Genomic DNA, 57,671 nt, shown 5'->3' with positions numbered 1-57,671 from the left:
CACCAGTTCCTTCACACGTCCCGTATGCGGGGGATTCTTACTAAGGAACTGTGTGCCGTGCGTATTCCAAAGGGAAATTTTTATCAGCTTGAGGAACGTCTCTTCAAAGACTTTCAGCTCCTCTGCCGTGATGTCGTCGAACAGCAGGTATTTGTCGGCATACTCCTGCTGGTATTTCGGAAGGAACCAAAAATTATAATAAGTATAGGGCATCATGTTCGTCAAGGCGAACTCCTCCTCCTGCGGGAGGTCCACCGCCAGTTCCATGTTGTCCGTAGGGCGCTTGTCGGGCATCAGCCAGCTCATGTTCTTCTTGAAGAAGGGCTGTCCCCACATCATCAGGTGCGGGAATACCGTCTGATAGGTGGTGTTGTATCCGAAATGCTTGTCACAAGAGAAGACATTGTGCACAAACGTCGTCCCGCTGCGCCAGTGCCCTAAGATGAACACCGGGTCATGCTCCAAAGGCTTGTTCGCCAAGAGTTTCTCATAACGTCTCTCCTGCAGGGGAGCCAGCGTGGAGAGCAACCGGCAGACAGCCTTTGTCAGGCGGTACTTGCCTTTGTAGGCAGCCTCTATCTCCCGCCCCTTCGTAACTTCTTTGAATGTTTTCCAATCAGCACCTACCAATGTGTTTATCGGAAGTTTATTAAATTCTAATAGTCCCATCTTTCTTAAATTGAGAATTGAGAGTTGAAAATTGAGAGATTCCTATTATTCAACTCTTATTCTTTACTTTTTAATTTTTATTTTTCAAGTACGAATACTTATCCTCGCTACATCTTAGAAGTGTATCAAAACAAGGTTTCGATTTTTCAGGCACGGATTACACGGATTTACATGGTTTTTTCTTTATAAGTAATCTGTGAAATCCGTGTCATCCGTGCCTAATTTATATCATCAACCTATTCTTTCTCCACAACCACCGCAATCCCTTGCCGTTCCAGTTCCTTCACCGCCACTTCTATCGCCTCGTAATGTTCGGGGGCGATGCCCAGCTTCGGCAGGTTCAGCACGGGCAGGTCTTCGGACACGTGCAGTTCCTTGCCCTCTACCCGGTCTATAATCATGCCGACGGCACTGGTGTTGTTAGTGATGGGGTCTATCAGGATAAACGAGCCGGTCGCCTTATTCTTCTGATAGGGGTCGAAGAAGAGTTCCTTTGCTGTGGTCAGCACCACACGGGCTATCTGGTTGAGCTGCATCGGCAACGACTCTTTATCCAATTTTCCGTTGTCGATGGAAAGGTGCTCCATCGTGTTCACATCCACTTTGTACTTGATGTTGTCGATGCGTGTACGGCTGAGGTTCGTGGTCTGCTTGATGAAGAACGACTTGTTGGCATCCATCGGCTCCTCGTCCATCCACACCAGCATCGCTTCAAAATTGCGGTCCATCATCGGCAGGTTGCCGGGATGCACCAACATCTCTCCGCGCGACACGTCAATCTCGTCTTCCAAAGTAAGCGTCACCGACTGGGGCGGGAAAGCGTAATCCAACTCGCCATCATAGGTCACAATGCTCTTGATGTGCGACTTCTTGCCGGAGGGCAACGCCATCACCTCGTCCCCTTTGCGCACGATGCCGGACGCCACCTTGCCGCAGAATCCGCGGAAGTCAAGGTTGGGACGCAGCACATACTGCACCGGGAAACGGAAATCGGCAAGGTTATGGTCATTGTCTATGTACACCGTCTCCAGAAAATCCAGCAGGGAGATGCCCTTATACCAAGGCGTGCGTTCCGACTTCTCCACCACATTGTCGCCATCCAATGCCGAAAGCGGGATGCAGTTCACATCGGGAATGCCCAGCGGAGCAACAAACTTCCGGTACTCTTCCACAATCTCGTTGAAGCGTTCTTCCGAAAAGTCCACCAAGTCCATCTTGTTGACGGCCAGCACCACGTGCTTGATGCCCAGCAACGAAACCAGGAAGGTGTGGCGGCGTGTCTGCGTAATGACACCCATCCGCGCATCCACCAAGATGATGGCAAGGTTGGCGGTGGAGCCACCGGTAATCATGTTGCGCGTGTATTGCTCGTGCCCCGGCGTATCGGCAATGATAAACTTACGGTTGTTGGTCGAGAAATAGCGATAGGCCACATCGATAGTGATACCTTGCTCGCGTTCCGCCTTCAAGCCGTCCAGCAGCAGTGCGTAGTCTATGTGGTCGCCCGCATTTCCCATCCGCTTGCTGTCGCGCTCCAATGCATCCAACTGGTCTTCATACAGTTTCTTGCTGTCGAACAGCAAACGGCCTATCAAGGTGGATTTACCGTCATCCACCGAACCCGCAGTCAACAATCTCAGCAAGTCCTTCTGTTCATCCTTATCCAGAAAAGCCTTTATATCAAGTGTAGAATCATTCATTTTTCAATTCTCAATTTTTAATTCTCAATTTAAAAGTATCCTTCGCGCTTCTTCTGCTCCATGCTCGCCTCCTGGTCGAAGTCGATGACGCGGGTAGTACGTTCGCTCTTGGTGGTGGTCATCATCTCTTCGACAATCTTCTCGATGGTGTCCGCCTCGCTCTCCACGGCACCGGTCAGCGGCCAGCAGCCCAAAGTGCGGAAGCGTACCATGCGCATCTCTATCCGGTCGCGATACTGCTCCGGCAGGCGTTCGTCGTCTGCCATAATCAGGTTCCCGTCTATCTCCACACAGGGACGCTCTTTGGCGAAGTACAGCGGCACGATGGGGATGTTCTCCAGACGAATGTATTGCCAGATGTCCAGTTCGGTCCAGTTGCTGAGGGGGAACACACGGATGCTCTCGCCTTTATGCACGCGGGCATTGTAGATATCCCACAATTCGGGACGCTGGTTCTTGGGATCCCACTGGTGGAACTTGTCGCGGAAAGAGAAGATACGCTCCTTGGCACGCGACTTCTCTTCGTCGCGGCGGGCACCGCCGAACGCGGCATCAAACTTGTGCTTATCCAGTGCATGAAGCAATGCTTGCGTCTTCATCAGGTCGGTATGCACCTTGCTGCCATGCGTGAAAGGCCCCACCCCGGCGTTGAAAGCCTCCATGTTGCTTTCCACAATCAGGTTCCAGCCATACTTCTTGGCATATTCGTCGCGGAACTGAATCATCTCCTTGAATTTCCACTTAGAATCGATGTGCATCAATGGGAAAGGCACCTTGCCCGGATAAAACGCCTTCTCTGCAAGGCGCACCATCACCGACGAATCCTTTCCGATGCTATAGAGCATCACCGGATTCTCAAACTCCGCCGCCACTTCGCGGATGATATGAATGGACTCCGCTTCGAGTTCCTTCAAATGGCTCAATCTATATTCTTCTTTCATAAGTAGCTTATTTTTTAAAGTTTCGCATCTCTTTGATATGCTCTCAGGATACGAGTTAACAAGGCTACAAGGAGAAACGGACCGGAATTCTACCGGCATCCCCCGCACAAGGCAGGCAGCCTGAAGAGCCTTGTACACTTGTTTACTTGTCCACCGGAAGCAAGTTCAAGAACTTGCGAAACTTAAAGTTATTTCTTCTGTATTTTTGGTAAAACAAGCTCCAGCAACTTGCCTACCGACTCTTCTACGCTGAGCACGGCGGTATCCAGCGTCAACGCCGGGCGGGCAGGTGCCTCAAAAGGCGCGGAGATGCCGGTGAAGTTCTTGATTTCTCCCTTGCGTGCCTTGGCATAGAGCCCCTTCACGTCGCGGCGTTCACACTCTTCCAGCGAAGTGCTGACATAAATTTCCAGGAAATCGTCGTGCCCGATGATGCCTGCCGCCATCTCGCGGATGTCGTTGTTGGGACTGATGAAGGCTGCAATGGTGACGATGCCGGTATCTACAAAGAGCTTGGAGACCTCGGCGATGCGACGGATGTTCTCCACACGGTCGGCTTCCGCAAAGCCAAGATTGTTGTTGATACCGCTACGGATGTTGTCGCCATCCAGAATGCGGCAGAGCACTCCCCGTTTATGGAGCTCGCGCTCCAACGCGATGGCTATCGTGCTCTTGCCCGAACCGCTCAGACCGGTGAACCAGACCATGACACCACGCTGCTTCAGCAACTCTTCCTTATCGCGGCGTGCCAGCATCCGGTCGAATATCGGGTAGATGTGATTGTTCTCGTCCATATAACAATTGTTTAATTCATTTCTATTCTGATTTTCAGGCACGGATTTCACGGATTACTTAAAGAAAAAACCGTGTAAATCCGTGTAATCTGTGCCTAATTTATTCAAATTGCCATCATTTCTTTTCCTCTTTCAGAACGGCCAGATTAACGGTATCAGGAACACGGAAATCAGGAAGGAGATGATGTTCAGCGGCAAACCGATGCGGACGAAGTCCGTAAACTTGTAGTTACCAATACCCTGCACTATCAGGTTGGTCTGATAGCCGATGGGCGTGGAAAAACTTGCCGACGCCCCCATGCAAATCACCACGAAGAAAGGCATCGGACTTACCCCCATCTGCGCCGAAATGGAAAGCGCCAGTGGAAAGGCAAGCGCCGCCGCCGCATTGTTGGTTATCAGCTCCGTGAAGAGGTTGGTAATGATGAACATCGCCGCCAGCAACACGTGGGGACCGTAGTGGTCGCTCATGCCGATGATGAACCGCGCCACCACATCCGCCACTCCCGAATTGCCCATCGCCTTGCTGATGGCAAAGGCACAGGCTATGGTTATCAGAATGTCCCAGGAGATGTATTTGGTGTATTTACGTGCCGGAAACATCTTCGTCCACGCCATGATGATGGTGGTGATGGAAACAAAGAAGAACATATCCAGCTTGATGCCGGGGAACGCCTCTTTCACCACCGGCAGTTCGCCCACAGTAGCACCGGTAATCATCAGCACCAGCAGCGTCAGCGCAAACCAACGCTTTCCTCTTCCCGCCACCGGTTCCGTATCCTTGCCGTTGGCAAGCAACACGAACACAGACGACTCTCCCCATGTCTTCACAAAGGAGTCGTCCGCCAGCACCACCAGCGTGTCGCCTTCGCGGAAGTATTCGCCTTCCAGCGCCTCGCCCACAATGCGCTGTCCGTTGCGTTTAATCTCCTTCACCTCGGCACCGTAGTGACGCTTGAAGTCGAAGTCGCCTGTTTTCTTATTGATGCCGGGAAAACGAGCACCCAGCACGGCTTCCACGGGATGCAGAAGATCGTTATCCTCCGCCTCGTCGCTTTCTTCCTTCACACCATCCGTGCGGACATCGGGCAGCAATCGCGAAGAGAAGGCAAACAGGTAGAGGATGCCCGCAATGGCAATGAAGATGCCCACCTTGCCCAGCTCAAACATGGTAAAGCCCTCGTACCCTGCCTCCAGAATCATGCCATGCACCACCAGATTGGTGGAAGTGCCTATCAGCGTACAGATGCCTCCCAGCACCGTCACGTAGGAAAGGGGAATCAGGAACTTGGTAGCCGGCAGCCGGACCGACTTCGCCCAACGCTTGATGATGGGAGCAAAAATAACCACCACCGGCGTATTGTTCAGAAACGCAGAAATGAAGGCAATGGTGGGCAACATGCGAAACTGCGCCTTGAAAACCGTAGTTTTGCCCTGTGGAAGCAACTTCTTGATGATTTGCCCCAAAGCACCCGACTGCCGGATGCCCTCGCTCACTAGAAACAGCATGGCAACCGTTATCATCCCCTTGTTACTGAACCCCTCCAGCATCTCCTTCGGGGTCAGGATACCGGCACAAAGAAACAGCACCACTACCGTGAACAGCACCATGCCCGGGCGCATTTTGTCCATCACCAGAGCAACCACCATGCCCAACAAGGCAAGCAATACAAATACTATCTCGAACGTCATAAGGAAAAGGATGTTTTAGCTGTGACTGCATGCTTGGCTTCCACGATGAACCAAGGATTCAGCAAATCTTCTTTATTATAGCGCAAAGGTTCTTCCTTGCCGGCCTGATAGATCTCCATACCGGCCGCCCGCGCGATGGCGTGCCCCGCCGCCGTGTCCCACTCCATCGTAGGTGCGAAACGGGGATAGACATCGGCCTTGCCTTCAGCAACCTGGCAAATCTTGATGGAGCTTCCGCTTGAAATCAGCTCCACGTCCGCATGCGTACGCTTCACCTCGTCGATGTAGGCCTCCGTTTCCGGTGTCAGATGCGAACGGGAAGCGACCACGACAAACCGGTCGCGTACGGTCGTTTCAGGCAACCGGAACGCCTTTGCCACCAGTTCTTCCCAAGACATTCCGTCACGGGCCGTGATGCCCGAAAGCTTGTAAGCTCCCCCGTCATCCGATCCGAAATACAACTCCTTCTTCACCGGCACGTAGATAACCCCCATGACCGGTACCGCACGGTGCACCAAAGCGATGTTCACCGTAAATTCGCCGTTCCGTTTGATGAACTCCTTCGTGCCGTCCAGCGGGTCCACAATCCACAAGGTCTCCCATGCCCGACGCTCCGAATAAGGCAGACGCTTCCCCTCTTCGCTCAGCAAAGGAAAAGGCGTATCACTCAAAAAGCGGCTGATCGTTTCATGCGCCTTACGGTCGGCGATGGTCAGCGGAGAGTTATCCGCCTTCTTTTCTATCTGAAAATCCGATGCAGGGTCATTGTAAATGGAAAGTATCTGTTCGCCAGCCTGCAAGGCGGCATCTATCGCATTCAATATATATTGTTGTTCCATACTTATCATTTCAAGTTTCGCAAGTTCTTGCACTTGCTTTCAGTGAACAAGTAAACAAGTGGGCAAGGCTCTTCCGACTGCCTGTTTTGTACAGGGGATGCCGGTAGAACTCCGGCCCGTTTCTCCTTGCAGTCTTGTCAACTTGCATCTTTGTTAACCTCTTCTCAAAGAGAGGATGCAAAATTAAAACTTTTTCAAGCCAAAAAGTTTTCAAGCAATCTTTTATAACTCCTTTTAACTCACTATAACTCCTGAAATTGACCATCCAATACTGTTCACCTCTAATAATTTAGGCACGGATTGCACGGATTTACACGTTTTTTTTCTTTAAGAATTCCGTGAAATCCGTATAATCCGTGCCTAAAATCATACCATTACGTAAGCGATGACAAGACTTTCGGGCAATCCGTCCGACTCTATCATTCGGCGCTATACAGCAGCCAAGCCTTCTGATAGTCGGCATTCGAGGGGTGTTGCGCCTTGAACGAGTCACGCAAGCTTTCTGCCGACGCGCGGTCATCAAAGGTGCCGATAACCACCCGATACAGGTTGCGTTCCGCATTGTAAACCACCATTGCCGCATAATTCTCATTCACCAATGTTCCTTTTACGCCTTCGGCATTGGCTTTCACGCTGTATGCTCCGCAAACCACGCTGAACTTCTTCAATACTCCGCCGGATACAACGGTCACCTTCTCCTGACGTACACCCACCGGCGCGCTTTCTACCACCTTTACTTCTACAGGGGCGGCCACTTCCTGTACAACAGGTTCCGTCTGCTGCGGCTCAGCCAACTCCTGCTGTTTAGCCTTTTCGTATGCTTTCTTATAAGCACTTTCACTTGATTTGCAAGAAGAGAATGCCAAAGCGATACATACGCCCATTCCCAATACAGCTAATTTTTTCATTTTCAGATTATTTTTATTGATTATACTATTTCTATCCGCTATCAAATTTTCACGCAAGTGCCCTGATTTTTCAGCCACCGCACTTTCAGACGGCAAATTAATAGAAATTTCGCCACCTGTCAAAGAATAATCTGCAAAAACTTTATTCTTTCACCACCACGGATCTTTCATTTAGGACTTACACTTATTTTTCAGACGCGGATTGAGCGGATAAAGCGGATTTTATTTTTATCAACTGAATAAATAATCCGTCCAATCCGTTAAATCCGCATCTGAAAAATGAAAACGACTTTCAATGAAAGAGCCGTGATTCTTTCACCCGGCTTCATTGAAAGGAATTAGAAGGAGTTATAGTCAAACCGAAATATCCTGCGAATGGATTGACCAATTGCCAACGGATGCGAGAGGGGCATTGAGCCGGACGCTTCACGCGCCCCGAAAGGAATGTAAAACATTTTCATGACTCATTTTCGCAGCCGGCCGATTCCGGTGAAAAAATGGCCTTCCCCCCTTTTCTACGCGGTTCTCCCTATCCGCTTCCTGTCCCACCCCTACCAGGGCCTATTCGGCTTCGGACGTTCTTCGGACAAACTCCACTCCCTAGGACCGAAGAATGTCCGAAGAACGTCCGAAGAAACACCGAAGAAACTATGGAGCAGAAAAGAGCCGGATGAGACGCGGAAAGAAAAAACAGGGAGAAAGGTATTTTGGAGGAATGAGATATATCGTGTAAACAATTATGATTTTTCGTTGAGAATGCGCCGAAGCAATGATAAGCTTGCATAAGCACATTTTCCAGACGCGGATTGAGCGGATAAAGCGGATTTTATTTTTATCAGCTACATAAATAATCCGCCCAATCCGCTCAATCCGCGTCTGAAAAATGAAAACAAACTTTAAAGAGCCGTGTAGCGACAATGATTTCAAGGCAAAAAACGGCCTTAAAAGTTTGCCAGTAGCAAACTTTTGACTATATTTGCATAGTCATGACAAACGCGGGTGACGTCCGCATAAGTTCTTTACATTATGGAACATTTAATTTCGGCTATTCTCGAGATAGCCAAGGAGAATCCTTTGGGATTCACGGTTGACCTGACAACCTTAAAAAAGGTCACAAAAGGTATTTCGGTCGCCTACTTCGACACACAAGACAGTTTCGGAGAAGAAGGGCTGAAAAGAGTTCTTAACCATGCTTTAAGCCACGAAAAGAAGGTCGGCGGATGGCTGAACGAAGAGAATGAGCAATTCTACTTTGACAGCATCCGAATTTTCACCAACCTTGAAGAAGCCAAGCAATTCGGGCGTAAAAACAAGCAGATTGCTATTTTCGACTTAAGAGAGCTAAGACTTATCAAATTGTGATTTGGTGGGAGTATATCCCCTACTTAAAAAAAAGCAAACAACAACCCGATTGTCAAATCGTAAATAGATGACATTATGAAAAATTTAGAATCACTTCCTCTTACTGCCGAGGTTAAAAAGCGACTTGAAGAATTCGCTAAGCAGTATCGCCGTATGGCACACATCGTCGTTGAAATAGTTTCATACGAAGAAGGCCGTCTGATAGTACGCGCCGAACAAAAAGATTTAGTCAACGGCAAGTTCCTCTCCAAAAAGGAACTGGCCGATCGTGTACGCGAAATGTTCAAGGGTGAGATTCCCGAAGATTGGAAGCTGACGGTTTCGGCTGTCAACTTCGACCGAAAAGACATCGACAACATCACTGTCACTTGGCTCAAAAACCGTATGGAGAAACTAAGTATCAAAGCCAAACACCTGAGCAACTATACAGGCATTGACAAATGCACCCTCTCCTCTATTTTGTCGGGTGACAAAGATCTTACGAAATGGCATAAAGTGGCATTTTACTACTTCTTCAAATACTACGAAGTAGCAAACTTTTAAGAAAAGGCGGCACGATATTTTCAAAAAAAAGAAAGGTGGCATGAACAATTCCTTGAAAATAATTGTTAGCTTTGCTGTATGAACCTCTAAAAAAAGAAAGGAAACATTATGAAAGGATTAAATGTATTGGCAGCTTTTTTGGGCGGCGCGGCAGTAGGCGCGGCTTTTGGTATTTTATTCGCTCCTGAAAAGGGAGAAGATACCCGTAGTAAAATCGCAGACATTCTGCGCAAGAAAGGCATCCGCCTGAATCACAACGAGATGAAAGACCTGGTGGATGAAATCGCATCCGAAATCAAAGGTGAAGTAGCCGAGTAAGAACTTAAAAACAGAGCCACTATGTTCGCAACTGATAAAAGCATCGAAAACATACAGCAATTGTTCCTGGAATTCAAGAAGTATCTGGAACTGCAAAAAGAATATACCAAACTGGAAGTTGCCGAAAAGCTCTCCAAACTGCTTTCCACGCTTCTGCTGGTACTACTGGTCATCGTGCTTGGCGTAGTGGTTCTGTTTCACCTGTCGTTCACGCTGGTCTATGTGCTGGCACCGCTGGTAGGCGGGCTGATGATGAGTTTTGCCGTCATTGCGCTTTTCCACATCCTGCTCATCGTATTGCTCGTCATGTTCCGCAAAAAGCTGATTATCGACCCGACCGTGAAACTGATTGCAGGCCTGTTTTTAGATGACACAACCAACTAAATCGAAACTCCGATGGATAATACCCTCAACCACATTCCCGCTACATTGGAAAGCATTGCCGCACAAAAAGCCGAACTGCGCAAACAGCTCAACCGGCAAAAAGAGGTAATGACCACACTCGCGCATGAGATTTTCGCTCCACTGGAGCCCGCAAAAGACAAGACCAATGCCGTAATGAGAACATTCAATACCGGCATGGCGATTTTTGACGGTGTGATGGTGGGGGTGAAACTGATGCGAAGTTTCAGAAGGATGTTCAGGAAGAAGAAATAGGAAAGCAGGCCTTTACTATGATACATCGTATTTAGGCTTACATTTCAAACAATGCAGGCGTGTCAAAACATGCCTCTCGCTTTCTTTTAGGCACGGATTGCACGGATTTACACGGTTTTCTTCTTAATGAACCCGTGAAATCCATGTAATCCGTGCCTAAAATCTATCATCTCATTATTATCCTGCACACCTACATATTATTTTCCGTGATACAAACAATGCAATATCATATCATTGAATGCATTTCATAAAGAAGCAGATAACACAGATAAATCAAGGAAAAAATCCGCATTATCTGCGCCATCTGCTTCTGAAGAATGTAACTACATAGGCTTTTTAGAGAAAATCAGACGTAAGTTTCAAGCAACTTCACACTGCCGTCCGGCACGATGGTCACTTCTTGCGTAGTAGCCGGAAGCAGAATCGTTTCGCCCGCCTGCACGGTAATCTCATTCTTTTCGTTGTCCGTGATGCGACAGGCACCTTCCACACAGATGAGGATAACGAACGAGTCCAATTCCGAATAGTCGCAGGTAATCTCTTCCGTCATATCATAAATGGAGGTGGTGAAATAGGGACTTGCCACCATTTCCACAGGCTCGTTCTGCACACGTTCGTAGTTTGTGCGGAAATCATCCTGCACATCCGCGAAGTTGATGGCATCAATCGCCTGGCTGGTATGCAATTCACGCGTCTTGCCATCCTTGTCCTTGCGGTTGTAGTCGAAGATGCGATACGTAATGTCCGAAGTCTGCTGTATCTCGGCCACAAAAGCCCCCGCACCGATTCCGTGCACACGTCCGGCAGGAACATAAAACACATCACCCGCCGCCACATCGCTGGTCTGCAACACTTCGGCAAATGTGCCATTATATACCCTCTCCTTATACTCTTTCGGAGTAATCTGTTCTGCAAAGCCGGAAATCAGCTTGGCTCCCTTGTCGGCAGAAACAACATACCACATTTCATTTTTGCCGAAACTGTTGTGGCGCTTCTTAGCCAACTCATCCCCGGGATGCACCTGGATGGACAAATCCTGCTTCGCGTCAATGAACTTTATCAGCAAAGGAAACTTCGTGCCGAAGCGGGCATAGTTGGCCTCTCCCACCAGCTCTTCCTTATACCTCCGGACCATTTCCGGCAGAGTCAATCCCTTGTCGGCACCATTGGCCACTACAGACTCGCTGCCTTCTACAGCCGACACTTCCCAGCTCTCGCCCACATTGGCAAGGGTTTCATTCAAATGTTTGAATGGAATGATCTTGTCGCCTCCCCAAAGCGTTTGCTTCAAAACAGGCTCAAATTTTAAAGGATACATTCGTTTTTCTAATTAAAACTTTCTATTAAAAATGTGTGTTTTTAAGATTATGGGGACAAACATACAAAAAATATCAATTTGCCTTCCATTTGTTAAACGCTAAACTTTCCTAAAATGTTCGCCACATTCTTTTCTTTTTACTTGGGGAAACGAAAGAATTTCTTTTTATTTGCAAGAAATTTAATTGATACCCCAAATTATGATAAACACTACAACCGCAGAAAATAACTTGTCCGGTTTGAGACAAGAAGATTTCCAAAGGGAAATAGACAATAAAAAGACGGATTTGTATATCCTGAAAAACGCCCAAGGGATGGAAGTGGCAGTAACAAACTATGGATGCGCCATCCTTTCCATCATGGTACCCGACAAAAACGGCAACTACGCCAACGTGATATTAGGACATGACAGCATCGACCACGTCATCAACAGTCCGGAACCTTTCTTGAACACCACCATCGGCCGCTACGGCAACCGAATAGCCAAAGGAAAATTCACCCTGTACGGCGAGGAGCACGAGCTGACCATCAATAACGGCCCCAACTCGCTGCACGGTGGTCCGACCGGCTTCCATGCCCGTGTATGGGACGCCACCCAGCCGGACCCGTCAACCGTCATCTTCAACTACACCTCCGCCGATGGCGAAGAGGGTTTTCCCGGAAAACTGGAAGTGGAAATGACCTACCGGCTGGAAGATGACACCAACGCCCTGGTCATGGAATACCGCGCCACTACCGACAAAGCCACCATTGTCAATCTGACCAACCACGGCTTCTTCAACCTGGCCGGTATCGGCACCCCCACTCCTACCGTACTGAACAACATACTTACCATCAATGCCGATTTCTATGTCCCCATTGATGAAGTATCCATACCTACCGGCGAGATTCTGAAAGTGGAAGGCACCCCCATGGACTTCCGCACGCCCCACACCATCGGCGAACGCATTGACGAAAAGCATCCCCAGCTGGTAAACGGCACAGGCTACGATCACTGCTATGTGCTGAACAAAACAGAAATGGGCGAATTGAGCCTGGCCGCCACTTGCGTGGAACCGAACAGCGGACGCACCATGGAGGTCTATACCACCGAAAACGGCGTACAGCTCTATACCGGCAACTGGCTCGGCGGCTTTGAAGGCGCACACGGAGCCACCTTCCCGGCAAGAAGCGCCGTCTGCTTTGAAGCACAATGCTTCCCCGACACGCCCAACAAGACGCACTTCCCGTCGGCCGTACTGCTACCGGGCGACGAGTACCAGCAAATAACGGTTTACAAATTCGGCGTACAAGAATAATCATAAATTTATTAATAAAAATTCAACATTTCAATTATCATGAGTCAACAAAAAAAACAATGGGGAGCCATCATTATCATGATTGCACTCTTTGCAATGATTGCTTTCGTGACGAACCTGTGTACACCGATGGCAACTATTATCAAAAACCAAGGCGAAATTTCTAACGTACTCGCTCAAATCGGCAACTACGGAAACTTTGTGGCCTACCTGATTATGGGTATCCCGGCAGGTATGCTCATCGCCAAGTACGGCTACAAGAAAACAGCACTTATCGGACTTATTGTCGGCATGGTCGGCATTCTGATTCAGTGGTACAGCGGCCAATTGGATGCGCAGGCCAATCTCGGCCTCGTATTCGGCGTTTACCTCGTGGGTGCTTTCATCTCAGGTCTCTGCATGTGTATCCTCAACTGCGTTGTAAACCCCATGCTCAACCTTCTTGGTGGTGGCGGTAACAAAGGTAACCAGCTGATTCAAATCGGTGGTGTATTCAACTCTACCGCTGCCGTGGCTTGCTACATCCTGATGGGTGCTTTGATTGCAGATGCTACCAAAGCTAAAATCGCGGACGCTACTCCCGCCCTGATGATTGCCCTTGCCATCTTTGTGATTGCATTCATCGTTATCCTCTTCACCAAGATCGAAGAACCCGAACAGGCTCCTGTTGAAGTTTCTCTTATCAAGGGAGCCATGAGCTACCGTCACTTCGCTCTCGGTACGCTGGGTATTTTCCTTTATATGGGTATCGAAGTGGGTGTTCCCAACTTTGTGAACCTCTATCTGATTTCAGATTGTGGAATCGCTGCCGGCACAGCAGGTATGATTGTAGCAGTATATTGGTTCATGATGCTCATCGGCCGTTTCGTAGGTGCAAGCATCGGTAACAAGGTAAGCGCACGCACCATGATCACTACCGTTTCTACCATCACCATCCTTTTGGTACTCTTCGGTATGTTTGCACCCGACACACAAGTCAGCTTCCCCGGTGTGGATTGGGGTAAACTTGAAGTTATTTGGGCACCTATTCCTATGGGTATCTTCTCATTCCTGCTGGTTGGCCTTTGCACATCCGTTATGTGGGGTGCTATCTTCAATATGGCTGTTGAAGGTCTTGGCAAATATACGGCTATCGCCAGCGGTATTTTTATGACAATGGTATTCGGTTGCGCCGTAATGATGGCAATCCAGGCTTCCGTAGCAGACGCATTCGGCTACATCAACAGCTTCTGGGTAGTGGTATTCTGTGCTGTTTACCTTTTGTTCTACGCATTGGTTGGTTCAAGAATCAACACTAAAAAATAATCAAGAATCCTAGTTATTCACCTTATAAAATTTTAATATCATGGATATAGAATACGTAAGAAGTCGTTTCATCAAGCACTTTGACGGAACTACAGGAGCAGTTTACGCTTCTCCGGGTCGCATCAACCTCATTGGCGAACACACTGATTATAATGGCGGTTTTGTATTCCCCGGAGCAATCGACAAAGGAATGGTGGCCGAAATCAAACCGAACGGCACTGATATAGTAAAAGCCTACTCCATCGACCTGAAGGACTATGTAGAGTTTGGCCTGAACGAAGAAGACGCTCCCCGCGCCAGCTGGGCTAGATACATCTTCGGAGTATGCCGGGAAATGATGAAACGCGGTGTGGACGTAAAAGGATTCAATACCGCTTTCGCAGGCGATGTGCCTCTGGGTGCCGGTATGTCCTCTTCCGCCGCTTTGGAAAGCACTTACGCTTACGCCATAAACGACCTGTTTGGTGACAACAAAATCGACAAGTTTGAATTGGCTAAGGTGGGACAAGCTACCGAACACAACTATTGCGGTGTGAACTGCGGTATCATGGACCAGTTTGCTTCCGTATTCGGCAAGGCAGGAAGCCTCATCCGTCTGGATTGCCGTTCATTGGAATACCAATACTTCCCGTTTGATCCGAAGGGCTACCGTCTGGTACTCGTAGATTCTGTAGTGAAGCACGAGCTTGCCTCTTCTGCCTACAACAAGCGCCGCCAAAGCTGCGAAGCCGCTGTTGCCGCCGTTCAGAAGAAGCATCCGCATGTAGAGTTCCTGCGTGACGTCAACATGGAAATGCTGAACGAAGCAAAAGCCGACATCAGCGAAGAAGACTTCATGCGTGCGGAATATGTCATCGAAGAGATTCAACGCGTACTTGATGTATGCGACGCGCTGGAAAGAGGTGACTATGAAACCGTCGGCCAAAAGATGTATGAGACACACCATGGCATGAGCAAGCTGTACGAAGTAAGCTGCGAAGAATTGGACTTCTTGAACGACCTCGCTTTCGATTGCGGCGTAACCGGTTCACGCGTAATGGGTGGCGGTTTCGGCGGCTGTACCATCAACCTGGTAAAAGAAGAGCTGTATAACACGTTCATCGAAAACGCAAAAGACAAATTCAAAGAGAAATTCGGCAGAAGCCCGAAAATCTACGATGTTGTCATCAGCGACGGTGCCCGCAGATTGGAATAATCGATTCCAGTATAATTAAGAATTCAGACAGGAGGTGTGTGTTGCACCTCCTGTTTTTTTTTAAACACGTTTTTTCATTTGAAGGAGTTTTATTGGGGGAGGCATCGGGATAAAGGCCGATATTCCTCCTTGTGTAAGCAGAACTATCGGCTTCTAACTCCCGATAACTCCTCCAACACGATAACTCCTTCAACACGATAACTCCCTCTAATTCTAAACTCCTTACAGGCCAAAGCCATAATCCTATAATAAAAAAGAGGCCCATACAATGTTGCTAATCAAACATAAAGAGTTATCTTTGCAAAAGAAAGAACGAGACGCTCTTTTTAATAAATTCAAAATTAAATAAAAACGATATGAACGACAACAAACTTATGAACCGTGCAGCGGATAACATCCGTATCCTGGCTGTATCCATGGTAGAAAAAGCCAACTCCGGACACCCCGGTGGCGCCATGGGAGGAGCAGACTTTATAAACGTACTTTTCTCCGAGTTCTTGGTATATGATCCCGAAAACCCGGCATGGGAAGGTCGTGACCGCTTCTTTCTTGACCCGGGACACATGTCACCGATGCTTTATTCCACACTGGCACTGACCGGCAAATTCACCATCGATGAGTTGAAAGCGTTCCGCCAATGGGGAAGCCCCACTCCGGGACACCCCGAACGCAACATCATGCGTGGCATTGAGAATACTTCCGGTCCGTTGGGACAGGGTCATACGTTTGCCGTTGGTGCAGCCATCGCGGCCAAATTCATGAAGGCACGCTTTGAAGAGGTTATGCCACAGACCATCTATGCTTATATCTCGGACGGTGGCATACAAGAAGAGATCTCACAAGGTGCCGGCCGTATCGCAGGCGCATTGGGCTTGGACAACCTTATCATGTTCTATGATGCCAACGACATCCAACTTTCTACAGAGACAAAAGATGTAACCATCGAAGATACCGCCAAGAAATACGAGGCATGGGGCTGGAAAGTAATCACGATAAACGGCAATGACCCCGATGCCATCCGCAGCGCACTGAATGAGGCTAAAGCTGAAAACGATCGTCCGACTCTTATCATCGGCCATACCGTGATGGGAAAAGGTGCCCGCAAGGCAGACGGCAGCAGCTACGAAGCCAACTGCGCTACCCACGGTGCCCCTTTGGGCGGTGACGCATATACTAACACTGTCAAGAATCTGGGTGGTGACCCGGCCAATCCGTTCGTCATCTTCCCCGAAGTGGCGGAACTATACGCCAAACGTGCTGCCGAGCTGAAAGAAATCATGGCCGAGAAGTATGCCATCAAAGCCGCATGGGCAAAGGCCAATCCGGAAAAAGCGGCCAAACTGGAACAGTTCTTCTCCGGCAAACTTCCTGAAATAGACTGGACTTCCATCGAACAAAAAGCAGGTGCCGCTACCCGTGCCGCATCGGCTACCGTGCTCGGCTTACTCGCCACAAAGGTGGAAAACATGATTGTGGCTTCCGCCGACCTCTCCAATTCGGACAAGACCGACGGCTTCCTGAAGAAAACACACGCCTTCGCGAAAGGCGACTTCACCGGTGCCTTCTTCCAAGCCGGTGTTGCCGAGCTGACAATGGCATGCTGCTGCATCGGTATGGCACTGCATGGAGGTATTATCCCGGCTTGCGGAACCTTCTTTGTATTCTCCGACTACATGAAACCTGCCATACGTATGGCTGCCCTGATGGAAATACCCATCAAGTTTATCTGGACACACGATGCTTTTCGCGTAGGTGAAGATGGTCCTACCCATGAGCCTGTGGAGCAAGAAATCCAAATCCGCCTGATGGAAAAACTGAAAAATCACAAGGGACACAACTCCATGTTGGTACTCCGCCCGGCAGACGTGGAAGAGACCACCATCGCCTGGAAACTCGCCATGGAGAACATGTCAACCCCTACCGGCTTGATTTTCTCCCGCCAGACCGTCGCCAACCTGCCCGCTGGCAACGATTACGAACAGGCCTCCAAAGGAGCTTACATCGTGACTGGTTCTGACGAAAATCCGGATGTGATTCTGGTAGCTTCCGGCTCAGAAGTCTCTACTCTGGTTGCCGGCACGGAATTGCTGCGCAAGGATGGCGTAAAGGTACGTATCGTATCTGTCCCCTCCGAAGGCTTGTTCCGTAACCAGAGTCCGGAATACCAAGAGAGCGTTATTCCAAACGGTGCGAAAGTATTCGGTCTGACAGCCGGATTGCCTGTCACATTGCAAGGACTGGTCGGAGCCAACGGCAAAATTTGGGGATTGGAGTCCTTCGGTTTCTCCGCACCTTATAAAGTATTGGACGAGAAGTTGGGCTTTACGGCCGAAAACGTATATAAACAAGTAAAAGCAATGCTATAATAATCACATTAGCACATTACCATCATGAAAACAATAGGAATCTGTTCCGACCACGCAGGATTTGAATTAAAGGAACATATTCGCGGGTGGTTGGAAGCAAAAGGTTGGGCTTACAAAGATTTCGGTACATACTCTACCGACAGTTGCGACTATCCCGACTTTGCCCATGCACTGGCCCAAGCAGTGGAAGCCGGCGAATGCTATCCGGGAATCGCCATCTGCGGAAGCGGTGAAGGCATCAGCATGACGTTGAACAAACATCAAGGCATCCGTGCAGCACTCTGCTGGACACCTGAAATCGCCCATTTGGCACGCCAGCACAATGATGCCAACGTACTTTCGATGCCGGGACGCTTCATCAGTACCGAAGAAGCCGACAAGATAATGGAGGAATTCTTCAATACGGATTTTGAAGGCGGACGCCATCAGAGACGGATTGAAAAGATACCGGTACACATTGCCTGACAAAAAAGGGACAAAGACATTACTCACAAAAGCCACCTTATGAGCGAAAGCTTGTAAAGTAGCGCAGGCACATCTATTTAAAGACAAGCCCGAAGCCATGACATTCTGTAAGAATACTTTATGGCTTCGGGCTTTTCCTTTCAGTCATTTTCTTATTTTTTACACCGAAAGATGCGCATAGTCTCCAAATAAAAACTATCTTTGTGAATTGATAATCCGAACTCAGTATGATATGGAGCAACTGAATACCATCAAAGAGCTTATCAACCAAGGAAGAGTGGAAGAGGCTATACGGCAGCTTGACCAAATGCTGCAAACCGAATTTCCCCGTAAAGACGAGGCATACTACCTGCGAGGAAACGCCTATCGGAAGCAAGGCAACTGGCAGCAGGCACTGAACAACTATCGGTATGCCATCGACCTGAACCCGGAAAGTCCTGCCCGACACGCCCATCAGATGATGATGGACATCCTGAACTTCTACAACAAAGACATGTATAATCAATAAATAGAGAATTATGGCAAAAATCAAAGGAGCAATCGTAGTGGACACCGAACGTTGCAAAGGCTGCAACTTGTGTGTGGTTGCCTGTCCGCTCAACGTGATTTCCCTCGCCAAAGAGGTGAATATGAAAGGGTATAATTACGCCCAACAATTCATAGAAGATAAATGCAACGGATGTGCATCCTGCGCAACCGTATGTCCCGACGGATGTATTTCCGTATATAAAGTAAAAGTTGAATAAAATCAGAAGAATATGGCAGAAGAAGTTGTATTAATGAAAGGAAACGAAGCCATCGCACACGCAGCCATCCGCTGCGGTGCGGACGGTTACTTCGGATATCCCATCACTCCGCAATCGGAGGTGTTGGAAACCCTTGCCGAACTGAAGCCCTGGGAAACGACCGGCATGGTGGTGCTTCAGGCAGAAAGTGAAGTGGCAGCCATCAATATGGTATATGGCGGTGCCGGAAGTGGTAAAATGGTGATGACCTCCTCCTCCAGTCCCGGTGTCAGTCTGAAACAGGAAGGAATCTCTTATTTGGCTGGAGCCGAATTGCCTTGCTTGATTGTGAACGTGATGCGCGGCGGTCCCGGTCTGGGAACCATCCAACCGAGCCAGGCCGATTACTTCCAGACCGTGAAAGGTGGCGGTCACGGCGACTACCGTCTGATAGCTCTTGCTCCGGCTTCTGTACAAGAAATGGCAGACTTCGTAGGATTGGCATTTGAGCTTGCCTTCAAGTATCGCAACCCCGCCATCATCCTTGCCGACGGTGTCATCGGACAGATGATGGAAAAGGTGGTGCTTCCGGCACAGAAGCCGCGCCGCACCGATGCGGAAGTCATCGAACAATGTCCGTGGGCCACTACCGGCAAAACCAACGGCCGCAATCCCAACATCATCACCTCATTGGAACTGAAACCGGAAGAGATGGAAAAGAACAACCTTCGCTTTCAGGCCAAATACAAACTGATAGAGGAGAACGAAGTGCGCTTCGAGGAAATCCATTGCGATGATGCCGAATACCTGATTGTAGCCTTCGGCTCCATGGCACGCATCGGACAAAAAGCTATGGAAATGGCACGCGAAGAAGGCATCAAGGTCGGCATACTCCGCCCCATCACCTTATGGCCATTCCCCACCAAAGCCATCGCCGCATACGCCGACAAGGTGAAAGGCATGCTTGTAACGGAACTGAATGCCGGACAGATGATTGAAGATGTTCGCCTTGCAGTCAACGGTAAAGTGAAAGTAGAACATTTCGGTCGCTTAGGTGGTATCGTGCCTGACCCGGACGAGATTGTAGCCGCTTTGAAATCTTTAATAGAATAATGTAATATGGATTCCTACAAAATAAGAACCGTGCTTAACACCCTCTTTTTGATACTGGCTGTCGCGTCCATAGTCACCTATTTCGTAGCCAAAGATGACTTCACGCTCTTCATCTATGTGTGTGGCGCAGCCATCTTCGTCAAGTTGATGGAATATTTCATACGGTTCATGAACTGATACTTTTTCAAGGAAAAGAACTCTAAAGCGTAAAATTATGACAAAAGAAGATATTATCAAACCTGAGAATCTGGTTGCAAAGAAACCGACTCTGATGAACGATAATCCCATGCACTACTGCCCGGGATGCAGCCATGGTGTGGTTCACAAACTCATTGCCGAGGTTATCGAAGAAATGGGGATGGAAGAAAAAGCGATAGGCATCTCTCCCGTGGGATGTGCCGTGTTCATCTACAACTATTTAGACATCGATTGGCAGGAAGCCGCTCACGGACGTGCGCCCGCTCTTGCCACTGCCATCAAACGCCTTTGGCCAGACCGTCTGGTATTTACGTATCAAGGCGATGGCGACTTGGCTTGCATCGGTACTGCCGAAACCATCCACGCCCTGAACCGTGGTGAAAACATCACCATCATCTTCATCAACAACGCCATTTACGGCATGACCGGAGGACAAATGGCACCCACCACCCTCGTCGGCATGAAGACAGCCACCTGCCCCTATGGCCGCGATACACATTTGCATGGCTATCCACTGAAAATGGCAGACATCGCCGCCCAACTGGAAGGTACGGCTTACGTCACCCGCCAGAGCGTGCAGTCCGTTCCCGCCATCCGCAAAGCGAAGAAAGCCATCCGCAAGGCATTCGAAAACTCAATGGCAGGCAAAGGCTCCAACCTCGTGGAAATCGTCTCTACCTGCAACTCCGGTTGGAAAATGTCGCCCGAAAAGGCGAATAAGTGGATGGAAGAGAACATGTTCCCGTTCTATCCGCTGGGTGACTTGAAGGATAAATAATTAGCACATTAGAATTATGAAAGAAGAAATCATTATAGCAGGCTTCGGTGGACAAGGAGTATTGTCCATGGGAAAGATTTTGGCCTATTCCGGACTGATGGAAAACAAGGAAGTGACCTGGATGCCGGCATACGGACCGGAGCAACGTGGTGGAACAGCCAATGTGACAGTCATCGTAAGCGATGAGAAAATATCCTCGCCTATTCTCAGCACATACGATGCCGCCATCATCTTGAACCAACCCTCATTGGAGAAATTTGAAAGCAAGGTAAAACCCGGCGGTGTGCTCATCTATGACGGTTATGGTATCATCCATCCGCCTACGCGCAAGGACATCAAGGTCTATCGCATTGATGCCATGGATGCCGCCAACGAGATGGACAACGCCAAGGCATTCAACATGATTGTATTGGGCGGATTGCTGAAACTGAAACCCATGGTCACATTGGAGAGTGTGCTCAAAGGTCTGAAGAAGACACTCCCCGAACGCCATCACCACTTGATTCCGATGAACGAAGAGGCCATCAAGAAAGGAATGGAACTGATTCAGGAGATGAAGTAAAAAAGGAGGACTTATCGGGAGTTATTCAGAAGTCAAAAGAAGTTATCGGCCGATATTTTATCTATCGCAATACTATTGGCCTTTAACTCCTAACGGAGCGAAACGAAATGATAATTCCCTTTAACTCCCGATAACTCCTCTAAAATAATAGGAGCAGTCTCAGTAAGCAAACATTTTTTATTGTATCTTTGCGCCTAATTATGAGACGAATCGTACTGACATATATCATTTTATCCGTTATTGGAATAGGGGGAAGCATGGCGCAAAACACCCTAAATCCGATAAACAACCGCGACAGGTTCGGCAATCAGATAGACCCGAGTACCCAACCGGACAATCTGGAAGACAGCACCAACACGGAAATACAAAGTCTTCCTCCCAAGCTTTACATGTGGCAATTGAGCGAGAAACTGGGTGACCGCACCATTATGCCTGTCGACACCGCCAACCTCAATTTCCAAAACAGCAACCTCATGGAAGGGGTAACCGGTCATTACAACTATCTGGGAAATTTAGGCTCCCCACGCCTTTCACGTCTGTTCTTTGAACGGAATACACAGGATTCCAACATCTTTATGGAACCTTTCTCCAGTTTTTTTGTCCGACCGGACCAACTGATGTTCACAAACAGCAACATCCCTTATACCAACCTGACCTATTACAAAGCAGGAAACAAGATTAACGGAGAGGAACGTTTCAAGTCCTACTTCTCCGTCAATGCCAACAAACAATTGGCCTTCGGCTTCAACATCGATTACCTGTACGGGCGTGGATATTATCAAAACCAATCCACCTCACACTTCAATGCAGGACTGTTCGGAAGCTATATCGGAGAGAAATATCAGATACAAGCCATCTACAACAACTTCTTCCTGAAGATGAACGAAAACGGCGGTATCGCCGACGACCAGTACATCACCCGCCCCGAAAACATGTCAGGAGGAAAGAAAGAATACGAATCAACCACTATTCCTGTCAGACTGGAACAAACCTCCAATCGTAACAAAGATTTTTACGTTTACCTGACCCAACGATACCGGCTTGGATTCACCAAAACCACCCGGGAAATAAAAGAAAGCCAATCCGGGAAAACCATTGCAGCCATTGACAGCCGCATAGCCAACGACAGTCTCTCCTCCGTAACAAATATGCCACAAGACACACTTGACACGGAAGAATTCATTCCTGTCACCAGCTTCATCCATACCTTCAAGGTGGAACGAACACGGCATCGGTTCCATTCGGGAAACGAACCAGAAGGCTTCTTCCCTAATGACTACACACTTAATGAACACCAAAGCAACGACTCCACCACAGCGCTCAGCGTAAAGAACATATTCGGAATCGCCCTGTTGGAAGGCTTCAACAAATATGCCAAAGCAGGACTGACGGCTTATATATCGCATAAGTTCAGCCGATACGACTTAATGAATACCGACATAACCACAGATATGCGCCGCATACGCTACACCGAACAGGAGGTATTCGTAGGAGGCGAACTCGCCAAACGTGAAGGGAGGCTGCTGCATTACAACATAAACGGTGAAGCCGGTTTGATGGACAAGGCAATCGGACAATTCCGCATCAACGCTCATTTAGACCTGAACTTCCGTCTGGGAAAAGATACCGTCAACTTCTACGCACGAGGATATATTAACAATACACTGCCCTCCTTCTACATGCGCCATTATCACTCCAACCACTACAACTGGGATTATGACGACATGAACAAAGAATTCCGTACACGTGTGGAAGGCGAACTGAATATCAACCGCTGGGGAACCAACCTCCGCGCCGGCATAGAGAACATCAAGCATTACACCTACTTCAACCAGAGCGCTACTCCTGAACAATGCGGCGACAACATCCAAGTGCTGTCCGCTACCCTGAAACAGGACTTCCGCTTGGGAATACTCCATCTGGACAATGAAGTGACCTGGCAGAAGACAAGCAATGAAACGGTGCTTCCATTGCCGCAACTTTCACTCTACCACAACCTCTACCTGCTGACGAAACTCGCCAAAAAGGTATTAACCGTACAATTAGGTGCCGATGTCCGGTACTTCAGCAAGTACAATGCCCCCGCATACGCTCCCGGCATACAGCAGTTCCACCTTCAATCTTCGGAAGACCAGGTAGAGATTGGCGGTTATCCGATTGTGAACGTTTACGCCAATCTGCATCTGAAACGGACACGCATCTTTGCCATGATGTATCACGTCAATGCCGGTATGGGAAAAGCGAACTATTTCTTAGCTCCCCACTACCCCATCAATCCGCGTTTGTTCAAGATTGGCCTCTCATGGAACTTCTATGACTAAATGTTAGCTGTATGAACAAAAACAGAATACTCTGTGTCATCATCCTGATAATTGCCGGCACACTCATTGCAAATTTTCTTCTTCCGAAGCGGAAAAAGGTGCAAAACGCTCCGCGCGACTATGCCGAAATAGCCGCCGAAGGCATCATACGCACTTCGACCGAATACAACTCCATCGGTTTCTACATAGACAATGACACCTTCGCCGGTTTTCATTATGAACTGATTGAAGCCTTTGCCCGCGACCACGGACTGGTAGCCAGCATCTTACCGGAAATGAGTTTCAACAAACGACTGGAAGGCCTGGCCGAAGGAAGATACGATATGATTGCCAACAGCATCCTTGCCACCAGTGAGCTGAAAGATTCCTTGCTGCTCACCACTCCCATCGTGCTGAGCAAGCAAGTGCTGGTGCAACGCAAACCGGAAACCGCTTCCGACTCATCCTTATTTATCAAAAACCAACTGGACTTAGCCGGAAAGACACTGCATGTTGTGAAAGGTTCTCCCTCCTCCCTGCGCATCCGGCACTTGGGAGATGAGATAGGCGATACCATCTACATTAAAGAGATAGAGAAATATGGTTCCGAGCAACTGATAGCATTGGTAGCCCATGGCGACATTGACTATGCCGTGTGCGATGAAAGCATCGCCCGCGCGGCAACCGACAGCATTCCTCAAATAGACATCAACACCGCCATCAGCTTCACGCAGTTTTACTCTTGGGGCGTAAGCAAGCACTCCCCCATCCTTTTGGACAGCCTCAATACTTGGTTGAAGTCCTTCAAGAAAGGAAAAGAATATAAGGAAATCTACCGGCGATATTACAAAAGATAAGCACTCTTTCAAGCGGCCGTGATTGCCTCCCAACCCCGTTATCCCGCCAGTTCTATCACTTCCAAATCCTTGAACGTACCGTTATCTATGGCGAAACGTACCATGGTGCGCACTTGGTGGAAGCCATATTTGCCAGCAGCACCCGGATTGATGTGCAGGAGCCCCAATGTCTTATCATACAGCACCTTCAGGATATGGGAATGTCCGCTTATAAACAGCTTGGGCGGATGCACCAAAATACTGCCTTTGATAGAAGGGTCGTAATTGCCGGGATAGCCGCCTATATGCTTCATCAACACTTCCGCCCCGTCCACTGTGAAGCGGAGCGTCTGCGGATAAATCTGCCGGATTTCCTGCCCGTCGATGTTGCCATACACAGCACGGAAAGGACGAAAAGCTTCTAATTTCTGTGCCACTTCCAGCGAACCGATGTCGCCTACGTGCCATATTTCATCGCACGGCTCGAAGTATTGCAGGTATTTCTCATCCCAATAGCCGTGCGTATCGGATAGTAAACCAACTTTTGTCATACTTTTCTTTGTTTATCCGGCAAAGGTAAGTATATTTGGGGAGAATACTCATATTCACACCATGGAAAACAGATATTTTAAACGTGACATCAGCTGGCTCTCTTTCAACTACCGCGTACTGCTGGAGGCTGAAGACGAAACACTACCGCTATACGAACGAATCAACTTCATCTCCATATACTCCTCCAATCTGGAAGAGTTCTACAAGATACGCGTAGCCGACCACAAAGCGATAGCCAACGGAGCCTCGCAAAGCGATGAAGAGACCATGCAGTCTGCAACCGAACTGGTGGACGAAATCAACCAAGAAGTCAACCGCCAACTGGAAGACCGCGTGCGCATCTATGAAAAGAAGATACTACCTGCCCTACGGAAACAACACATCATCTTCTATCAGAGCCGCAATGTGGAACCCTTCCACAAGGAGTTTGTACACAACTTCTTCCGCGAAGAGATATTCCCCTACCTCGCCCCGGTACCCGTAAGCAAGGACAAGGTCATCTCCTTCCTGCGCGACAACCGGTTGTATCTGGCAGTACGGCTGTTTCCGAAAGTCGATGAAGGAAAAGTTGTCAATCCTTCCTCTCGTCAACTTTCTCCCGAATACTTCGTGATGAAACTGCCCTACAGCAAGGTACCCCGTTTCATCCAACTGCCCAAGGTAGGGAAAAACTACTACCTGATGTTCATCGAAGACATCATCAAGGCCAACCTGGACATCATCTTCCCCGGCTATGAAGTGGACAGCAGCTACTGTATCAAAATTTCGCGCGATGCGGACATCCTGATAGACAACGCCGCCAACACCTCCGAAATCATCGAACAAGTGAAGAAGAAAGTGAAGAAACGCAAGATAGGCGCCGTCTGCCGTTTCGTGTACGACCGCGCCATGCCCGACGACTTCCTCGACTTCCTGGTAAACGCCTACCACATAGACCGGCGAGAACTGGTACCGGGCGACAAACACCTCAACATGGAGGACTTGCGGCATCTGCCCAACCCCAATCCGAGCATCCCACCCATTAGAAAACCGCAATCCATGAAGCTGACCTGCCTGGACGAACACGAATCCATCTTCCGCTACGTGGAGAAGAAGGACTTGCTGCTACACTACCCCTACCACTCCTTCGACCATTTCATCCACTTCCTATACGAAGCGGTGCACGACCCCACAGTGCACGAAATCATGGTGACCCAATATCGCGTGGCCGAAAACTCCACCGTCATCAACACCCTGATAGCCGCCGCACAGAATGGGAAAAAGGTCACTGTGTTCGTAGAGCTGAAAGCCCGTTTCGACGAAGAGAACAACCTGGCCACCGCCGAAATGATGAAAGCCGCCGGCATCAACATCATCTTCAGCATACCGGGCCTGAAAGTGCATGCCAAAGTGGCTCTCGTATTACGCCGCACCCCCCAAGGATGCAAACTGACAAGCTACGCCTATATCAGCACCGGAAACTTCAACGAAAAGACCGCCACCCTCTACGCCGACAGCGGCCTGTTCACCTGCAACCCGGTTATCGTAAACGACCTGCACAACCTGTTCCGCACACTGCAAGGCAAGAAGAACCCAGTGTTCCACCGCCTGCTCGTAGCTCGCTTCAACCTGATACCGGAGTTGAACCGCCTCATCGACCATGAAATAGAACTGACACGACAAGGCCAACAGGGTCGCATCATCCTAAAGATGAACGCCCTACAAGATCCGGCCATGATAGAGCGCCTCTACGAAGCCTCGCAGGCAGGCGTAGAAATTGACCTCATTGTCCGTGGCATCTGCTGCCTTATCCCCGGGCAGGAATACAGCCGCAACATCCGCGTGACACGCATCGTGGACACCTTCCTGGAGCATGCTCGCATCTGGTACTTCGGCAACAGCGGAAAGCCCAAACTCTTCCTCGGTTCACCGGACTGGATGCGCCGCAACCTATATCGTCGCATCGAAGCCGTGACCCCTATCCTTGACCCGGACTTGAAGCAGGAACTCATCGACCTGCTCTCCATACAGCTGGCCGACAAACGGAAAGCCTGCTTCGTGGACGACCATTTGAAAAACCAATGGAAATCAACGCATCGCAAAAAGGAGAAGGTACGCTCGCAATATACTTTCTATGAGTACTTGAAGGAAAAGATTGAGACAACGCAGCAGCCTAAGAATACGCTGACTTCCATCCATCTTCTATAAACAGCTCATGCGCTGTACGCCATATCCACCGCGTCCAGCGCATGACAGCCCTCTTTCATGTCCTCTTCATCATGGCGCCTTTGGCTACGAGTGATGGAGCACAATGACGCTTTCTATCATTAGCGGGCTGAAAGCCCGATTATCACTCCAAATGCCGGATGAGCCGGAAAGATTGCTTTTTACCGATTGCGAAAGCCATAAAATGTAAAAAAATATCATTCCACGCCAAAAAATGCGAAAAATCGCAGTTTTCTCATTTCTCAACAAAAAAACAGCTCCAGGAGTACTTCTGGAAGGGGTAGGGAAAGGTAACGACTGAGACTACCTCAAGTAACGACTGAGGCTGCCTCAAATAACGACTGAGGCTACCTCAGATAACGACTGAGGGTAACAACATGTAGCACCGTGATTTCAAAAGCCGTTTTTGTAAAGAATAAATCAATAAATGGAAGGAGCCCGCTTGCTCCATGCTTCTTTTATAGTCAAAAAGAAATTCGTTTCCTCTGCCCATTCCCACAAATCCTTGTTGTGATAGTATTGGGCGTTATCCGAAATGATGTAAATCGGGCTCATCCGATATTTGGAGTGACAGCGCACAATGACGCTTTCTATCATTAGCGGGCTAAAAGCCCGATTATCACTCCAAATGCCGGATGAGCCATATATTTCCCGTATCCATACGCTGTATAGGCACATTAGCACCGATGATTGGTTCTCATTGTTCATCCATCACTTTTCCGCTGACACCTAAGACATTGTTAAATAAGCATAAATAATATATCCTTCAGTAAACATAGAATTTAAATATCATTATATTTACACACCTTTACAATATAAAATATAATAACAAATTCTAAAAACCTGAGAAGTTGGTTAGTAAGACTCAATTACAATAGACAACAAGTGAGTAATATGCTTTCAGTATTGGTTTACTAAAACTAGTCTTAGGGTAGTGGCTGTTTGGAATTTCAAAGGTTTGCATTGTATTAGGCAACATAAGTTATTAATTAAAAACAGATCTAAAGTATGAAAAAAAAATCATGTAAACCAGAGCCAGCTTCTTTCTTGTTTGCTTTGGTGGTTCTTTTTTGGTCAATGGGAAGTATGGCTTCAGCAGCTTTGCCCGGACAGAAAGACATTGTTCATGACACAGACAGAGCAGGAAAACCTGCCGTACACACTCTTCAGCAATCGGGGAAGCATATTGTGAAAGGTATCGTAGTGGACAAAATGCAGGAAACGATCATCGGCGCTTCTGTCATTGTACCCAATACGACCATCGGTTGCATTACAAACATCGACGGAGAATTCTCATTAGAAGTTGACAAATTGCCGGTCACATTGCAGATTACCTACATAGGCTACAAGACCGTTAACGTGAAAGTGATTGACGGAAATGTGATTCATGTGGTGATGGAAGAAGACTCCAAACAACTGGAAGAAGTCGTAGTAGTAGGCTACGGCACGCAGAAGAAGGCCAACCTCTCCGGTTCCGTATCTACAGTGAAAATGGACGAAGTATTGGGAAGCCGTCCGCAACCCAATACCGCCGCAGCCTTGCAGGGTGCCGTTCCCGGTCTGACCATCACCAGTGGTAGCAATACGCCGGGACAGACAGGAAAGAGCATCCAGATTCGTGGTACGGCTACCTTCTCCGGCAGCAACGATGGAACTTCCGCTTTGGCGCCGCTGGTGCTGATTGACAACGTTCCCGGTGATATCGATACGCTGAACCCCGAGGACATTGAGTCGGTAACGGTACTGAAAGATGCCTCCTCATCAGCCATCTATGGTGCACGCGCAGCCGCCGGTGTGGTACTCATCACCACCAAGCGCCCCAACAAGGAGGAGAAGATTTCGGTGACTTACAACAACAACTTCGGTTTTGTCAACGCCATCAACACTCCCAAACAAGTGGGACTGGAAACTTTCCTTCCTATTTATAAGGAAACACTGGGTAACACCTATGCCGGTGGTAACAACCAGAACATTGACTCTTGGTTGAACTACTTGGATGTGTACAAAAACAACCGTTCGGCACTCTCCAGCCTGGGTACTTTCTATGAAGATACCGGCATCCTGGTAGCCAACGAAGACGGCAAGCGCTACTACCTGAAGCAGGAGAGCATGTACGACCGCATGATGGAAACCGGTTTCTCACAGACTCATAACTTCACGGTAAGCGGAGCGACAGAGCGCATTCGTTTCCGCATGTCAGGCAACCGCTATACGGAAAACGGTCCGTTACAGGGTGATAAGGACAACTATACGCGTATGACATTCAACGGCGTAATTTCGGCAGACGTTACCAAATGGTACACGCAAGAAGCTACTATCAACTACTCACAACAGAAGCGTGACTATCTGAACGATGAAAGTGGTTTCATGTATTCGACTCGTCTTCATAACTTCCTGCCCGAAGGCATCGACCCGGCAGGCAACCTCATCAAGACGCCTTTGGCTATCATCCAGAACAGTAACTCACGTCACACCACCATCGACACGCCGCGTTTCTTCTTCAAGTCTATCGTACGTCCGGTGAAGGGGTTGGAAGCCGTATTCGAATACACCTACCAGAAGCAGGCTACCAACTTCGACTACTATTCGGGCAAGTGGAAAGCAGCCGACATCCAAGAAGGTGTATCGTCTATGCCTTCAGGAGAGGACTATTATGTGGCACGCTATTTCTACAACGCCCGTAATGCATACAATGCTTACGCCACTTACAAGTACAACCTGCTGCAAGACCACAATTTCTCGTTGATGGCCGGTTTCTCTCAGGAAGATTACGATTATAAGTATTACAATACGAATGCCGAGACACAAGCTCTGCCTGACATCCCCTCTATGGGCAATGCACAAGGCAAGGTCACTACCTCAGACAACTACCAGAGCTATGCCATCCGCAGTGGTTTCTTCCGCTTCAACTACGACTACAAGGGCAAGTACCTATTGGAAGTGAATGGACGCTACGATGGTTCGTCCAAGTTCCCTAAAAACTCTCGCTTTGCTTTCTTCCCCTCGTTCTCATTGGCATGGAACATGGCAGAAGAGAACTTCATGGAAGGCACTCGCAACATCATCGACCAAATCAAACCGCGTCTGTCTCACGGCTCCATCGGTAACCAAAACTCTGCCGGCTACTACGACTATATCGCCACCATGGCACTGAATACACAGTCCACTGTATGGCTCAATGGCAACGACGAAGGCTACATGACCGTCATCGGCGCTCCCGGCCTGATCAGTTCCAACTTCACTTGGGAAACCATCACGACCACTAACGTGGGACTTGACTTTGCGTTGCTCAACAGTCGCCTGACCGGTAACTTCGAGTGGTACCAGCGCGAAACGAAGGACATCCTTTCTCAGAGTGTTGCACTGCCAGCCGTATTGGGCGCCACAGCCCCGAACCAAAATGTAGGTAAGATGCGCACACGCGGTTGGGAAATCTCACTGGCTTGGCGCGACAAGATTGGCAAAGTGGGGTACAATATCGGTTTCAACCTGTGGGACTACAAGTCGAAGATTACTTCACTGAACTTCAACGAAGACAAGAGCCTCTCTTACCTGTATGAAGGCAAGACCATAGGCGAACTTTGGGGATACCGCTACGATGGTTTCTATACTATAAACGATTTTGAAGACACAGCTACTTGGCAACTGAAAGAAGGCGTGCCTACCTTGAACGGATATAGTCCACGTCCGGGTGACTACAAATTCAAGAACCTACGCGATGGTGACAATCGCGAAGGCGATGTCAACGAAATCAACAATGGTAAAAATACATTCGACAAACCAGGTGATATGACCATCATCGGTAATACGACACCACGATATCAATATGGCATCAACCTGGGTGTGAACTATGCTGGCTTCGACTTGAGCGTGATGTTGCAGGGTATCGGCAAACGCGACTACTTTAATAGCAGCGAATTGTACTATACCTTTATGTCAGGAGATGTGGCCTTCTCGCCACTATTTGAAGGCACTACCGACTACTGGACTCCGAAGAGTATGGATCCGACAAGCCCCGATTACATGGTGGCTGCTAATCCGAATGCCAAGTTGCCCCGTATCTGGGGAAGCTCCACTTCTTCTATAGCCAATGCAAGTTCCAACCGTCGCACCAATGACCACATGCTGAGCAGTGCCGCTTATATGCGTATCAAGAATGTGACCCTCTCTTACTCGTTCCCGAAACAGTGGCTGAACAAGATTCAGGTAAAACAACTACGCTTGTTTGTAAGTGCTGAAAACTTGGCTACCTTCTCTTCACTGCCGTCCGGAATCGATCCTGAGACTCTCAGCTGGGGCTATCCGCTCTATCGCACAGTCTCTTTTGGTGCGAACATCTCATTCTAAGTTATTACTCTTAACAATATTCATCATGAAAAAGATATTACAAACCTTGACCATAGCGGCAGTATTAGGACTGACCGGGTGTAATGACTCTTACTTGGAGAGACTCCCGAACACAGAGGTGACCGATGCAACCGCCTTTACATCATTCGCCACTTGCTCTAACTACTTGGCCAACCTTTACCAAATGTTCGGTGGAGGGTACACATCGTTTCAGGGACCTGCCATAGTCTCCGGCGCACTGGGAACTTCTACCCGTGATATTTACTCAGGAATTCTGACCAATTATGGCGCTGGTGTGGGAAACATCTCCAACTCATACGCCAACCAGACAGTAACCATCCCTACAAGCGATGGCGCCTACAGCAATCCCTATTATTGGATTCGCTGGGCAAACATTATGCTGGATCATATCGACGACCCGGCATGTACTGACAATGAGCGTCTGCACTTGGAATCTGTGGCACGTTTCTTCCGTGCCTACGCCCACTACTCATTGTTGGTGAACTACGGTGATGTCATCTATGTGGACCACTTGCTTTCCGACACCTCGGAAGAGCTGACCAAAGCACGCGATTCACGCCTATATGTAGCCGACCAAATCTATAAGGAGCTGACTTGGTGTATTGAGAACGTACAGGACAACCTAGCTGAGCCTAATATGCTGAACAGCGACGTAATGAAGGCCTTCATGTCTCGTTTCACACTCTTCGAAGGTACTTGGCGCAAATATCATTCAGTGGACGAATCGGAATGCTCGTCTAAGAGCTATGTGACAGGAAATACATTGTTGCAGACTTGTGCTTCCGTATCCAAGGAATTGATAGACAAGTATCCTACCCTTTATAAGGGTAATTCACAGGATATCCATCCGGGAAAAGGATGGGGAGAAATGTGGACAAGCGAAGATTTGCAGGAAGTTCCCGGCGTACTGCTTTATGTGAAATATGTAGAGAACTACAAGATGCACCGTCTGGGCCATTTCGAACACATCGGTTCGGCAAGCCTTGAAATGCCGCAATCTACGGTAGATCTCTATCTGACCAAAGACGGTCTGCCCATTCACAACCGTAACGTGAAACACTATGATTACGATCCGGAAACCAAATCTTATAAGGAAGGTGCCACTTACGATTACGCCAACTGTAATATGTATCGCACATTCCGTATGCGCGACCCACGTATGTGGCAGATGATTATGCCTCCTTATCATGTACTGGGTCAGGGAGATGCCAACACCTATAAGTTGGACGAATCTGCCGGCGGAATCTGGATGGAATACATCAACCAATTCTCTCCGCGCGGCATCTATAATGCAACCAATGGCACTTACAGGATTCCCAACTGGGCAAGTGGTTATCATCAGATTCCTTACCACAAAGCTCTGCCTTCCAGTAACTGGGCCGGCAATTACTTGAGAAACGTACCCAATGTGAGCTTGTCTAATGTGATGAGTGACGCCATTACTTCTGCCGGTTTTCAGTTGATTTATGCCGGAGCCGGTTACCAACGTGGAAAGAGTGGATACTTCGTATGGAAACATCATGCTTCTTGGGACAAGCAAGACCAAAACTATGCGATGGAAACCTCCGACAAACCGGTCTTCAAGATAGAGGAAGTGATACTGAACTATGCCGAAGCCATGTGGGAACTGGGAAGATTCGACCAGTCGGTAGCCGATATTACCATCAATAAACTGCGTGACCGTGCGGAAGTAGGTCTTATGCAAGTGAGTGCCATCGGTTCTGATTTCGACCCTGATCGTGACCAGACCGTAGATGCAGTGTTGTGGGAAATCCGCCGCGAACGTCTGATTGAGTTGATGGGTGAAAGTTTCTCTTGGGAAGATGTACGCCGCTGGAAAAAGGCTGACTACTTTGTCAACAAGCAACACTATGGTGTTTATTTGGACAATGTAGCAGCTACTTTCAACAACGGAAAGGCTACTTCTGGAGGTACCGGTATTCTAAACCCTGCCACAAAGCTGGAAGCTTCGGAAAGCGAGTTGGCTACCATGGGGAACTGCGGTCACTTGTACTATTACCTGGATCCGATTAAAGCCGGCAAGGGATGGCTTGACAAATACTACCTACGCCCGATTCCATCGGATGAATTGCTGCTGAACGACCAACTGGAGCAGCAGGAAGCCTGGAAATAACAATCTAGAACCTAAATAGAAAATGGTCCGCCATCGGCCTGTCCAAGGCTCAAAGGCGGACCTTTTCATAGGTAGCCATCTCCAAAGAATGCAGAAAACGTAGTCAATCAAATAAAAAAAAGGCTTCGAACTTGCATTCTAAAAAATAAAAGTATAATATTTGCAGAAACTGAAGTATATTATTACACTCAATTATCATAATATGGAAAATAAACGTTTTTGGCTATTGGCCGGTGGATTGGCACTTTCCTCTTTAGGATTGTATGCGCAGAAGCAAAAAAAGAATGAAAAGCCCAACATTATCTACATCATGTGTGACGACATGGGGTATGGTGATCTGGGATGTTATGGACAAAAGTATATCCAGACGCCCAACATCGACCGGATGGCAAACGAAGGCATGCTCTTCACGCAAGCTTATGCAGGCAGTCCCGTCAGTGCGCCCTCGCGCGCCTCGTTCATGACCGGACAACACTCAGGACACTGCGAAGTGCGTGGAAACAAGGAGTATTGGACCAATGTACCGATGATGCACTACGGCAACAACCAGGAATATACCGTTGTGGGCCAGCATCCTTATGACCCGGAACATGTCATTCTACCCGAAATAATGAAGGACAACGGATACACCACCGGCATGTTCGGCAAGTGGGCCGGCGGCTACGAAGGATCTGTATCCACCCCCGACAAGCGTGGCATCGACGAGTACTACGGATATATCTGCCAGTTCCAAGCACACCTCTATTACCCCAATTTCCTGAACCGCTACAGTCGCTCGGCCGGCGACACGGCAGTGACGCGTGTGGTGATGGAAGAGAACATCAAGTATCCCATGTATGGGAAAGAGTACCTCAAGCGTCCGCAGTATTCTGCCGACATGATTCATCAGGAGGCTCTGAAATGGCTGGACAGCCAGAACGGCAAGCAGCCCTTCTTCGGCATCCTCACCTACACGCTACCGCATGCCGAGCTGGCACAGCCGGAAGACTCCATCTTAGAAGGTTACAAACGGAAGTTCTTCGTGGACAAGACATGGGGCGGCCAGGAAGGATCGCGCTACAATCCTTCCGTGCATACGCATGCTCAGTTTGCCGGTATGATTACCCGTCTGGACCACTATGTGGGCGAGGTACTTGCCAAGCTGAAAGAGAAGGGATTGGACGAAAACACCATCGTCATTTTCACCAGTGACAATGGTCCTCACGAAGAGGGAGGTGCTGATCCTACGTTCTTCGGCCGGGACGGAAAGTTGCGCGGCCTGAAGCGCCAGTGCTACGAGGGAGGTATCCGCGTGCCGTTCATTGTACGTTGGCCGGGCAAGGTGGCTGCCGGAAGCGTCAGCGACCATCAGTGTGCCTTCTACGATCTGATGCCTACCTTCTGCGACTTGGCAGGCGTGAAGGATTACGTCAAGAAATACCGCAATAAGAAGAAAAAAGAGGCGGACTATTTCGACGGCATCTCCTTTGTCTCTACACTATTGGGCCAAGGCGAGCAGCAAACACACGATTTCCTCTACTGGGAATTCAACGAAACCGACCAGATAGGTGTCCGCATGGGCGACTGGAAGCTGGTGGTGAAGAAGGGAAAACCGTTTCTTTACAACCTGGCCGATGATATCCACGAAGACCACGACATTACTGCCCAGCATCCGGATATCGTAGCGAAAATGAAAGAAATCATCCGTGCACAGCATACGCCGAATCCTCATTTCTTCGTAACCCTACCCGATTTTGAATAAGCTTTCCATGCCCTTCATGGAGAGCATCGAAACAAAAATCTGAACACAAATTACGCAAATTGCACAAAAGGGATTCAAACACCTGAGCATCAGCCATCGCTTCACTTCTCTTTTCGTGTGATTTGTGTAATTTGTGTTTTTTATCTGTTTCACCGTATTGATATATATTACACAGGTTCCAATCCCATTTTCTCCGCCCGTTGCAACATAAATGCACGGGCGGCTTCGTATTCATTGGGAATGACGCCATCCAAAATGGCATCCTTGATAGCACTCTTCAAGGCACCCACTTGCTGACAGGGAGGAAGTCCGAAGATCTCCATTATCTCCTCGCCACTGACAGGCGGTTGGAAATTGCGGATGCGGTCACGTTCCTCCAAATCCTTCAGCTTTTGACGCACCAATTGGAAGTTGTTCAGGAAACGTTGTTTGCGCTCCATATTCTTGGAAGTGATGTCGGCTTCACAAAGAGTCATCAGGTCATCGATGTCATCTCCCGCCTCAAACAGCAGACGGCGCACTGCCGAATCGGTCACCACGTCATCGGCTATCACGATGGGACGCATGTGCAGACCAACCATCTTCTGCACATATTTCATCTTCTCGTTCATCGGCAGTTTCATCTTGCGGAAGATATCGGGTATCATCCTCTCGCCAATGAAGTTATGGTTATGAAAAGTCCAGCCGATACGGGGCTCCCAGCGCTTGGTGGCAGGCTTGGCGATGTCGTGCAGCAATGCCGCCCAACGCAACCAGAGGTTATCTGTCTTCTTGCTGATGTTGTCCAGCACTTCCAGTGTATGGTAGAAATTATCTTTATGCGCCCGCCCGTTGCGCGTCTCCACGCCTTGCAACCGTGCCAATTCGGGGAATATCAGTTCCAACAGACGGCAACGATCCAGTTCGATGAATCCTTTGGAAGGGATAGGCGATAGGATTATCTTGTTCAATTCATCGGCAATGCGCTCCTTGGAGATGATGGAGATGCGTTCCCGGTTCCGTTCCAACGACTCAAACGTCTCATCATCGATGTAGAAGCCAAGCTGAGTGGCAAAGCGCACACAGCGCATCATGCGCAAAGGGTCATCGCTAAAGGTGATGTCGGGGTCAAGCGGCGTGCGGATGGTCTTCTCCTTCAGGTCCTCAATACCACCAAAAGGGTCCACCAGTTCGCCATAACGTGCATGGTTGAGGCAGACTGCCAGAGCGTTGATGGTGAAGTCGCGACGGTTCTGGTCATCTTCCAACGTACCGTCCTCCACAATCGGCTTGCGGGAATCGTGCGTATAAGACTCCTTGCGTGCACCCACGAACTCCACTTCCGTGCCACGATACTTCAACTGCGCCGTACCGAAATTCTTGAATACGGAAAGATGCGCACCGCGCCCCAGACGCTTGCCTAACGCTTCGGCCATGGCAATGCCGCTACCCACCACTACCACGTCGATATCTTTGGAAGGGCGTTGCAGGAAAATGTCGCGGACGTATCCGCCTACCACATAGCATTCCAATCCCAGTTCATCCGCCGTTTCGGATATCCGTCTGAATATATCGTCACTAAAATGTTGCTTCAGTTCTTCTGCTGTCAGTTCTATCATAATAATAATGTGATAAAGTGATAATATGCAAATGTGATAAAACACCAGTGCTCTGACATAATTAAAGGTGATGAATATGCTAATAATCCGATATGCCCGTCAATTCCCCAACTCTATACTATCAAGGTCGGTTCATTTACACATCAGCATCTTTGCACATTGGCAGATTATCCATCACATTTGCACATTAATTCGCTGCAAAGATATGGATATTATCTGTATTTTTGCACCCAACAAACTCCAAGAACAGCAAATATGAAGAAAGTTACGTTACTGGCGTGCCTCTGCTGCACGCTCTTCGCCTGCGAAGATGTAGAAAAGAAAGCCGGCGAAAAACTGCAAGCCGCCCGCGAAGCCTTTGAGGCAGGCAACTACAATGAAGCGAAAATATTGATTGACAGTATTAAAGTACTCTACCCCAAAGCCTTCGACACCCGTCGTGCCGGCATCGGACTGATGCAGGAAGTGGAACTGAAAGAACAGGAAAAGAGCATGGTCTATCTGGACAGCATGTTGCAAGCCAAGCAACAAGAGTTTGATGCCATCAAAAATAAATACACTTTTGAGAAAGATGCCGAATATCAGCAAACAGGCAACTACCTGCATCCCTCTCAAGTGATAGAAAAGAACCTGCACCGCTCGTTCCTCCGTTTCCAAGTGGACGAAAACGGCGTGATGAGCATGACTTCCATCTACTGCGGCACTCACAACATCCACCACGTGGCCGTCAAAGTCATCGCTCCCGATGGCAGCTTTGCCGAGACACCTGCCGCCAAAGAGAGCTACGAAACCACCGATCTCGGCGAAAAGATTGAAAAAGCCGACTTCAAAATGGGAGAAGACGGCAACGTGATGGGCTTCCTCTATCTGAATAAGGAAAAAAACATCAAGGTGAACTATCAGGGAGAACGCCCCTACTCCACTACCATGACCGCCTCCGACCGTCAGGCACTTGCCGACGTTTATGAATTGGCACAGCTACTCGCCTCCATGACGGAAATCAGGAAGAACATGGAGGAAGCACGGCTGAAAATAGGATTCGTGAAAAAGAAAATGGCGGAAAAAGAAGAGAACGAGAAGTAAAGACTTCTAAAGGAGGATGTGTCATAACGGATAAAGGGAGTTATCACTCCGCTTTGCTCCGTTAGAAGCTAAAGGCCAATAGTTTAACTTATTCAAAGTAGAGTATTGGCCGATAACTCCCGAATAACTCCCGATAACTCCTTCAAATGCAAAAGCCGTCTCTCCCACTACAATTTTTGCATACAACCTTAACGGTCCTATCCTATTTTACACTATCTTTGCGCCTCATTTCAAAAGATACACCATGATTTCAATAGACGGATTGGCCGTAGAGTTTGGCGGCACTACCTTATTCAGTGATATATCCTTTGTCATCAACGAGAAAGACCGCATCGCCTTGATGGGGAAAAACGGAGCGGGGAAAAGCACGTTGCTGAAAATTCTGGCAGGCGTCAGACAACCTACACGCGGAAACATCTCCGCTCCCAAAGAGTGCGTCATAGCCTATCTGCCCCAGCACCTGATGACGGAAGACGGACGCACCGTATTCCAAGAGGCAGCACAGGCATTCGCCCATCTGCATGAAATGGAAGCTGAAATAGACCGCCTCAACAAGGAACTGGAGACACGCACCGACTACGAAAGCGACAGCTACATGCAACTGATTGAAGAAGTTTCCACCTTGAGCGAGAAGTTCTATGCCATCGACTCCACCAACTATGAGGAAGACGTGGAGAAAACACTGCTCGGTCTGGGCTTTGCCCGCGAGGATTTCAACCGCCCGACCAGTGAGTTCAGCGGCGGATGGCGCATGCGCATCGAACTTGCCAAGCTGCTGCTTCAAAAGCCCGATGTACTGCTACTGGACGAGCCTACCAACCACCTGGACATCGAATCCATACAGTGGCTGGAAGAGTTCCTCGTCAACAACGGAAGGGCAGTCATCGTCATCAGTCACGACCGCAAGTTCGTGGACAACATCACCACCCGCACCATCGAAGTGACCATGGGACGCATCTACGACTACAAAGTGAACTACTCCAAATACCTGGAACTGCGCAAGGAGCGCCGCGAACAGCAACAGAAGGCTTACGACGAACAGCAGAAGTTCATTGCCGAGACCAAAGAGTTCATCGAACGCTTCAAAGGCACCTATTCCAAGACCTTGCAGGTGCAAAGCCGCGTAAAGATGCTGGAGAAACTGGTACTGCTGGAAGTGGACGAAGAAGACACCTCGGCCCTGCGCCTCAAATTTCCTCCTTCACCCCGTTCGGGCAACTATCCCGTCATCATGGAAGGTGTAGGAAAGAGCTACGGCGACCACGTTGTCTTCAAGAATGCCAACCTTACCATCGAACGGGGAGACAAAGTTGCCTTCGTAGGCAAGAACGGTGAAGGAAAATCCACCTTGGTGAAGTGCATTATGAAGGAGATAGAGCACGAAGGTACGCTCACCATCGGGCACAACGTACAGATAGGTTACTTCGCGCAAAACCAGGCTTCCTTGTTGGACGAGAACCTGACCGTGTTCCAGACCATCGACGATGTGGCCAAAGGCGAAATCCGTAACAAGATACGCGACCTGTTGGGAGCCTTTATGTTCGGCGGACCCGAGGAGTCCATGAAAAAGGTGAAGGTACTTTCCGGTGGAGAGCGCACACGCCTCGCCATGATCAAACTGCTGCTTGAACCGGTGAATCTGCTGATTCTGGACGAGCCAACCAACCACCTGGACATGAAAACCAAAGACATCCTGAAGCAGGCGTTAATGGATTTTGACGGCACGCTGATTGTCGTCAGCCACGACCGTGACTTTCTGGACGGTCTGGTGACCAAAGTCTATGAATTCGGCAACAAGCAAGTAAAAGAACATCTGAGCAGCATCTATGAATTCCTTGAGAAGAAGAAAATGGACTCTCTGCAAGAACTGGAACGCAACTCCGCAAATTAGAACTGGCGCTCCTTTATGAAGCGCGAGAGGGTGTTGCGGTCCACCTCGCATATTCGGGCAATCTTGCACTTTGAGGCTTTTCCTGTCAGCAACTCCCTTATCAAGGGTTCTTTTCCCGACAACTTATACTTGTCGGCCGCACTCTTTCTGCCTCTCGGTCGTCCCAACGCAGAGCCTTCCGCCTTCCTGCGAGCCAATGCCTCTTTGGTCCTTTGACTAATCAGATTGCGTTCTATCTCAGCAGACAGGCCGAAGGCAAAGGCGAGGACCTTGCTCTGGATATCATCGCCCAAGCGATAATTGTCTTTAACGGTCCAGACACGGCATTCTTTGGTCATGCAGATATTCAATATCTCCATAATCATAAAAAGATTCCGACCGAGGCGGGAGAGCTCGGCACAGATAATCAGGTCATCTTTCCGCACTTCGTCAAGCAGGCGGCCCAACTGCCGTTTGTCGTATGACTTCATTCCGCTGATGGTCTCTTCTATCCAGCCATCAATCTTGATTTTCTCCCGCTCACAGAAATTGCTAATCTCAAAGCGTTGGTTCTCTATTGTCTGTTTGTCGCTACTCACGCGAATGTAACCATAAATCATTGTCTTTATTGTTTTTGATTAAAAATTATGTTTTCTGTAAATATAGGGGAGAAAGCATATCTCAAAGACCCCGCTTCCGATCATGCAAGCACGCCAGACAAGCGGACAACGACGAGCCGGCACCCATCCGACAAGAAAAAGCGGCATGCCGGAAGAACGAGCATACAACATGCCTGTTCTAGCCAATTATAGTCGTGTTGACAGACACTTGCTTCTGAGACGACAGACACTTGTGTTCAAGATGACAGACACAAGTGTTTGAGACGACAGACACAAGTGTCTGAGAACAGGCATATAAACCACAGAAAAACAGACTATTACAAAAGCCTGCTTTTTTTTCACATCTTCCCGTTCTGTTTATAGAAAATAGAAAGAGATGTCAAAACTCATCATGCAAACCGTTTGCAATCCACGGCCATCCGAATGTTTTTTAGCTTTCTGCGTTTGGTTATTAAAACACGAACTTCTATCTTTGCATCCGTCCAAAGAGAGAGAAGGAATGAAAAGGAAACGACACATAGCCCGGATACTACTTTTCATCAGTATGATGGTACTGATGGTTCCTGTCATTCCCCACCATCACCACACCGACGGCATGATATGTATGAAGAAAAACATCACTGCCGATTGCTGTGAACATAGCCATCATACTCCTACCGACGACCATAGTTGCTGCAATACTACCGGGTGCATAGCCACCCATTTTGTGCAACAAGCCCCCCAGTCAGATAATGCCGGGTCGCATCCGGACATTCCACGGGTGATAACACTGCTCATAGAACCTCTCATTAACTTTCCATCCTTGTCCGAATCCGACGCAAGGAGCCGGAAGTGCATCTATCAGGAAACGCTTCACGACACGTTTGTCATACGTGCCACGGGGCTTCGTGCACCCCCTTCGTTACTAGTTTAAGTTTATTATTCTATTCTTGTGTTGAAACCATAGGAAGCAATCCGTGTTTCAATACATACTCTTTCTACGAAGTATAACCAAATAAACATAACAGCATGAAAAAAGCAATTTTCATGGGAGTCTTGGGACTCTTCCTATTAGGCTCCTGCACCGGTAAATCCGGACACGAAGGACATAATCACGAAGAACACAATCATGTACACGAAGAGCATGAAGGACATGAACATGAGCATGAAGGACATGGACATGACCATGAAGGACATGGACATGACCATGAGCACGAGGGACATGACCATGAGCACGAAGGACATGACCATGAGCACGAAGGACATGACCGGCACGCCGAAGGTAGCGACGAAATCATCCTGCCACCGGCTAAAGCAAAAGCTGCCGGCGTAGAAACCAGTGTCATCGAGCCAGGCACCTTCCACCAGGTTATCAAAGTCAGCGGCCAAGTGATGGCTGCCCAAGGAGAAGAGAGCGTTGCCGTAGCCACGGTAGCGGGCGTTGTCTCCTTCAGAGGAAAGGTAATCGAAGGCATGAGCGTGAACAAAGGTACGCCGCTGGTCATGCTCTCCTCCAAAAATATGGCAGAAGGCGACCCGGTGCAGAAAGCACGCGTCGCATACGAAGTCTCCAAGAAAGAATACGAACGCATGAAAGCGTTAGTGGGCAACAAAATCGTATCAGAAAAAGAGTTTTCACAAGCCGAACAGGCCTACGAAAATGCACGCATCAGCTATGAGGCGGTTGCCCGCAACCATTCGGCAAACGGACAGGCAGTGGTTTCGCCCATCGGCGGCTACGTGAAAAGCCTGCTGGTGAAAGAGGGCGACTACGTGGAAGTAGGACAGCCGCTGGTCAGCATCACTCAGAACCGGAAACTGTTCTTGCGTGCGGATGTGTCCGAAAAGTATTATGCCTACCTGAGCACCATCAGCTCCGCCAACTTCCGCACTCCCTATGATAATAAGGTATATGCGCTGAAAGAGCTGGACGGACGTATGCTCTCTTACGGAAAGGCTTCGGATGCCAACGGCTATTACGTGCCGGTGACGTTCGAGTTCAACAACAAAGGCGACATCATCCCTGGCTCGTTTGTAGAGGTGTTCTTGCTCTCCTCCCCCATGGAGAACGTGATTTCCCTTCCGCACAGCGCACTGACCGAAGAGCAAGGCAGCTTCTTCGTCTATCTGCAATTGGATGAAGAAGGCTACCAAAAGCAGCTCGTCACGCCCGGTGCCGACAATGGCGAGAGCGTGCAAATCCTTTCCGGTGTGAAAGCGGGCGACCGCATCGTCACCCGAGGAGCTTATCAGGTGAAACTTGCCTCGGCAACGAATGCGATTCCGGCACATAGTCATGAACATTAATTTAAAGTGGTAGAGTGGCAGAGTGATTGAGTGATAAAATGCTAAAGGGACAAGCTCACAATCACATTACCACATTACCTACCACATTATCACATTTCAAACCATGCTTAATAAAATCATACATTTTTCTCTTCACAACCGCATGCTGGTGCTGGTAGCATCGATGTTGTTGCTGATTGGCGGTACATACACCGCCATACACACAGAAGTGGATGTGTTTCCCGACCTCAACGCGCCGATGGTAGTCATTATGACCGAAGCCAACGGAATGGCGGCAGAGGAGGTGGAACAACTGGTCACGTTCCCCGTAGAAGCGGCGGTGAACGGTGCAACGGGCGTACGCCGCGTACGTTCTTCCTCCACCAACGGATTCTCGGTAGTCTGGGTGGAATTCGACTGGGATACGGAAATCTACCTTGCCCGCCAGATTGTCAGCGAGAAGCTGGCGGTGGTCAGCGAATCGTTACCCGCCAATGCGGGAAAGCCGACGCTGGGACCGCAATCGTCCATTCTGGGTGAGATGCTGATTGTCGGGCTGACGGCAGACTCCACCTCGATGCTTGATCTGCGCACCATTGCCGACTGGACCATCCGTCCCCGGCTGCTCTCCACAGGCGGCGTGGCACAGGTTGCCGTATTGGGCGGCGACATCAAAGAGTATCAGATTCAACTGGACCCGGAGCGGATGCGCCACTATGGCGTAAGCCTGGACGAAGTGATGAACGTCACCCGCGATATGAACCTGAACGCCAACGGCGGCGTACTCTATGAATATGGAAATGAATACATCGTGCGCGGCCTGCTCTCCACCGACCGGGCGGAGCAAATAGGGAAAGCCGTGGTGAGAAGCAACGGGGTCTCTTCGTCCCCCATCCTGCTGGAAGACATCGCCAACGTGCGGATAGGCGCCAAACTTCCCAAACTGGGCACCGCCTCCGAACGCGGCAAACAGGCCGTGCTGCTGACCGTCACCAAGCAGCCCGCCACCAGTACACTGGAGCTGACCGACAAACTGGAGGCTGCGCTGAAAGACTTGCAGAAGAACCTGCCTGCCGACGTAAAAGTGTCCACTGACATCTTCCGCCAAAGCCGCTTCATCGAAAGTTCCATCGGCAACGTGCAGAAGTCATTGCTGGAAGGAGGCATATTCGTGGTCATCGTTCTCTTCCTGTTCCTCGCCAACGTGCGCACCACGGTCATCTCGCTGGTCACGCTGCCCCTATCACTCATCGCCTCCGTCCTTGCCCTGCACGCGATGGGCTTCACCATCAACACGATGAGCCTCGGCGGTATGGCCATCGCCATCGGTTCGCTGGTGGACGATGCCATCGTCGATGTAGAGAACGTCTATAAACGGCTGCGCGAGAACCGGATGAAGCCTGCAGAAGAGCGGCTCTCCACACTCGACGTGGTATTCAACGCCTCGAAAGAAGTGCGTATGCCCATCCTCAACTCCACCCTGATTATCATCGTCAGCTTCATCCCCCTCTTCTTCCTGAGCGGTATGGAGGGCAGAATGCTGGTGCCGCTGGGCATCGCGTTCATTGTGGCGTTGGCGGCATCCACTTTCGTAGCGCTGACCGTGACACCGGTGCTCTGCTCCTACTTGCTGAAAGAGGGGGGAAAGAGCCACACCGATTACGAGTGTCATAATAGTACTATTACGGATGTCGTAACAGTACGATTACGGGAGGCGTACACGACCGAATACGGGTGTCGTAATAGTACTAATACGAAGGCCACATCCGGTAAGGAGGGCAACGGCGACTCTGCCGTGGCACGCCGGATGAAGCAGTGGTACGGTGCGGCACTGACCGTCGTCCTGGCACACAAGAAGAGCGTACTGGCAGGTACCATCGGCCTGTTCGTGATAGCGCTTGCCTGCTTCTTCACCTTGGGACGCTCGTTCCTGCCGCCCTTCAACGAAGGCTCGTTTACCATCAACGTCTCTTCCCTGCCGGGTATCTCGCTGGAAGAGAGCGACCGGATGGGGCAGCGGGCCGAAGAGCTGCTGCTCTCCATTCCCGAAATACAGACCGTGGCACGCAAAACAGGACGTGCCGAACTGGACGAACATGCCTTGGGCGTGAACGTATCGGAAATCGAGGCCCCCTTTGAACTGAAAGAACGCTCGCGCAGCGAACTCGTAGCCGAAGTGCGCCAGAAGCTGGGCACACTTATCGGAGCAAATGTGGAAATCGGACAGCCCATCAGCCACCGCATCGACGCCATGCTCTCCGGCACGAGGGCCAACATCGCCATCAAACTCTTCGGCGATGACCTGAACCGCATGTTCTCCCTTGGCAACGAAATAAAGAAAACCATCCAAGACATCCCCGGAATTGCCGACTTGAACGTGGAGCAACAGATAGAGCGCCCACAACTCGTCATCGTTCCGAAACGGGAAATGCTGGCACGCTACGGCATCCCGCTGCCCGAATTTTCCGCGTTCGTCAATGTCTGTCTGGCAGGCGAGACGGTCTCTCTGGTCTATGAGAAAAACAAAAGTTTCGACCTGACCGTGCGCGTCGGAGACGACCTACGCAACAAGGCGGAAAAAATCCGCGACCTGATGATTGACACAGGCGACGGCCAGAAGATTCCGCTGAACTACGTAGCCGACATCCGTTCGGCAATGGGTCCGAACACCATCAGCCGCGAGAACGTGAAACGCAAAATCGTCATTTCCGCCAACGTAGCCGACCGCGACCTGCGCAGCGTGGTGAACGACATCCGGACCCGGGTGGACGAACAGATAAAGCTGCCCGAAGGCTACCACGTGGAATACGGCGGCCAGTTTGAAAGCGAGCAGGCGGCAAGCCGTACGTTGGCGCTGACCTCGTTCTTCTCCATCGTAGTCATCTTCCTGCTGCTCTACCATGAGTTCCGCAGCGTGAAAGAGAGCGCCATCATCCTCATCAACCTGCCGCTTGCCCTGATAGGCGGCGTATTCGCCCTACTCGCCACGACGGGAGAAATCAGCATCCCCGCCATCATCGGCTTCATCTCGCTGTTCGGCATCGCCACCCGCAACGGCATGCTGCTCATCAGCCACTACAACCAACTGCAACAAGCAGAGGGGTACAGCGTCTATGACAGTGTGGTCCGCGGTTCGCTGGACCGCCTGAACCCCATCCTGATGACGGCACTATCCAGTGCATTGGCACTCATCCCGCTTGCACTGGGCGGAAACCTTTCGGGCAACGAGATACAAAGTCCGATGGCGAAAGTGATTCTCGGCGGTCTGCTGACCTCCACCTTCCTGAATGGTTTCATCATTCCGATTGTCTATCTGATGATGAAAACGACAAGTGCTCGCGCTCAGAAAAAACAATGATATAAATCAGGCACGGATTACACGGATTTACAAAAGGTAAAATTCCGTGAAATCCGCGCCTAAAAGAAAACGGAAAATATGAAAAAGATTCTTATTCTCAGTGCCTTCCTCTTCTCCTTCGCAAAGACGGACGCACAAACCTCCGGCATCGATGCCATACTGCGCCAGATAGAAACGAACAACAAAGAACTGCAAGCCAACGCACAACTCATCTCCTCGCAGAAACTGGAAAACAAAGCCGACAACAACCTACCCGACCCCACCCTGTCATACGCCCACTTGTGGGACTCCCGAAACAGCAGCGAAACGGTAGGTGAACTGGTGGTGGCCCAAAGCTTCGACTTCCCCACCCTCTATGCCAGCCGCAGGAAGACCAACCGGCTGAAGACAAATGCCCTGGATGCGCAAGCCACCGCCTTCCGCCAACAGATACTGCTGCAAGCCAAAGAGACTTGCCTGGACATCATCATGCTGCAACGCCAGCAGGCACTCTTAGACGAACGGCTGAAAAATGCGGAAGAACTTTCCATCCTATATGCCAAACGACTGGAAACCGGAGATGCCAACATCTTGGAAACGAACAAAATCAACTTGGAACTGCTGAACGTGCGAACTGAATCCCGCCTCAACCGGACCACGCTAAACAACAAGCTGAAAGAACTGATTGCCCTTAACGGTGACCAACCGCTCACTCCCGGACGCCCCCTGCCCGACACTACGCCCGGCGCAGAGGTACTCGGACTGACCGAATACCCCACCGTCCCCCTGCCCGAAGACTTCCGTCCGCTGATGGACGAACTGCTGACAGCCGACCCCGCTCTGCAATCCCTGCAAGGAGAAAGCTCCGCCGCCCGCAAGCAAATCTCAACAAGCAAGCAAGGCTGGCTTCCCAAACTGGAACTGGGGTATCGCCGCAATACCGAATCGGGACATCCGTTGAACGGTGTCGTGGTAGGTTTCTCCTTCCCCCTTTTTGAAAACCGACACAAGGTCAAGATAGCCAGAGCACAAGCCGTCAACCTCGAATACCAAAAGGAGAATGCCACCCTGCAAACCGGCTCCGCTTTATGGCAACTCTATGAGGAAGCCCGCAGCCTGCACACCTCCATGGAGGAATACAAGCGCACCTTCCGGCAACAACAAGACCTTGCCTTGCTGAAACAGGCACTCACCGGAGGGCAAATCAGTATGATTGAGTATTTTGTGGAAGTATCGGTAGTCTATCAAAGCCAGAACAATCTGCTGCAATTGGAAAACCAATACCAAAAGGCGATGGCGAAGATATACAAGAGCCGACTGTAAGTTTTCTGTCTATTTCGTTCTCTGATAGTCCGTAATAAATCCTTCCATCAGCCACTTTGCCAGCGCCTGGCGATTGGAGCTGATGACAAAACGACGCTGGTCGAACGTGTTCTGGATATTCCCCAATTCCACGAATACGGAGACTGGCGCGGCGTTGGAGAGTACATATAGATTACGGGAACTGACCGTTCCAGTAAAACCGCGATTGGGCTGATGCTTGCCATATTTTGACTCAAAGGTCTTCTTCATCGTTGTGGCAAGGCGTTTGCCATAGGGACTGTTCAAGGCATGATAAAAGAACACATCGGTCTGCTGCCTCTTGCTTCGGCTGTCCACGTGCAGGAAGATGGCACGGCAATATTTATACTTCTTGCAGTCTTTCCGATAAAGCTCGTTGATTTTGGCACATCGTTGCTGAAGGCGTGCCACCTGATTCAGTGGAATCGCCGCACCCATACAGGTCTCGCGTTTACTGTTGGCAAGGTAGTTGCCATCCCTAATCCCGTCTTTGGCATCCTGAATGATGATGCGCACCTCAGCCCCCTCCTGCATCAAATTGCGGGCAAGACGCAACGCCACATCGTAGGCATATTCGTCCTCGTGCAATTCAATCTTACCCACTTTGCCGATGGCACCGGGGTCGGGACCGCCGTGCCCACTCACCACATAGAAACAGGCACCTTGCAACCGATTTGAAGTCACTTCCACGCGGGAAAGCGCTTTCCCAAACAATGGTTCGTTGATTGTCTTTTTCCTGCAAACCTCTCCTGAAGAAACGGAAGCGCTCGCCCTATCGGTCAAATTATCTGCTCTGTCTGCCTCCTCTCCACGGCTTCGCAACGGAGGCAACAGATAATTCATGCCCAACCGCAACTCCTTTTTCCCATTTAGCCGTTTCTCGTTCAGCTTTAAGAATTCCTTATAGTAGGTTCTTCCCAGACGCCCGTTGCGCTCCAAAAAAGACGAAATGCCCTCTCCACGTTTCGGAGTGTCGCGCTCTTCCTGCGCCGAAACAGACAAAGAAAACAACGTGCCAAAGAGGATGATGAACAGGTAAGATACCCGCTTTATATTCTTATTACTATTCATACATTTTATTCTATTTCCGCACAAAGTTATGTTTTTTTCCCTACTTTTGCGCTCATATATACAACAATAGACAAAAAAACAATAAACCTATAGCATTATGGCAAAACAATTCAAGCCCGAAACCCTGTGCGTACAAGCCGGGTGGAATCCTAAAAAGGGTGAGCCGCGTGTGCTCCCCATCTATCAAAGCACCACATTCAAATACGAAACCAGTGAGCAGATGGCACGTTTGTTCGACTTGGAAGACAGCGGCTATTTCTATACCCGCCTGCAAAACCCGACCAACGATGCCGTTGCCGCCAAAATTGCTGCTCTCGAAGGAGGAGTAGGCGCCATGCTGACCTCCAGCGGACAAGCAGCCAACTTCTACGCCATCTTCAACATCTGCCAGGCAGGCGACCACTTCGTATGCTCTTCCTGCATCTACGGAGGTACGTTCAACCTCTTCGGCGTAACGATGAAGAAACTGGGCATCGACGTCACCTTCGTCAATCCCGATGCCTCGGAAGAAGAAATCTCAGCCGCCTTCCGCCCGAACACCAAAGCCTTGTTCGGTGAGACCATCTCCAATCCAACATTGGAAGTGCTCGACATCGAGAAGTTCGCCCGCATCGCCCACAGCCACGGGGTACCTCTGATTGTGGACAACACCTTCCCCACCCCCATCAACTGCCGCCCGTTTGAATGGGGAGCGGACATTGTAGTGCACTCCACCACCAAATATATGGACGGACATGCCACCAGCGTAGGAGGTGCCATCGTGGACAGCGGCAATTTCGATTGGGAAGCATACGCCGACAAATTCCCCGGCCTCTGCACACCAGACGAATCCTATCACGGACTGACTTACACCAAAGCCTTCGGCAAAATGGCCTATATAACCAAAGCCACGGCCCAGCTGATGCGTGACCTCGGCAGCATACAATCGCCCGAAAACGCCTTCCTGCTCAACTTAGGATTGGAAACCCTGCACCTGCGCATGCCGCAACACTGCAAGAATGCACAAGCCGTTGCCGAATACCTTTCCAAAAACGAAAAGGTGGCATGGGTGAACTATTGCGGACTGCCGGGCGACAAATTCCACGAACTGGCGCAGAAATATATGCCGAATGGCTCGTGTGGTGTTGTCACCTTCGGTCTGAAGGGAGGACGTGACGTATCCATCAAGTTTATGGACTCGCTGAAACTGGTTGCCATTGTCACTCACGTGGCAGATGCCCGTACTTGCGTACTGCATCCCGCCAGCCATACGCACCGCCAGCTGACAGACGAGCAATTGATGGAAGCTGGCGTACGTCCCGACCTGATTCGCTTCTCAGTAGGTATCGAAAATGTCGAAGATATCATCGCCGACATTCAACAAGCACTGAACGCATAAAAGAAAAGACAGCATAAAACAGAGTAGGTGTGCCGAATGACGATTCGTTTCCATCGCTTCGGCACACCTACTTTTTTTTATTCAATATACTTTATCACTCCACTTTCAATAGAATCGACAGGCTCTCCTTGCCTTGATAGAATGCTTTCGCCTTTACCACCGAAGCATCACATTTCACCGGTTCCTTCCACAGCATCGATTGTGCGGTAGGTTCCGAACCATCGGTTGTATAGCGTATTTCCGCCCCATTAATGGCCACATTGGCATAAAGCGTGCCCTCCTTAACCCGCAATCCTGGTTGCGGCAACCGGAAATTCACACCGATTTTCGCCCAATGTGGCATTTCATCCTTGCTGATTTTCTCGTAATAGAGTGCCAAAGCCCGATTGAATGCCTGTTCCTCTTGCACACCGGACAAAACTCCCCATGCCGGACGGGCCTCCCAACCACGTTCTGCCAATCCCATCAGTTTTGGGAACAACATATATTCCACACTTTCAAAGTTACGGATAGTCTCGGAAAACAGTTGCCCCTGCACACCTATTATATTGTGTTTACCAACTTCGGTCAAAGCGACCTTTCCCTTCGCAGCCTTATCCAGGTCTATCGGATTACCCTTCCTATCCGCTCGCAAAGAACGGTAAATGCTATACGGAAGCATCGAAAATGAAATGGACTCATCCACATAACCTCCCCAATCGAGGCCTCCTTCATCAGGATGACCGTTGTAAGACATATCCATATAGAAATTGCCTACGTTGCAAAGGATAACCGGATAACCATTGTTGGCAGTCTGATAAACCACTTCGTCCGAACCGGGGCCGGTACTCCAGCAATAGACTCCCGCAGTCTGCGACCTCAGCTGCCGATGCGCCTCTTCCGTATGTCCCAAAGCCACCTCTTGCCAACCACTGACTTTCAGTCCGTTTCGGTACATGATATCCGCCAACTGCGTGATGAAGTATTCCGACAGGTCGTGTGTCTGAACCATTCCCTTCTCCTTCATCAACGCCTGACATTTGGGAGACCCCATCCATACACCATGCGGCACCTCATCACCGCCTAAATGTATGGTAGCCAACGGAGCACCCGCTTCCTTATACATGGCGTCGATTTCCCGGATTACCTTTTCCATAAAACGATAAGTGGAAGGCAAAGCCACATTCATGACATTGTCTGTGTAGTACTGAACGGACATATAACGGGAAGTATCTTCCGGCTCGCTCAGCATGTATTCGGTCGCTTTCTCCGGATCGGTTTCTATATACTTGTTGTAACGAGCTTTCATCGAAACAATGGCGGCACGGGCATGCCCCGGAGATTCTATTTCGGGAATCACACGCACATGTCTGTCGTTCGCATATTTCAGCAAGTCGATAAACGCCTCACGGGTGTAATATCCGTTGCCGGGAGTCGCCGCATCAGGGTCATACCCACCATCATAACAAGGATAAAGACAGCTGCTCTCATCCGTGGTATGCCCCCGACGACTTCCTACGGCAGTAAGTTCCTCCAAACCGGGAATCTCCAAGCGCCAGCCTTCATCATCGCTGAAATGGAAATGCAGGACATTCATTTTATAAGAAGCCAACACGTCAATCAGCGTCTTCATGTTCTCGGGCGTGGTATAGTCCCGGGCAATATCTATCATCTGTCCGCGATACGCCAAATCCGGATAATCCTGAATAGAGACAGCTTTCAGCTGATAAGGGCGCTGCTTACCCTTCAGCATAGCCAACAAAGTCTGAGTGCCGTTGAAGATGCCATGCGAAGTAGCCGCACTTATCTTGATCTGCCCGTTTCCTACACACAACGCATAATACTCATCGTTGACAGCCTCTTCCTTATCGGCCAACGGTTCAAGTACAATCGACACAGGAGCCGTTTCCGTCACCTCCAAACCATAAACACCCGTCAACTTATCCTTCAACAGACCGGCCTCCACGGAGAATTCATCGGAAAAAGTTAAAGCGACTTTTCCTTCCAACGTGAGACTCCCTTCCATCGGCACAGCCTTCTTCACAGATGGCAGGATATCCGACCCTTTCAACGCAGGAGCATCCGCCAGGCGAAGATTGGATTCATAAATCCGGGAAGCATCCGGATAGCCCTTCAACGACTCAGGAGAAGGCAACGGACGCGCATTCATCATTACAGGCAGTGGTTTCCCTTCCTTTCCATCCACGGTTTCCACCCAATAAGTGCCTTCGGGCACTTGGGAATTTCTATCTACTTTATAGGTACAACGGAAGGTAATCCGCATCGAATCGCCCGGAGCCAACGGAACAAACTGCTCCGTAGGCGATATTTTGAAGAAGTTGCCATTCACCACCTCTACTCTGACAGCCGGAGTTCCCTGTTTTACCTTGCGCGGAAGTTGGGAATAATAGATAGCCCATTCTTTAGACAACGGTTCGTCAGATATGTTCTTAAGAACGAAGGTATTCTCATAATATCCGGGTTCAACATTGGTAGCGCCCATCTCCCATGTCAGAGCAACCGGTGCTTTCTGCTCTTTGTCCGCTTTACATCCCACGATTGACATCAAGGCAAAAAGCGACCATCCCACCAAAAAGAATCTCATAAAGCTCATTTCACATCGATATTAAATTAATAAATGAAGGTATTCTCTAATAAAAATGCCAAAAATAATCATTTTTCAGCAAATTCACTGATAAAACTAATAGAAATTATGGGCAGCGAACTACAAATTAAAACTTTTATCCCTACATTTGCGGCTCGATTATCATTCATTTAACTATTCTACTATGGTGAAGATTACTAAAGAAGCCGCCTTGCTCTACCATTCGCAAGGCAAACCGGGCAAGATTGAAGTAGTGCCCACCAAGCCCTACAATACACAAACTGACCTTTCGCTCGCCTACTCGCCGGGCGTTGCTGAACCGTGCCTCGAAATCGAGAAGAATCCGCAGGATGCCTACAAATATACCGCCAAAGGCAATCTGGTTGCTGTCATTTCCAACGGAACCGCCGTGCTCGGATTGGGAGACATCGGCGCCATGGCAGGCAAGCCGGTGATGGAAGGCAAAGGACTGCTGTTCAAGATTTACGGAGGCATCGACGTCTTCGATATTGAAGTCAACGAAAAAGACCCCGACAAATTTGTGGAAGCCGTCAAGGCGATTGCCCCCACCTTTGGCGGCATCAACCTGGAAGACATCAAGGCACCCGAATGCTTCGAGATAGAACGCCGCCTGAAAGCGGAGCTGGACATCCCCGTGATGCATGATGACCAGCACGGAACCGCCATCATCTCCAGCGCTGGACTGCTGAACGCGTTGGAAGTGGCGGGCAAGAAGATAGAAGAGGTGAAGATTGTGGTGAACGGAGCCGGTGCCGCCGCCATCTCGTGTACCAAGCTGTATGAGGCACTGGGTGCCACGCACGAGAACATTGTGATGCTGGACTCCAAAGGAGTCATCACCAGCGACCGCGAAGGACTGAACGAGACCAAACGCTACTTCGCCACCGACCGTCGCGACATCCACACACTGGAAGAGGCTGTCCGCGGTGCCGATGTCTTCCTCGGCCTCTCCAAAGGCAACGTACTGACACAAGAGATGATACGGAGCATGGCAGACACACCCATCGTCTTCGCCCTGGCCAACCCCGTACCCGAAATCTCCTACGAAGACGCGATGGCCGCACGCCCCGACGTGCTGATGTCCACCGGACGTAGCGACTACCCCAACCAGATAAACAACGTCATCGGCTTCCCCTACATCTTCCGTGGTGCTCTCGACGTAGCTGCCAAAGCCATCAACGAAGAGATGAAGCTTGCCGCCGTGCATGCCATCGCCGACCTTGCCAAGCAACCCGTGCCCGACATCGTCAACGAAGTCTATCGCGTGAACAACTTCACCTTCGGTCCCGACTACTTCATCCCGAAACCCGTGGACCCGCGCCTCATCACCGAAGTATCCATGGCAGTGGCGAAGGCAGCCATCGAAAGCGGAGTGGCACGCCACCCCATCATCGACTGGGAAGCCTACCGCCAGCACCTGAAGGAACTGATGGGCCAGGAAAGCAAACTAACCCGCCAGCTCTACGACACCGCCCGCCGCAACCCGCAGCGCGTGGTCTTCGCCGAAGGCATCCATCCCAACATGCTGAAAGCCGCTGTAGAGGCAAAGGCAGAAGGCATCTGCCATCCTATTATATTAGGTAACAACGAAGCCATCGAAAAGCTTGCCAAGGAACTAGACCTCAGCCTCGAAGGCATCGAAATCGTCAACCTGCGCCACCCCAATGAAGCACCGCGCCGCGAACGCTACGCCCGCATCCTCGCCGAGAAGCGTGCCCGCGAAGGCGTCACCTACGAAGAGGCGAACGACAAAATGTTCGAACGCAACTACTTCGGCATGATGATGGTGGAGACGGGCGAAGCGGATGCCTTCATCACCGGACTCTACACCAAGTACAGCAACACCATCAAAGTGGTCAAGGAGGTTATTGGTATCCGTCCCGAATACAAACACTTCGGCACCATGCACATCCTGAACTCCAAGAAAGGCACCTTCTTCCTTGCTGATACGCTCATCAACCGCCATCCCGATGCCGAAACGCTGATTGACATCGCCAAGTTGTCGGAACATACCGTCCGCTTCTTCAACCACACGCCGGTCATGGCAATGTTGAGCTACTCCAACTTCGGCGCCGACAAAGAAGGAAGCCCGGTAAACGTACACGAAGCCGTGGACTACATGCAGCAGAACTATCCCGACCTTGCCATCGATGGCGAAATGCAGGTGAACTTTGCCATGAACCGCGAACTGCGCGATGCCAAATATCCCTTCACACGTCTGAAAGGAAAGGATGTGAACACATTGGTATTCCCGAACCTGAGTTCAGCCAACTCCGCCTACAAACTGTTGCAGGCGATGGATACGGATTCCGAACTGATTGGTCCCATCCAGATGGGTCTGAACAAGCCCATCCACTTCACCGACTTTGAAAGTTCCGTACGCGACATCGTAAACATCACGGCAGTGGCAGTCATTGACGCCATTGTTGACAAAAAGAAAGCAGGCAAATGAGACGGCCGTTATCGAAATTCCAAATCGTTTGCATCACGCTGCTTTGGGCGGCACTTTGCTACATCGTATTGATTTCCGCCGAACGAATTGACGGTCCAATCATCCTGACGCTTGCCTTTTCGGCAGCTTTGGTGTTTATTCCCGTCATTAAGTCTCTGAAAAGAGGATAAACAGTATCTTTTTGTTCATTTTTGCGGTATAAAACAACAAAAATGTTGCTTTATACCGTATTTTCTTTATAAATTGTTTGCATATTTGATTTTTATATATACTTTTGCAACCGCAATAAAGAAACAAGAAGACAAGGGAACAAGACTATAAGTCATCTCCTCGTCAACTTTAAAAAAGAATAAACCTATAAGAGAAATAGAATTATGAATGCAGCAAAGGTATTAGAAGATTTAAAAAGAAGATTCCCCAACGAACCGGAGTATCATCAAGCAGTGGAAGAAGTGCTTTCTACCATTGAAGAGGAGTACAACAAGCACCCGGAGTTTGACAAAGCCAACCTGATTGAACGTCTTTGCATCCCCGACCGTGTTTACCAGTTCCGCGTGACTTGGGTGGATGACAAAGGCAACGTACAGACCAACATGGGCTACCGCGTACAACATAACAATGCCATCGGCCCCTACAAAGGCGGTGTCCGCTTCCACGCTTCCGTAAACCTGAGCATCTTGAAGTTCCTCGCCTTCGAGCAGACTTTCAAAAACTCATTGACAACCCTGCCTATGGGTGGCGGTAAAGGCGGTTCGGACTTCTCTCCGCGTGGCAAGTCCAATGCAGAGGTGATGCGTTTCGTACAATCCTTCATGCTGGAACTATGGCGCCACATCGGTCCTGAGACCGACGTTCCTGCCGGTGACATCGGCGTAGGCGGCCGTGAAGTAGGCTTCATGTTCGGCATGTACAAGAAACTGTCCCACGAGTTCACCGGTACCTTCACTGGCAAGGGTCGTGAGTTCGGCGGCTCCCTGATTCGTCCAGAAGCTACGGGCTACGGCAACATCTACTTCCTGATGGAAATGCTGAAAACCAAAGGTATCGACATGCAAGGAAAGACCTGCCTGATTTCCGGTTCGGGTAACGTTGCCCAATATACAGCTGAAAAAGTATTGCAGCTGGGCGGTAAAGTATTGACCATGTCCGACTCCGACGGTTACATCTATGACCCGGACGGCATCGACCGCGAAAAACTGGACTACATCATGGAACTGAAAAACCTCTACCGTGGGCGTATCCGCGAATACGCCGAACAATATCCGGGCGTGAAGTATGTAGAAGGTGCCCGTCCTTGGAGTGAGAAAGCAGACATCGCCCTGCCCTCCGCCACTCAGAACGAAATCAACGGCGACGATGCCCGCAAACTGATTGCCAACGGCGTAATGGCCGTGTCCGAAGGTGCCAACATGCCTTCTACCCCCGAAGCTATCCGCGTATTCCAGGAAGCCAAAATCCTGTACGCTCCGGGCAAGGCGGCAAATGCCGGCGGTGTATCCGTATCCGGTCTGGAAATGACCCAGAACTCCATCAAACTGAGCTGGAGCGCCGAAGAGGTGGACGAGAAGTTGAAGAGCATCATGAAGAACATCCACGAAGCCTGCGTACAATACGGTACAGAAGCTGACGGCTACGTCAACTATGTGAAGGGCGCCAACGTTGCCGGATTCATGAAGGTGGCAAAGGCGATGATGGCACAAGGAATCCTGTAATTTCTCACAACAAACATAGCTTACTATAAGAAAGCGGAGCGCACGATTGGGGCGCTCCGCTTTTTTATTGTCCAATAAACGAATGGAAAGTTTCAGCTCATTCTTCCTATACGAAGTTCGTTTTGCAGGTAATCATACACATAGCCTGCACTTTGATAGTAAAGCCCTATGGATGGATTGGAAAGACGGTCGAACGTATCCGAATTATAATACATATCCAACGCTTCTTCCATGCTACAATGCCACTCTTCCATCAGCATCCCTACAAGCTCCACACTCAGGGATTCTTGCATGAATTGTATCTGCTTTTCGTTCAATTTCATAGTTTTTCCGTAATTCTGGAAGACTTTTATAACCTCTTTATTTATAAGAGGTTTAAACGAAAGGTTAAAATAGAGGTAACGAATTGGCAACCGTATTTATTTCTGCGCTTTGCTGTAAGTTGCTATCAATGTCAC

46 protein-coding genes (1 of these 46 running past the window's edge) are annotated in these 57,671 nt (G+C 49.5%); 32 read left to right on the top strand and 14 right to left on the bottom strand.

Annotated features, from left to right (window positions below; translation table 11 throughout):
* The 7 genes from K2G43_RS10585 to K2G43_RS10555 form a co-directional block, all read right to left on the bottom strand.
* Positions 1-669 carry the 5' portion of a sulfotransferase gene (locus K2G43_RS10585; protein ID WP_297643343.1) on the bottom strand. The gene continues 438 nt to the left of window position 1, outside the view, so only the first 669 of its 1,107 coding nucleotides appear in the window; it begins with the start codon at positions 667-669; its stop codon lies beyond the left edge, outside the window.
* A gap of 236 nt (positions 670-905) precedes the next feature.
* On the bottom strand, positions 906-2,369 hold the full coding sequence (gene cysN / locus K2G43_RS10580) for a sulfate adenylyltransferase subunit CysN (RefSeq protein ID WP_300154952.1): 1,464 nt from the start codon (positions 2,367-2,369) through the stop codon (positions 906-908).
* Between the two features lie 29 nt (positions 2,370-2,398).
* Complete coding sequence (gene cysD, locus K2G43_RS10575) at positions 2,399-3,310, bottom strand: sulfate adenylyltransferase subunit CysD (RefSeq protein WP_297643339.1); 912 nt, start codon at positions 3,308-3,310, stop codon at positions 2,399-2,401.
* A gap of 188 nt (positions 3,311-3,498) precedes the next feature.
* Entirely contained in the window at positions 3,499-4,104 is a 606-nt protein-coding gene (cysC, locus tag K2G43_RS10570; protein WP_300154949.1) for an adenylyl-sulfate kinase, read from the bottom strand.
* A 132-nt stretch (positions 4,105-4,236) separates the two neighbouring features.
* A complete protein-coding gene (locus tag K2G43_RS10565) occupies positions 4,237-5,796 on the bottom strand; it encodes an SLC13 family permease (protein ID WP_297643336.1) in 1,560 nt (519 codons plus the stop codon).
* Positions 5,793-6,635, bottom strand: coding sequence for a 3'(2'),5'-bisphosphate nucleotidase CysQ (cysQ, locus tag K2G43_RS10560; protein ID WP_297643334.1), 843 nt, complete (start codon positions 6,633-6,635; stop codon positions 5,793-5,795). The genes K2G43_RS10565 and cysQ overlap by 4 nt, the downstream gene beginning before the upstream one ends.
* Before the next feature lie 419 nt (positions 6,636-7,054).
* A complete protein-coding gene (locus K2G43_RS10555) occupies positions 7,055-7,543 on the bottom strand; it encodes an SPOR domain-containing protein (protein ID WP_300154945.1) in 489 nt (162 codons plus the stop codon).
* 1,026 nt (positions 7,544-8,569) lie between these two features.
* Between K2G43_RS10555 and K2G43_RS10550 the strand changes: the two genes are divergently transcribed.
* The 5 genes from K2G43_RS10550 to K2G43_RS10530 all read left to right on the top strand — a co-directional run bounded on the left by K2G43_RS10550 (position 8,570) and on the right by K2G43_RS10530 (position 10,423).
* Positions 8,570-8,905 carry a hypothetical protein gene (locus tag K2G43_RS10550; protein ID WP_300154942.1) on the top strand — a complete coding sequence of 112 codons (336 nt, stop codon included), beginning with the start codon at positions 8,570-8,572 and terminating at the stop codon, positions 8,903-8,905.
* Between the two features lie 75 nt (positions 8,906-8,980).
* The gene (locus K2G43_RS10545; RefSeq protein ID WP_297643329.1) at positions 8,981-9,448 is read left to right on the top strand and encodes a hypothetical protein; all 468 of its coding nucleotides are present in this window, start codon (positions 8,981-8,983) and stop codon (positions 9,446-9,448) included.
* Between the two features lie 108 nt (positions 9,449-9,556).
* A complete protein-coding gene (locus tag K2G43_RS10540; protein WP_297643327.1) occupies positions 9,557-9,766 on the top strand; it encodes a YtxH domain-containing protein in 210 nt (69 codons plus the stop codon).
* Positions 9,767-9,787: 21 nt separating this feature from the next.
* Complete coding sequence (locus K2G43_RS10535; protein WP_297643324.1) at positions 9,788-10,150, top strand: phage holin family protein; 363 nt, start codon at positions 9,788-9,790, stop codon at positions 10,148-10,150.
* A gap of 12 nt (positions 10,151-10,162) precedes the next feature.
* Positions 10,163-10,423: a hypothetical protein gene (locus K2G43_RS10530; protein WP_297643322.1), complete on the top strand. Its 261-nt coding sequence runs from the start codon at positions 10,163-10,165 to the stop codon at positions 10,421-10,423.
* Positions 10,424-10,769: 346 nt separating this feature from the next.
* Here K2G43_RS10530 and K2G43_RS10525 read toward each other — a convergent pair whose 3' ends face one another.
* Complete coding sequence (locus tag K2G43_RS10525) at positions 10,770-11,741, bottom strand: type I phosphomannose isomerase catalytic subunit (RefSeq protein WP_297643321.1); 972 nt, start codon at positions 11,739-11,741, stop codon at positions 10,770-10,772.
* Positions 11,742-11,940: 199 nt separating this feature from the next.
* Here K2G43_RS10525 and K2G43_RS10520 point away from each other — a divergent pair, with 199 nt between their 5' ends.
* The 13 genes from K2G43_RS10520 (at position 11,941) to K2G43_RS10460 (ending at position 24,902) form a co-directional block, all read left to right on the top strand.
* Positions 11,941-13,038: an aldose epimerase family protein gene (locus K2G43_RS10520; RefSeq protein ID WP_297643319.1), complete on the top strand. Its 1,098-nt coding sequence runs from the start codon at positions 11,941-11,943 to the stop codon at positions 13,036-13,038.
* 39 nt (positions 13,039-13,077) lie between these two features.
* Positions 13,078-14,343, top strand: coding sequence for an MFS transporter (locus K2G43_RS10515; RefSeq protein ID WP_297643288.1), 1,266 nt, complete (start codon positions 13,078-13,080; stop codon positions 14,341-14,343).
* Between the two features lie 40 nt (positions 14,344-14,383).
* A complete protein-coding gene (gene galK, locus K2G43_RS10510; protein WP_297643287.1) occupies positions 14,384-15,538 on the top strand; it encodes a galactokinase in 1,155 nt (384 codons plus the stop codon).
* A 356-nt stretch (positions 15,539-15,894) separates the two neighbouring features.
* On the top strand, positions 15,895-17,904 hold the full coding sequence (locus K2G43_RS10505) for a transketolase (protein ID WP_297643286.1): 2,010 nt from the start codon (positions 15,895-15,897) through the stop codon (positions 17,902-17,904).
* Positions 17,905-17,928: 24 nt separating this feature from the next.
* Complete coding sequence (gene rpiB / locus K2G43_RS10500) at positions 17,929-18,369, top strand: ribose 5-phosphate isomerase B (RefSeq protein WP_297643284.1); 441 nt, start codon at positions 17,929-17,931, stop codon at positions 18,367-18,369.
* A gap of 232 nt (positions 18,370-18,601) precedes the next feature.
* Complete coding sequence (locus K2G43_RS10495) at positions 18,602-18,877, top strand: tetratricopeptide repeat protein (protein ID WP_297643282.1); 276 nt, start codon at positions 18,602-18,604, stop codon at positions 18,875-18,877.
* A 10-nt stretch (positions 18,878-18,887) separates the two neighbouring features.
* A complete protein-coding gene (locus K2G43_RS10490) occupies positions 18,888-19,115 on the top strand; it encodes a ferredoxin family protein (RefSeq protein ID WP_297643280.1) in 228 nt (75 codons plus the stop codon).
* Between the two features lie 12 nt (positions 19,116-19,127).
* Positions 19,128-20,207, top strand: coding sequence for a 3-methyl-2-oxobutanoate dehydrogenase subunit VorB (locus K2G43_RS10485; protein WP_297643277.1), 1,080 nt, complete (start codon positions 19,128-19,130; stop codon positions 20,205-20,207).
* Positions 20,208-20,213: 6 nt separating this feature from the next.
* Positions 20,214-20,384 (top strand): hypothetical protein, encoded by a 171-nt coding sequence (locus tag K2G43_RS10480; RefSeq protein WP_297643275.1) that lies wholly within the window; start codon positions 20,214-20,216, stop codon positions 20,382-20,384.
* A 37-nt stretch (positions 20,385-20,421) separates the two neighbouring features.
* Entirely contained in the window at positions 20,422-21,183 is a 762-nt protein-coding gene (locus tag K2G43_RS10475) for a thiamine pyrophosphate-dependent enzyme (RefSeq protein ID WP_297643273.1), read from the top strand.
* 16 nt (positions 21,184-21,199) lie between these two features.
* On the top strand, positions 21,200-21,745 hold the full coding sequence (locus K2G43_RS10470; protein ID WP_297643271.1) for a 2-oxoacid:acceptor oxidoreductase family protein: 546 nt from the start codon (positions 21,200-21,202) through the stop codon (positions 21,743-21,745).
* A 200-nt stretch (positions 21,746-21,945) separates the two neighbouring features.
* Complete coding sequence (locus K2G43_RS10465) at positions 21,946-24,066, top strand: putative porin (protein WP_300154930.1); 2,121 nt, start codon at positions 21,946-21,948, stop codon at positions 24,064-24,066.
* An 11-nt stretch (positions 24,067-24,077) separates the two neighbouring features.
* Entirely contained in the window at positions 24,078-24,902 is an 825-nt protein-coding gene (locus tag K2G43_RS10460) for a transporter substrate-binding domain-containing protein (RefSeq protein WP_297643267.1), read from the top strand.
* A gap of 38 nt (positions 24,903-24,940) precedes the next feature.
* Here K2G43_RS10460 and K2G43_RS10455 read toward each other — a convergent pair whose 3' ends face one another.
* The gene (locus tag K2G43_RS10455) at positions 24,941-25,432 is read right to left on the bottom strand and encodes a metallophosphoesterase family protein (protein ID WP_297643266.1); all 492 of its coding nucleotides are present in this window, start codon (positions 25,430-25,432) and stop codon (positions 24,941-24,943) included.
* 61 nt (positions 25,433-25,493) lie between these two features.
* Between K2G43_RS10455 and K2G43_RS10450 the strand changes: the two genes are divergently transcribed.
* The 4 genes from K2G43_RS10450 to K2G43_RS10435 all read left to right on the top strand — a co-directional run bounded on the left by K2G43_RS10450 (position 25,494) and on the right by K2G43_RS10435 (position 35,881).
* Positions 25,494-27,620, top strand: a complete 2,127-nt coding sequence (locus K2G43_RS10450) for an RNA degradosome polyphosphate kinase (RefSeq protein WP_300154925.1) — start codon at positions 25,494-25,496, stop codon at positions 27,618-27,620.
* A 1,104-nt stretch (positions 27,621-28,724) separates the two neighbouring features.
* Positions 28,725-31,985, top strand: coding sequence for a TonB-dependent receptor (locus tag K2G43_RS10445; protein ID WP_300154922.1), 3,261 nt, complete (start codon positions 28,725-28,727; stop codon positions 31,983-31,985).
* Between the two features lie 25 nt (positions 31,986-32,010).
* A complete protein-coding gene (locus K2G43_RS10440; protein WP_300154920.1) occupies positions 32,011-34,140 on the top strand; it encodes a RagB/SusD family nutrient uptake outer membrane protein in 2,130 nt (709 codons plus the stop codon).
* A 202-nt stretch (positions 34,141-34,342) separates the two neighbouring features.
* Positions 34,343-35,881: an arylsulfatase gene (locus tag K2G43_RS10435; protein ID WP_300154917.1), complete on the top strand. Its 1,539-nt coding sequence runs from the start codon at positions 34,343-34,345 to the stop codon at positions 35,879-35,881.
* 167 nt (positions 35,882-36,048) lie between these two features.
* Here K2G43_RS10435 and K2G43_RS10430 read toward each other — a convergent pair whose 3' ends face one another.
* Positions 36,049-37,479 carry an HD domain-containing protein gene (locus K2G43_RS10430; RefSeq protein ID WP_297644092.1) on the bottom strand — a complete coding sequence of 477 codons (1,431 nt, stop codon included), beginning with the start codon at positions 37,477-37,479 and terminating at the stop codon, positions 36,049-36,051.
* Positions 37,480-37,734: 255 nt separating this feature from the next.
* Here K2G43_RS10430 and K2G43_RS10425 point away from each other — a divergent pair, with 255 nt between their 5' ends.
* Both K2G43_RS10425 and K2G43_RS10420 read left to right on the top strand, forming a co-directional pair.
* Entirely contained in the window at positions 37,735-38,562 is an 828-nt protein-coding gene (locus K2G43_RS10425; protein WP_300154914.1) for a hypothetical protein, read from the top strand.
* Between the two features lie 244 nt (positions 38,563-38,806).
* Positions 38,807-40,453, top strand: coding sequence for an ABC-F family ATP-binding cassette domain-containing protein (locus tag K2G43_RS10420; protein ID WP_300154911.1), 1,647 nt, complete (start codon positions 38,807-38,809; stop codon positions 40,451-40,453).
* Here the strand turns inward: K2G43_RS10420 and K2G43_RS10415 are convergent.
* Positions 40,450-41,052: a master DNA invertase Mpi family serine-type recombinase gene (locus tag K2G43_RS10415; protein ID WP_297643315.1), complete on the bottom strand. Its 603-nt coding sequence runs from the start codon at positions 41,050-41,052 to the stop codon at positions 40,450-40,452. The genes K2G43_RS10420 and K2G43_RS10415 overlap by 4 nt on opposite strands.
* A gap of 499 nt (positions 41,053-41,551) precedes the next feature.
* On the opposite strand from K2G43_RS10415, the gene K2G43_RS10410 reads away from it, so the two are divergent.
* The 4 genes from K2G43_RS10410 to K2G43_RS10395 all read left to right on the top strand — a co-directional run bounded on the left by K2G43_RS10410 (position 41,552) and on the right by K2G43_RS10395 (position 47,977).
* Complete coding sequence (locus K2G43_RS10410) at positions 41,552-41,965, top strand: DUF6769 family protein (protein WP_300154908.1); 414 nt, start codon at positions 41,552-41,554, stop codon at positions 41,963-41,965.
* Positions 41,966-42,060: 95 nt separating this feature from the next.
* Positions 42,061-43,338, top strand: a complete 1,278-nt coding sequence (locus tag K2G43_RS10405) for an efflux RND transporter periplasmic adaptor subunit (RefSeq protein WP_300154905.1) — start codon at positions 42,061-42,063, stop codon at positions 43,336-43,338.
* A 103-nt stretch (positions 43,339-43,441) separates the two neighbouring features.
* Complete coding sequence (locus K2G43_RS10400; protein ID WP_300154902.1) at positions 43,442-46,675, top strand: efflux RND transporter permease subunit; 3,234 nt, start codon at positions 43,442-43,444, stop codon at positions 46,673-46,675.
* Positions 46,676-46,753: 78 nt separating this feature from the next.
* Entirely contained in the window at positions 46,754-47,977 is a 1,224-nt protein-coding gene (locus K2G43_RS10395; RefSeq protein WP_300154899.1) for a TolC family protein, read from the top strand.
* A 9-nt stretch (positions 47,978-47,986) separates the two neighbouring features.
* Here K2G43_RS10395 and K2G43_RS10390 read toward each other — a convergent pair whose 3' ends face one another.
* Complete coding sequence (locus K2G43_RS10390; protein ID WP_297643309.1) at positions 47,987-49,066, bottom strand: N-acetylmuramoyl-L-alanine amidase; 1,080 nt, start codon at positions 49,064-49,066, stop codon at positions 47,987-47,989.
* A 97-nt stretch (positions 49,067-49,163) separates the two neighbouring features.
* Between K2G43_RS10390 and K2G43_RS10385 the strand changes: the two genes are divergently transcribed.
* Positions 49,164-50,444 (top strand): O-acetylhomoserine aminocarboxypropyltransferase/cysteine synthase family protein, encoded by a 1,281-nt coding sequence (locus tag K2G43_RS10385; RefSeq protein WP_297643308.1) that lies wholly within the window; start codon positions 49,164-49,166, stop codon positions 50,442-50,444.
* Between the two features lie 94 nt (positions 50,445-50,538).
* Here the strand turns inward: K2G43_RS10385 and K2G43_RS10380 are convergent, their stop codons facing one another.
* Complete coding sequence (locus tag K2G43_RS10380) at positions 50,539-53,037, bottom strand: family 20 glycosylhydrolase (protein WP_300154895.1); 2,499 nt, start codon at positions 53,035-53,037, stop codon at positions 50,539-50,541.
* Between the two features lie 175 nt (positions 53,038-53,212).
* Here K2G43_RS10380 and K2G43_RS10375 point away from each other — a divergent pair, with 175 nt between their 5' ends.
* From K2G43_RS10375 to K2G43_RS10365, 3 genes are all read left to right on the top strand, one after another.
* Complete coding sequence (locus K2G43_RS10375) at positions 53,213-55,501, top strand: NADP-dependent malic enzyme (protein WP_300154892.1); 2,289 nt, start codon at positions 53,213-53,215, stop codon at positions 55,499-55,501.
* Positions 55,498-55,671, top strand: a complete 174-nt coding sequence (locus K2G43_RS10370; RefSeq protein WP_297642088.1) for a hypothetical protein — start codon at positions 55,498-55,500, stop codon at positions 55,669-55,671. The genes K2G43_RS10375 and K2G43_RS10370 overlap by 4 nt, the downstream gene beginning before the upstream one ends.
* A 204-nt stretch (positions 55,672-55,875) precedes the next feature.
* The gene (locus K2G43_RS10365; protein WP_297642086.1) at positions 55,876-57,213 is read left to right on the top strand and encodes an NADP-specific glutamate dehydrogenase; all 1,338 of its coding nucleotides are present in this window, start codon (positions 55,876-55,878) and stop codon (positions 57,211-57,213) included.
* Between the two features lie 92 nt (positions 57,214-57,305).
* On the opposite strand, the gene K2G43_RS10360 is transcribed toward K2G43_RS10365, so the two are convergent.
* A complete protein-coding gene (locus tag K2G43_RS10360) occupies positions 57,306-57,536 on the bottom strand; it encodes a hypothetical protein (protein ID WP_297642084.1) in 231 nt (76 codons plus the stop codon).
* Between the last annotated feature and the right edge of the window lie 135 nt (positions 57,537-57,671).

The organism is Bacteroides sp. (genome assembly GCF_029057325.1).
GTDB lineage: Bacteria > Bacteroidota > Bacteroidia > Bacteroidales > Bacteroidaceae > Bacteroides.
Note: the sequence above shows the minus strand (reverse complement) of the source record. Positions and strands in the feature narration are given on the sequence as shown.

Excerpts from the sequence above, each read along its gene's own strand:
- cysN (WP_300154952.1), bottom strand. The coding sequence starts at position 2,369 with ATGAATGATTCTACACTTGATATAAAGGCTTTTCTGGATAAGGATGAA.
- cysD (WP_297643339.1), bottom strand. The coding sequence starts at position 3,310 with ATGAAAGAAGAATATAGATTGAGCCATTTGAAGGAACTCGAAGCGGAG.
- cysC (WP_300154949.1), bottom strand. The coding sequence starts at position 4,104 with ATGGACGAGAACAATCACATCTACCCGATATTCGACCGGATGCTGGCA.
- K2G43_RS10565 (WP_297643336.1), bottom strand. The coding sequence starts at position 5,796 with ATGACGTTCGAGATAGTATTTGTATTGCTTGCCTTGTTGGGCATGGTG.
- cysQ (WP_297643334.1), bottom strand. The coding sequence starts at position 6,635 with ATGGAACAACAATATATATTGAATGCGATAGATGCCGCCTTGCAGGCT.
- K2G43_RS10555 (WP_300154945.1), bottom strand. The coding sequence starts at position 7,543 with ATGAAAAAATTAGCTGTATTGGGAATGGGCGTATGTATCGCTTTGGCA.
- K2G43_RS10550 (WP_300154942.1), top strand. The coding sequence starts at position 8,570 with ATGGAACATTTAATTTCGGCTATTCTCGAGATAGCCAAGGAGAATCCT.
- K2G43_RS10545 (WP_297643329.1), top strand. The coding sequence starts at position 8,981 with ATGAAAAATTTAGAATCACTTCCTCTTACTGCCGAGGTTAAAAAGCGA.
- K2G43_RS10540 (WP_297643327.1), top strand. The coding sequence starts at position 9,557 with ATGAAAGGATTAAATGTATTGGCAGCTTTTTTGGGCGGCGCGGCAGTA.
- K2G43_RS10535 (WP_297643324.1), top strand. The coding sequence starts at position 9,788 with ATGTTCGCAACTGATAAAAGCATCGAAAACATACAGCAATTGTTCCTG.
- K2G43_RS10530 (WP_297643322.1), top strand. The coding sequence starts at position 10,163 with ATGGATAATACCCTCAACCACATTCCCGCTACATTGGAAAGCATTGCC.
- K2G43_RS10525 (WP_297643321.1), bottom strand. The coding sequence starts at position 11,741 with ATGTATCCTTTAAAATTTGAGCCTGTTTTGAAGCAAACGCTTTGGGGA.
- K2G43_RS10520 (WP_297643319.1), top strand. The coding sequence starts at position 11,941 with ATGATAAACACTACAACCGCAGAAAATAACTTGTCCGGTTTGAGACAA.
- K2G43_RS10515 (WP_297643288.1), top strand. The coding sequence starts at position 13,078 with ATGAGTCAACAAAAAAAACAATGGGGAGCCATCATTATCATGATTGCA.
- galK (WP_297643287.1), top strand. The coding sequence starts at position 14,384 with ATGGATATAGAATACGTAAGAAGTCGTTTCATCAAGCACTTTGACGGA.
- K2G43_RS10505 (WP_297643286.1), top strand. The coding sequence starts at position 15,895 with ATGAACGACAACAAACTTATGAACCGTGCAGCGGATAACATCCGTATC.
- rpiB (WP_297643284.1), top strand. The coding sequence starts at position 17,929 with ATGAAAACAATAGGAATCTGTTCCGACCACGCAGGATTTGAATTAAAG.
- K2G43_RS10495 (WP_297643282.1), top strand. The coding sequence starts at position 18,602 with ATGGAGCAACTGAATACCATCAAAGAGCTTATCAACCAAGGAAGAGTG.
- K2G43_RS10490 (WP_297643280.1), top strand. The coding sequence starts at position 18,888 with ATGGCAAAAATCAAAGGAGCAATCGTAGTGGACACCGAACGTTGCAAA.
- K2G43_RS10485 (WP_297643277.1), top strand. The coding sequence starts at position 19,128 with ATGGCAGAAGAAGTTGTATTAATGAAAGGAAACGAAGCCATCGCACAC.
- K2G43_RS10480 (WP_297643275.1), top strand. The coding sequence starts at position 20,214 with ATGGATTCCTACAAAATAAGAACCGTGCTTAACACCCTCTTTTTGATA.
- K2G43_RS10475 (WP_297643273.1), top strand. The coding sequence starts at position 20,422 with ATGACAAAAGAAGATATTATCAAACCTGAGAATCTGGTTGCAAAGAAA.
- K2G43_RS10470 (WP_297643271.1), top strand. The coding sequence starts at position 21,200 with ATGAAAGAAGAAATCATTATAGCAGGCTTCGGTGGACAAGGAGTATTG.
- K2G43_RS10465 (WP_300154930.1), top strand. The coding sequence starts at position 21,946 with ATGAGACGAATCGTACTGACATATATCATTTTATCCGTTATTGGAATA.
- K2G43_RS10460 (WP_297643267.1), top strand. The coding sequence starts at position 24,078 with ATGAACAAAAACAGAATACTCTGTGTCATCATCCTGATAATTGCCGGC.
- K2G43_RS10455 (WP_297643266.1), bottom strand. The coding sequence starts at position 25,432 with ATGACAAAAGTTGGTTTACTATCCGATACGCACGGCTATTGGGATGAG.
- K2G43_RS10450 (WP_300154925.1), top strand. The coding sequence starts at position 25,494 with ATGGAAAACAGATATTTTAAACGTGACATCAGCTGGCTCTCTTTCAAC.
- K2G43_RS10445 (WP_300154922.1), top strand. The coding sequence starts at position 28,725 with ATGGCTTCAGCAGCTTTGCCCGGACAGAAAGACATTGTTCATGACACA.
- K2G43_RS10440 (WP_300154920.1), top strand. The coding sequence starts at position 32,011 with ATGAAAAAGATATTACAAACCTTGACCATAGCGGCAGTATTAGGACTG.
- K2G43_RS10435 (WP_300154917.1), top strand. The coding sequence starts at position 34,343 with ATGGAAAATAAACGTTTTTGGCTATTGGCCGGTGGATTGGCACTTTCC.
- K2G43_RS10430 (WP_297644092.1), bottom strand. The coding sequence starts at position 37,479 with ATGATAGAACTGACAGCAGAAGAACTGAAGCAACATTTTAGTGACGAT.
- K2G43_RS10425 (WP_300154914.1), top strand. The coding sequence starts at position 37,735 with ATGAAGAAAGTTACGTTACTGGCGTGCCTCTGCTGCACGCTCTTCGCC.
- K2G43_RS10420 (WP_300154911.1), top strand. The coding sequence starts at position 38,807 with ATGATTTCAATAGACGGATTGGCCGTAGAGTTTGGCGGCACTACCTTA.
- K2G43_RS10415 (WP_297643315.1), bottom strand. The coding sequence starts at position 41,052 with ATGATTTATGGTTACATTCGCGTGAGTAGCGACAAACAGACAATAGAG.
- K2G43_RS10410 (WP_300154908.1), top strand. The coding sequence starts at position 41,552 with ATGAAAAGGAAACGACACATAGCCCGGATACTACTTTTCATCAGTATG.
- K2G43_RS10405 (WP_300154905.1), top strand. The coding sequence starts at position 42,061 with ATGAAAAAAGCAATTTTCATGGGAGTCTTGGGACTCTTCCTATTAGGC.
- K2G43_RS10400 (WP_300154902.1), top strand. The coding sequence starts at position 43,442 with ATGCTTAATAAAATCATACATTTTTCTCTTCACAACCGCATGCTGGTG.
- K2G43_RS10395 (WP_300154899.1), top strand. The coding sequence starts at position 46,754 with ATGAAAAAGATTCTTATTCTCAGTGCCTTCCTCTTCTCCTTCGCAAAG.
- K2G43_RS10390 (WP_297643309.1), bottom strand. The coding sequence starts at position 49,066 with ATGAATAGTAATAAGAATATAAAGCGGGTATCTTACCTGTTCATCATC.
- K2G43_RS10385 (WP_297643308.1), top strand. The coding sequence starts at position 49,164 with ATGGCAAAACAATTCAAGCCCGAAACCCTGTGCGTACAAGCCGGGTGG.
- K2G43_RS10380 (WP_300154895.1), bottom strand. The coding sequence starts at position 53,037 with ATGAGCTTTATGAGATTCTTTTTGGTGGGATGGTCGCTTTTTGCCTTG.
- K2G43_RS10375 (WP_300154892.1), top strand. The coding sequence starts at position 53,213 with ATGGTGAAGATTACTAAAGAAGCCGCCTTGCTCTACCATTCGCAAGGC.
- K2G43_RS10370 (WP_297642088.1), top strand. The coding sequence starts at position 55,498 with ATGAGACGGCCGTTATCGAAATTCCAAATCGTTTGCATCACGCTGCTT.
- K2G43_RS10365 (WP_297642086.1), top strand. The coding sequence starts at position 55,876 with ATGAATGCAGCAAAGGTATTAGAAGATTTAAAAAGAAGATTCCCCAAC.
- K2G43_RS10360 (WP_297642084.1), bottom strand. The coding sequence starts at position 57,536 with ATGAAATTGAACGAAAAGCAGATACAATTCATGCAAGAATCCCTGAGT.